The sequence below is a fragment of the Variovorax sp. TLI9-5A genome (assembly GCF_056867935.1).
Genome location: NZ_CP200310.1, coordinates 6,083,903 through 6,140,871 on the forward strand (window position 1 = coordinate 6,083,903; position 56,969 = coordinate 6,140,871).

General features: G+C 68.5%; 48 protein-coding genes (2 of these 48 running past the window's edge). 18 read left to right on the forward strand and 30 right to left on the reverse strand.

The features are described 5' to 3' along the window. From cphA to AC1VNX_RS28980, 4 genes are all read left to right on the forward strand, one after another. A protein-coding gene (gene cphA / locus AC1VNX_RS28965) for a cyanophycin synthetase (protein WP_483160993.1) crosses the window boundary here: on the forward strand, positions 1-1,456 show its 3' portion. The gene continues 1,112 nt to the left of window position 1, outside the view; only the last 1,456 of its 2,568 coding nucleotides appear in the window; its start codon lies off the left edge, out of view; it ends in the stop codon at positions 1,454-1,456. Between the two features lie 153 nt (positions 1,457-1,609). Further along, positions 1,610-2,020, forward strand: coding sequence for a hypothetical protein (locus tag AC1VNX_RS28970; protein WP_483160994.1), 411 nt, complete (start codon positions 1,610-1,612; stop codon positions 2,018-2,020). Positions 2,021-2,088: 68 nt separating this feature from the next. Next, positions 2,089-2,565 carry a hypothetical protein gene (locus AC1VNX_RS28975; RefSeq protein WP_483160995.1) on the forward strand — a complete coding sequence of 159 codons (477 nt, stop codon included), beginning with the start codon at positions 2,089-2,091 and terminating at the stop codon, positions 2,563-2,565. A gap of 135 nt (positions 2,566-2,700) precedes the next feature. Further along, the gene (locus AC1VNX_RS28980; protein WP_483160996.1) at positions 2,701-2,976 is read left to right on the forward strand and encodes a hypothetical protein; all 276 of its coding nucleotides are present in this window, start codon (positions 2,701-2,703) and stop codon (positions 2,974-2,976) included. A 36-nt stretch (positions 2,977-3,012) separates the two neighbouring features. Here AC1VNX_RS28980 and AC1VNX_RS28985 read toward each other — a convergent pair whose 3' ends face one another. From AC1VNX_RS28985 to AC1VNX_RS29030, 10 genes are all read right to left on the reverse strand, one after another. Next, a complete protein-coding gene (locus AC1VNX_RS28985; protein WP_483160997.1) occupies positions 3,013-3,930 on the reverse strand; it encodes a dihydrodipicolinate synthase family protein in 918 nt (305 codons plus the stop codon). 16 nt (positions 3,931-3,946) lie between these two features. Further along, entirely contained in the window at positions 3,947-5,695 is a 1,749-nt protein-coding gene (locus AC1VNX_RS28990; RefSeq protein WP_483160998.1) for an IlvD/Edd family dehydratase, read from the reverse strand. Between the two features lie 33 nt (positions 5,696-5,728). Next, entirely contained in the window at positions 5,729-6,757 is a 1,029-nt protein-coding gene (yjfF, locus tag AC1VNX_RS28995) for a galactofuranose ABC transporter, permease protein YjfF (protein ID WP_483160999.1), read from the reverse strand. Further along, a complete protein-coding gene (locus AC1VNX_RS29000; protein ID WP_483161000.1) occupies positions 6,754-7,803 on the reverse strand; it encodes an ABC transporter permease in 1,050 nt (349 codons plus the stop codon). Before AC1VNX_RS29000 ends, yjfF begins: the two co-directional genes overlap by 4 nt. Before the next feature lie 166 nt (positions 7,804-7,969). Beyond that, the gene (locus AC1VNX_RS29005) at positions 7,970-9,490 is read right to left on the reverse strand and encodes a sugar ABC transporter ATP-binding protein (RefSeq protein ID WP_483161001.1); all 1,521 of its coding nucleotides are present in this window, start codon (positions 9,488-9,490) and stop codon (positions 7,970-7,972) included. Positions 9,491-9,500: 10 nt separating this feature from the next. Then, positions 9,501-10,718 carry a multiple monosaccharide ABC transporter permease gene (mmsB, locus tag AC1VNX_RS29010; RefSeq protein ID WP_483161002.1) on the reverse strand — a complete coding sequence of 406 codons (1,218 nt, stop codon included), beginning with the start codon at positions 10,716-10,718 and terminating at the stop codon, positions 9,501-9,503. Further along, positions 10,705-12,288, reverse strand: coding sequence for a multiple monosaccharide ABC transporter ATP-binding protein (gene mmsA / locus AC1VNX_RS29015; protein ID WP_483161003.1), 1,584 nt, complete (start codon positions 12,286-12,288; stop codon positions 10,705-10,707). The genes mmsB and mmsA overlap by 14 nt, the downstream gene beginning before the upstream one ends. Positions 12,289-12,290: 2 nt before the next feature. Then, positions 12,291-13,361 carry a multiple monosaccharide ABC transporter substrate-binding protein gene (gene chvE / locus AC1VNX_RS29020; RefSeq protein WP_483161004.1) on the reverse strand — a complete coding sequence of 357 codons (1,071 nt, stop codon included), beginning with the start codon at positions 13,359-13,361 and terminating at the stop codon, positions 12,291-12,293. A gap of 12 nt (positions 13,362-13,373) precedes the next feature. After that, positions 13,374-14,339: an ABC transporter substrate-binding protein gene (locus AC1VNX_RS29025; protein WP_483161005.1), complete on the reverse strand. Its 966-nt coding sequence runs from the start codon at positions 14,337-14,339 to the stop codon at positions 13,374-13,376. 81 nt (positions 14,340-14,420) lie between these two features. After that, entirely contained in the window at positions 14,421-15,875 is a 1,455-nt protein-coding gene (locus AC1VNX_RS29030) for an aldehyde dehydrogenase family protein (protein ID WP_483161006.1), read from the reverse strand. A 147-nt stretch (positions 15,876-16,022) separates the two neighbouring features. Between AC1VNX_RS29030 and AC1VNX_RS29035 the strand changes: the two genes are divergently transcribed. After that, positions 16,023-16,988 carry a LysR family transcriptional regulator gene (locus tag AC1VNX_RS29035; RefSeq protein ID WP_483161007.1) on the forward strand — a complete coding sequence of 322 codons (966 nt, stop codon included), beginning with the start codon at positions 16,023-16,025 and terminating at the stop codon, positions 16,986-16,988. A 24-nt stretch (positions 16,989-17,012) separates the two neighbouring features. Here AC1VNX_RS29035 and AC1VNX_RS29040 read toward each other — a convergent pair whose 3' ends face one another. Next, complete coding sequence (locus tag AC1VNX_RS29040; RefSeq protein ID WP_483161008.1) at positions 17,013-17,807, reverse strand: SDR family NAD(P)-dependent oxidoreductase; 795 nt, start codon at positions 17,805-17,807, stop codon at positions 17,013-17,015. Between the two features lie 117 nt (positions 17,808-17,924). Between AC1VNX_RS29040 and AC1VNX_RS29045 the strand changes: the two genes are divergently transcribed. From AC1VNX_RS29045 to AC1VNX_RS29060, 4 genes are all read left to right on the forward strand, one after another. Beyond that, positions 17,925-18,857, forward strand: coding sequence for an SMP-30/gluconolactonase/LRE family protein (locus AC1VNX_RS29045; RefSeq protein ID WP_483161009.1), 933 nt, complete (start codon positions 17,925-17,927; stop codon positions 18,855-18,857). A gap of 114 nt (positions 18,858-18,971) precedes the next feature. Then, complete coding sequence (locus tag AC1VNX_RS29050; RefSeq protein WP_483161010.1) at positions 18,972-20,099, forward strand: 3-deoxy-7-phosphoheptulonate synthase; 1,128 nt, start codon at positions 18,972-18,974, stop codon at positions 20,097-20,099. A 212-nt stretch (positions 20,100-20,311) separates the two neighbouring features. Continuing rightward, positions 20,312-21,460 (forward strand): hypothetical protein, encoded by a 1,149-nt coding sequence (locus tag AC1VNX_RS29055; protein ID WP_483161011.1) that lies wholly within the window; start codon positions 20,312-20,314, stop codon positions 21,458-21,460. 37 nt (positions 21,461-21,497) lie between these two features. After that, entirely contained in the window at positions 21,498-23,357 is a 1,860-nt protein-coding gene (locus AC1VNX_RS29060) for an ATP-binding response regulator (protein ID WP_483161012.1), read from the forward strand. A gap of 9 nt (positions 23,358-23,366) precedes the next feature. Here AC1VNX_RS29060 and AC1VNX_RS29065 read toward each other — a convergent pair whose 3' ends face one another. From AC1VNX_RS29065 to AC1VNX_RS29080, 4 genes are all read right to left on the reverse strand, one after another. Beyond that, a complete protein-coding gene (locus tag AC1VNX_RS29065) occupies positions 23,367-24,461 on the reverse strand; it encodes an aldose epimerase family protein (protein WP_483161013.1) in 1,095 nt (364 codons plus the stop codon). Between the two features lie 11 nt (positions 24,462-24,472). Then, complete coding sequence (locus tag AC1VNX_RS29070) at positions 24,473-25,411, reverse strand: alpha/beta hydrolase family protein (RefSeq protein WP_483161014.1); 939 nt, start codon at positions 25,409-25,411, stop codon at positions 24,473-24,475. Beyond that, complete coding sequence (locus AC1VNX_RS29075) at positions 25,408-30,159, reverse strand: CapA family protein (protein WP_483161015.1); 4,752 nt, start codon at positions 30,157-30,159, stop codon at positions 25,408-25,410. Before AC1VNX_RS29075 ends, AC1VNX_RS29070 begins: the two co-directional genes overlap by 4 nt. 130 nt (positions 30,160-30,289) lie before the next feature. Further along, positions 30,290-31,168 (reverse strand): LysR family transcriptional regulator, encoded by an 879-nt coding sequence (locus tag AC1VNX_RS29080; RefSeq protein WP_483161016.1) that lies wholly within the window; start codon positions 31,166-31,168, stop codon positions 30,290-30,292. Between the two features lie 140 nt (positions 31,169-31,308). On the opposite strand from AC1VNX_RS29080, the gene AC1VNX_RS29085 reads away from it, so the two are divergent. The 3 genes from AC1VNX_RS29085 (at position 31,309) to AC1VNX_RS29095 (ending at position 34,157) form a co-directional block, all read left to right on the forward strand. Continuing rightward, positions 31,309-32,289 (forward strand): DMT family transporter, encoded by a 981-nt coding sequence (locus tag AC1VNX_RS29085; RefSeq protein ID WP_483161017.1) that lies wholly within the window; start codon positions 31,309-31,311, stop codon positions 32,287-32,289. Continuing rightward, on the forward strand, positions 32,286-33,425 hold the full coding sequence (locus AC1VNX_RS29090) for an NADH:flavin oxidoreductase/NADH oxidase (protein ID WP_483161018.1): 1,140 nt from the start codon (positions 32,286-32,288) through the stop codon (positions 33,423-33,425). Before AC1VNX_RS29085 ends, AC1VNX_RS29090 begins: the two co-directional genes overlap by 4 nt. Positions 33,426-33,506: 81 nt before the next feature. Next, positions 33,507-34,157, forward strand: a complete 651-nt coding sequence (locus tag AC1VNX_RS29095; protein ID WP_483161019.1) for a CPBP family intramembrane glutamic endopeptidase — start codon at positions 33,507-33,509, stop codon at positions 34,155-34,157. Between the two features lie 26 nt (positions 34,158-34,183). Here AC1VNX_RS29095 and AC1VNX_RS29100 read toward each other — a convergent pair whose 3' ends face one another. From AC1VNX_RS29100 to AC1VNX_RS29115, 4 genes are read right to left on the reverse strand one after another with little or no spacing between them, the layout of a single operon-like run. Beyond that, positions 34,184-34,993, reverse strand: coding sequence for a methyltransferase domain-containing protein (locus AC1VNX_RS29100; RefSeq protein ID WP_483161020.1), 810 nt, complete (start codon positions 34,991-34,993; stop codon positions 34,184-34,186). Then, positions 34,990-35,532 (reverse strand): GNAT family N-acetyltransferase, encoded by a 543-nt coding sequence (locus tag AC1VNX_RS29105; protein ID WP_483161021.1) that lies wholly within the window; start codon positions 35,530-35,532, stop codon positions 34,990-34,992. The genes AC1VNX_RS29100 and AC1VNX_RS29105 overlap by 4 nt, the downstream gene beginning before the upstream one ends. Continuing rightward, complete coding sequence (locus tag AC1VNX_RS29110; protein WP_483161022.1) at positions 35,529-36,140, reverse strand: helix-turn-helix domain-containing protein; 612 nt, start codon at positions 36,138-36,140, stop codon at positions 35,529-35,531. Before AC1VNX_RS29110 ends, AC1VNX_RS29105 begins: the two co-directional genes overlap by 4 nt. Before the next feature lie 60 nt (positions 36,141-36,200). Continuing rightward, complete coding sequence (locus AC1VNX_RS29115) at positions 36,201-37,274, reverse strand: alpha/beta hydrolase family protein (protein ID WP_483161023.1); 1,074 nt, start codon at positions 37,272-37,274, stop codon at positions 36,201-36,203. A gap of 177 nt (positions 37,275-37,451) precedes the next feature. On the opposite strand from AC1VNX_RS29115, the gene putA reads away from it, so the two are divergent. Next, the gene (gene putA, locus AC1VNX_RS29120; RefSeq protein WP_483161024.1) at positions 37,452-41,168 is read left to right on the forward strand and encodes a trifunctional transcriptional regulator/proline dehydrogenase/L-glutamate gamma-semialdehyde dehydrogenase; all 3,717 of its coding nucleotides are present in this window, start codon (positions 37,452-37,454) and stop codon (positions 41,166-41,168) included. Between the two features lie 18 nt (positions 41,169-41,186). Here the strand turns inward: putA and AC1VNX_RS29125 are convergent, their stop codons facing one another. From AC1VNX_RS29125 to AC1VNX_RS29145, 5 genes are all read right to left on the reverse strand, one after another. Next, a complete protein-coding gene (locus AC1VNX_RS29125; protein ID WP_483161025.1) occupies positions 41,187-41,579 on the reverse strand; it encodes a carboxymuconolactone decarboxylase family protein in 393 nt (130 codons plus the stop codon). A 62-nt stretch (positions 41,580-41,641) separates the two neighbouring features. Then, positions 41,642-42,103 carry a hypothetical protein gene (locus AC1VNX_RS29130; protein ID WP_483161026.1) on the reverse strand — a complete coding sequence of 154 codons (462 nt, stop codon included), beginning with the start codon at positions 42,101-42,103 and terminating at the stop codon, positions 41,642-41,644. A gap of 117 nt (positions 42,104-42,220) precedes the next feature. Next, positions 42,221-44,422 carry a catalase/peroxidase HPI gene (gene katG, locus AC1VNX_RS29135; RefSeq protein WP_483161027.1) on the reverse strand — a complete coding sequence of 734 codons (2,202 nt, stop codon included), beginning with the start codon at positions 44,420-44,422 and terminating at the stop codon, positions 42,221-42,223. A 147-nt stretch (positions 44,423-44,569) separates the two neighbouring features. After that, positions 44,570-44,806: a tautomerase family protein gene (locus AC1VNX_RS29140; protein ID WP_483161028.1), complete on the reverse strand. Its 237-nt coding sequence runs from the start codon at positions 44,804-44,806 to the stop codon at positions 44,570-44,572. 26 nt (positions 44,807-44,832) lie between these two features. Further along, positions 44,833-45,567 (reverse strand): SDR family NAD(P)-dependent oxidoreductase, encoded by a 735-nt coding sequence (locus tag AC1VNX_RS29145; protein WP_483161029.1) that lies wholly within the window; start codon positions 45,565-45,567, stop codon positions 44,833-44,835. Positions 45,568-45,719: 152 nt separating this feature from the next. On the opposite strand from AC1VNX_RS29145, the gene AC1VNX_RS29150 reads away from it, so the two are divergent. Continuing rightward, positions 45,720-46,628, forward strand: a complete 909-nt coding sequence (locus tag AC1VNX_RS29150; RefSeq protein WP_483161030.1) for a LysR substrate-binding domain-containing protein — start codon at positions 45,720-45,722, stop codon at positions 46,626-46,628. A 384-nt stretch (positions 46,629-47,012) separates the two neighbouring features. On the opposite strand, the gene AC1VNX_RS29155 is transcribed toward AC1VNX_RS29150, so the two are convergent. Then, on the reverse strand, positions 47,013-48,668 hold the full coding sequence (locus AC1VNX_RS29155; protein WP_483161031.1) for a lactonase family protein: 1,656 nt from the start codon (positions 48,666-48,668) through the stop codon (positions 47,013-47,015). 203 nt (positions 48,669-48,871) lie between these two features. Beyond that, entirely contained in the window at positions 48,872-50,752 is a 1,881-nt protein-coding gene (gene glmS / locus AC1VNX_RS29160) for a glutamine--fructose-6-phosphate transaminase (isomerizing) (protein WP_483161032.1), read from the reverse strand. A 137-nt stretch (positions 50,753-50,889) separates the two neighbouring features. Between glmS and AC1VNX_RS29165 the strand changes: the two genes are divergently transcribed. Then, the gene (locus tag AC1VNX_RS29165; RefSeq protein ID WP_483161033.1) at positions 50,890-51,381 is read left to right on the forward strand and encodes an Lrp/AsnC family transcriptional regulator; all 492 of its coding nucleotides are present in this window, start codon (positions 50,890-50,892) and stop codon (positions 51,379-51,381) included. A gap of 9 nt (positions 51,382-51,390) precedes the next feature. Here the strand turns inward: AC1VNX_RS29165 and glmU are convergent, their stop codons facing one another. Then, entirely contained in the window at positions 51,391-52,845 is a 1,455-nt protein-coding gene (glmU, locus tag AC1VNX_RS29170) for a bifunctional UDP-N-acetylglucosamine diphosphorylase/glucosamine-1-phosphate N-acetyltransferase GlmU (RefSeq protein ID WP_483161034.1), read from the reverse strand. Positions 52,846-52,885: 40 nt separating this feature from the next. On the opposite strand from glmU, the gene AC1VNX_RS29175 reads away from it, so the two are divergent. Further along, a complete protein-coding gene (locus AC1VNX_RS29175) occupies positions 52,886-53,740 on the forward strand; it encodes a DUF6279 family lipoprotein (RefSeq protein ID WP_483161035.1) in 855 nt (284 codons plus the stop codon). Between the two features lie 21 nt (positions 53,741-53,761). Here AC1VNX_RS29175 and AC1VNX_RS29180 read toward each other — a convergent pair whose 3' ends face one another. Then, positions 53,762-54,487, reverse strand: a complete 726-nt coding sequence (locus AC1VNX_RS29180; RefSeq protein ID WP_483161036.1) for a Crp/Fnr family transcriptional regulator — start codon at positions 54,485-54,487, stop codon at positions 53,762-53,764. Positions 54,488-54,623: 136 nt separating this feature from the next. Between AC1VNX_RS29180 and AC1VNX_RS29185 the strand changes: the two genes are divergently transcribed. Then, positions 54,624-55,031, forward strand: coding sequence for a BLUF domain-containing protein (locus AC1VNX_RS29185; RefSeq protein WP_483161037.1), 408 nt, complete (start codon positions 54,624-54,626; stop codon positions 55,029-55,031). 97 nt (positions 55,032-55,128) lie between these two features. Here the strand turns inward: AC1VNX_RS29185 and AC1VNX_RS29190 are convergent, their stop codons facing one another. Continuing rightward, positions 55,129-55,446, reverse strand: a complete 318-nt coding sequence (locus AC1VNX_RS29190; protein WP_483161038.1) for a DUF2917 domain-containing protein — start codon at positions 55,444-55,446, stop codon at positions 55,129-55,131. A 170-nt stretch (positions 55,447-55,616) separates the two neighbouring features. Here AC1VNX_RS29190 and AC1VNX_RS29195 point away from each other — a divergent pair, with 170 nt between their 5' ends. Then, positions 55,617-56,600: a LysR substrate-binding domain-containing protein gene (locus AC1VNX_RS29195; RefSeq protein WP_483161039.1), complete on the forward strand. Its 984-nt coding sequence runs from the start codon at positions 55,617-55,619 to the stop codon at positions 56,598-56,600. A gap of 232 nt (positions 56,601-56,832) precedes the next feature. Here AC1VNX_RS29195 and AC1VNX_RS29200 read toward each other — a convergent pair whose 3' ends face one another. After that, on the reverse strand, positions 56,833-56,969 hold the 3' end of the coding sequence (locus tag AC1VNX_RS29200; protein ID WP_483161040.1) for a 5-formyltetrahydrofolate cyclo-ligase. The gene runs 481 nt beyond the window's last position; 137 of the gene's 618 nt are visible here — the last part of the coding sequence; its start codon lies off the right edge, out of view; the stop codon is at positions 56,833-56,835.

The window sequence follows — 56,969 nt, forward strand, 5'->3', positions numbered from 1 at the left end:
CAACAACGCCAATCTGTCCACCGGCGGTACCGCCACCGACGTGACCGACACCGTCCACCCCGAAGTGGCGGCACGTGCCGTCGATGCGGCGCAGATGGTCGGCCTGCACATCTGCGGCGTCGACATGGTCTGCGAGAACGTGCTGCGCCCGCTCGAGGAGCAGCACGGCGGCGTAGTCGAAGTGAACGCCGCGCCCGGCCTGCGCATGCACATCTCGCCTTCGTTCGGCCGTGGCCGCGCGGTCGGCGAGGCGGTGATGGACACTCTCTTCGCCCACGGCGACGACGGCCGCATTCCCGTGGTGGCCGTCACCGGCACCAACGGCAAGACCACCACCGCGCGCCTCGTCAACCACCTGCTCGCATCGAGCGGCCTGCGCACCGGCATGACCAACACCGACGGCGTGTACGTCGACGGCCGCCAGACCGACAGCGGCGACTGCAGCGGCCCCAAGAGCGCGCGCAACGTGCTGATGCACCCCGACGTGGACGCGGCCGTGTTCGAGGTCGCCCGCGGCGGCGTGCTGCGCGAGGGCCTCGGCTTCGACCGCTGCCAGGTGGCCGTGGTCACCAACATCGGCAGCGGCGACCACCTGGGCCTGAACTACATCACCACCGTGGAAGACCTCGCGGTGCTCAAGCGCGTGATCGTGCGCAACGTGGCGCCCGACGGCTACGCGGTGCTCAACGCTGCCGACCCGAACGTCGCCGCCATGGCTGCGGGCTGCCCCGGCCACGTCATCTTCTTCACCGCCGACCGCATGCACCCGGTGATGGCCACGCACCGCGCCCAGGGCAAGCGCACCGTGTACGTCGACCAGGACACGCTCGTGGCCGCCGAAGGCTCCTGGCGCGAACGCATCGCGCTGCGCGACGTGCCCATCACGCGCGGCGGCAGCATCGGCTTCCAGGTCGACAACGTGATGGCCGCCGTGGCCGCGGCCTGGGCCGTGGGCCTCGACTGGGACACCATCCGCAGCGGCCTCGCGAGCTTCATGAACGACGCGGCCGGCGTGCCCGGGCGCTTCAACGTCATGGACTACCGCGGCGCGACCGTGATCGCCGACTACGGCCACAACACCGACGCCATGCGCGCGCTGGTGTCGGCCGTGGACACCATGCCGGCGAAGAAGCGCTCGGTGGTCATCAGCGGCGCGGGCGACCGGCGCGACTCCGACATCCGCGACCAGACGGCCATCCTCGGCGAAGCCTTCGACGACGTGATCCTCTACCAGGACGCGGCCCAGCGCGGCCGCGCCGACGGCGAAGTCATGGCGCTGCTGCGCCAGGGCCTGCAGGGCGCGGCGCGCACGCGCTACATCGACGAGATCCGCGGCGAGTTCGTGGCCATCGATGCCGCGCTGGCGCGCCTGCAGCCGGGCGATCTCTCGCTGATCCTGGTCGACCAGGTCGAGGAAGCGCTCGCTCACCTAGCTCAGCGGATCGCAGCAGGCTGAAGCCGCGCTTGCCGGACATGTCCCACACGCTGGGGCGCGTCCGGCCCGGTTGGCGGCGTGCGGCTGTCCCACAGACCGCCGGCCACCTCCCACAGCACACTGGGGCTCCAGTCACGCACCTCCTGGAGGGCGTGCCTTCACAGAGGAGCCCGCATGAGAAAAACCCTTCGTTCCGTTCTTTCCGCCACGGCCGTTCTCGCCGCCGGCGGCTTCATCGTCTTCGGCGCGCAGACGGCCGGCGCACAGGCACCGGGCAGCGATGCCCGCATGCAGAAGGAACGCGCCACCTGCGACGGCGTGCAGCAGGACCGTGCCGCCTGCCTGCGCGAAGCCGGTGCCGCGCGCCAGGAAGCAGGGCGCGGCGGCCTCACCAGCCCCAGCCCCGCGCGGGAGCAGGTCAACTCGCTCGCCCGCTGCAGCGAATTACCAGCCGCGGAACAGCCCGATTGCGAAGCCCGCATCAAGGGCGGCCCGCGCACCACCACCGAAGGCAGCGTGATGGGCGGCGGCGTGATCCGCGAAACCGTGACGCCCCTGCCGCCCCAGACCGTGCCCGCGCGTTGAATGAACCCGGTCCTGTCCGGGCAGTCCAATTTCTCCCTGGTTATCCAGCTCACCTCAAGGAGTCATCCATGAAAAGCAACACGCGTTCGATGCTCTTCACCATGCTCGCCGTCGGGGCAATGGCAGTTTCCACGGCCGCGTCGGCCGCCCCGCCCAAGCGCGGCGAATCCTCCGGCACCTACGAACGGGAACTGGCCGTCTGCGGCCACAACCAGCAAGACCGCGCGGCCTGCATCCGCGAAGCCGGCGCCGCACGCCAGGCTGCCGCGCGCGGCGGCCTGACCAGCGCCCCGGACTACCGCGCCAACGCGCTCGCGCGCTGCGGCCTGCAGCAACAGCCGTCCGACCGCGCAGCCTGCGAGGCCCGCGTGCTCGGCAGCAGCGGCAACACCACGGCCAACGTCGATGGCAGCGTGATGGGCGGCGGGCTGATCCGCGAATCCGTCACCACCACCATGGTGCCGGTGCCCCCGCCTGTGATGGAACCGCAGCCCATGCCGCAACCGATGCCCATGCCCCGGCCGATGCCGGCTCCCATGCGCTGATTAGCAGTCTTTCCCCACAGGGGCATCGCCATTTCCACTCGGATGGCGATGCCCCTATTGTCATATTTCTGTCACAAAAGCCCACGGCATGCTAGCTATAGTTCCCGGTCCCTGCCCACCGAGGAACCCTTTCTCATGAATGCCATCAAGGTCGCTCGCCGATTCATCGAAACGGACCCGGCCAACGATTCGGCCAAGATCCTGGCCCAGCTCGTGTTGGCTCTGGAGTCCGAACGCAGCTTCGAACTCATTACCCTCTACGAACTCGACTACAAGAGCTTCCAGCTCGCCATGGACATCCTGAAGGAGTGGCGCCTCGACCGCTACTACGCCAGCAAGTCCAAGCTTTTCGATCTGTCGCTGCAGGTCAGCGAACTCGAAAAGAACGACGCCCCCGAAGCCAAGGCCTGAGCGGCCTTCGCTTCCTCCTTCCCTCTCTTCCCTCCCCTACCTCCCCCAGCGCAGCACCATCGGATCGAGCCGCTTCGCGGTCTCGATCAGGCCGGCACGCGTGTCGGGGTGCATGGCCGGCAAGGGGTGGCGCGGAGCCTCGCAGGCGATCACGCCGCCCTCCTTCATCAGCGACTTGCACGCCAGCAAACCCGCCTGGCGGTTCTCGTAGTTGATGAGCGGCAGCCACTGCTGGTACAGCGCGAAGGCCTTGTCGCGGTCGCCCGAGCGGTGCGCCTCGATGATCGGGCGGATGCCGTCCGGATAGCCGCCCCCCGTCATCGACCCGGTCGCTCCGGCGTCGAGATCGGGCATCAGCGTGATGGCTTCCTCGCCGTCCCATGGCCCCTCGATGGCGTCACCGCCCAGGCGGATCAGCTCCCGCAGCTTCGATGCGGCGCCCGCCGTCTCGATCTTGAAGTACGCCACCTGCTCGATCTCCTTCGCCATGCGCGCAAGGAACGGCGCCGACAGCACCGTGCCGCTGGCCGGCGCGTCCTGGATCATGATCGGAATGCTCACCGCATCCGACAGCCGCGCATAGAACTCGTAGATCTGCGGCTCCGGTACGCGAAAGGTCGCGCCGTGGTACGGCGGCATCACCATCAGCATCGCCGCGCCCATGTCCTGCGCACGGCGGCTGCGTTCGGCGCACACCTTGGTGCTGTAGTGCGTGGTGGTCACGATCACCGGAACGCGGCCCTTCACATGTTCGAGGATGCTGCGGGTCAGCACTTCGCGCTCGTCGTCGGAGAGCACGAACTGCTCGGAGAAGTTCGCGAGGATGCAAAGCCCGTCCGAGCCCGCGTCGATCATGAAGTCGACGCAGCGCTTCTGGCTTTCGATGTCGAGCGCGCCCTGCTCGGTGAAGGTGGTGGGCACCACCGGGAAGATGCCGCGGTATCTGGGAGTCATGGTGTTTCGGAGTAAGTCAGTGTGAATGGCGGGGAACGGCCGCGCCGCGGCAGCCGACCAGGAAGTCGAAGTCGCAGCCCTCGTCGGCCTGCAGCACGTGATTGACGTAGAGCTTCTGGTAACCGCCGCCGCGCGTGCTCATCGGCTGCGCGTCCGAAGCCGAGAGCGAAGCCAGCCGCGCGGCCAGTTCCTCGTCGCTGATGTCCAGGTGCAGGCGCCCCGCGTCGCAGTCGAGCTCGATCCAGTCGCCGTCGCGCACGGCCGCCAGCGGACCGCCGTCGGCCGCCTCAGGCGCGACGTGCAGCACCACCGTGCCGTAGGCCGTGCCGCTCATGCGAGCGTCCGAGATGCGCACCATGTCCTTGATGCCCTGGCGCAGCAGCTTCGGCGGCAGCCCCATGTTGCCGACCTCGGCCATGCCCGGATAGCCCTTGGGACCACAGTTCTTGAGCACCAGCACGCAGCTCGCATCGACGTCCAGGTTTTCGTCGACGATGCGCTCCTTGTAGTGCTCCAGGTTCTCGAACACCACCGCCCTGCCCCGATGTTTCAGCAGCTCCGGCGACGCCGCCGAGGGTTTGAGCACCGCGCCGCGCGGCGACAGGTTGCCTCGCAGGATGCGGATGCCGCCATCGGCGATCAGCGGCTTGTCGAGCGGGCGGATCACCTCGTCGTCGAGGCTGGGCGCCTCGCGCACGTTGTCCCAGATCGACTGGCCGTTCACCGTCAGCGCATCGGGATGCGGCAGCAGCCCGTTCTCGCCCAGCCGGCGCAGCACGGCCGGCAGACCGCCCGCGTAGTAGAACTCCTCCATCAGGAAGCGCCCCGAGGGCATCAGGTCGACGATGGTCGGCGTGTGGCTGCCGATGCGCGTCCAGTCCTCCAGCTCCAGCTCGACGCCGATGCGCCCCGCGATCGCCTTCAGATGGATCACCGCGTTGGTCGAGCCGCCGATGGCCGCGTTCACGCGGATCGCGTTCTCGAAGGCCTCGCGCGTGAGGATCTTCGACAGCGTGAGCCCCTCCTTCGCCATCTCCACCGCGCGCATGCCCGACATCTGCGCGAGCACATAGCGCCGCGCATCCACCGCCGGTATCGCCGCGTTGTGCGGCAGCGAGGCGCCCAGCGCCTCGGCCATGCAGGCCATGGTCGAGGCCGTGCCCATGGTGTTGCAGGTGCCGGCCGAGCGCGACATGCCGCCCTCGGCCGAGAGGAACTGGTGCAGGTTGATCTCGCCCGCCTTCAGCGACTCGTGCAGCTGCCACACGGCCGTACCCGAGCCGATGTTCTTGCCTTCGAGCTTGCCGTTGAGCATCGGCCCGCCCGTCACCACGATGGCCGGTATGTCGCAGCTCGCCGCGCCCATCAGCAGCGCGGGCGTGGTCTTGTCGCAGCCAGTGAGCAGCACCACCGCATCGACAGGGTTGCCGCGGATGGCCTCTTCCACGTCCATGCTCGCGAGGTTGCGCGTGAGCATCGCGGTGGGCCGCAGGTTCGATTCGCCGTTGGAGAACACCGGGAACTCCACCGGAAAGCCGCCCGCCTCCGAGATGCCGCGCTTCACGTGCTCGGCGATCTTGCGGAAGTGCGCGTTGCAGGGCGTGAGCTCCGACCAGGTATTGCAGATGCCGATGATCGGCCGGCCGTCGAATTCATGGTCCGGAATGCCCTGGTTCTTCATCCAGCTTCGGTACATGAAGCCGTTCTTGTCAGCCGAGCCGAACCATTCGCTCGAGCGCAGTTTCTTCGGAGGGGTGTCCGGCATGCGAGTTGTCCTGAGGGGAAGAGAAAAAGAAAGTCAGCGCCGTGGCGTGCGCGAGGTGAAGAAGCGCTGCAGCAGGCAGAACACGAACAGCAGCGCGCCGACGACGATGCGCGTCCACCACGAGCTCAGCGTGCCGTCGAAGGAAATGAGCGTCTGGATGATCCCGAGCATCAGCACGCCGAAGAGCGTGCCCGCCACGTAGCCCACGCCGCCGGTGAGCAGCGTGCCGCCGATCACCACTGCGGCGATGGCATCGAGCTCCAGCCCCATCGCGTGCAGGCCGTAGCCCGAGAGCATGTAGAAGGTGAAGATCACGCCCGCCAGCGCCGAGCAGAAGCCCGACAGCGTGTACACGCCGACCAGCGTGCGGCGCACCGGCAGCCCCATGAGCACCGCCGACTGCTCGCTGCCGCCGATAGCGTACACCGCGCGCCCGAACGGGGTGCAGTGCGCGATGAAGATCGCCGCCAGCAGCACCACGATGGCGATCACCGCGCTGATCGACACCGAAGCCTCGCCCCACACCGGAATGCGGATCTGCGAGACCTCGGAGTAGAACTCGTTGGTGATGCTGATCGAGTCGATGCTGATGAGATAGCACAGCCCCCGCGCCAGGAACATGCCAGCCAGCGTGACGATGAAGGGCTGCAGCCTGAAGCGCTCGATGAGCACGCCCATGAACGCGCCGAATGCCGTGCCCATCGCGAGCACCAGCGGAATCACGATGCCCGGGCTCCAGCCGTGCTTCTCCACCAGCGAGGCCGACACCATGGTGGTGAGCGCGATCACCGAGCCCACCGACAGGTCGATGCCGCCCGAGAGGATCACGAAGGTCATGCCCACCGCCACGACGATGAGGAAGGCGTTGTCGATCAGCAGGTTGAGGAACACCTGCGCGGAGAAGAAGCCGTCGTAGAACACCGACCCCAGCGTGGCCACCAGCACGAACAGCGAAATCGTCGCCGCCAGCGGCAGGTACTTCGGATTGAGCCTCTTGCTGCCCCCTCTCCCGCGCACAGGAGAAGACTGTGGCGAGGCCGCCGTATCGATCACCGCGCTCATGGCCGCGCTCCTTCATGCACCGGCCGCTGCACCAGCGTGCGCACCTGCGACCTGAACTCCGGCGACTGCAGCAGCATCACCACGAACACCACGCCGGCCTTCACGACCAGGTTGATCTCCGGCGGCACGCCCAGCGAATAGATCGCGTAGGTCAGCGTCTGGATGATCAGCGCGCCGATCACGCTGCCCACCAGGCTGAAGCGCCCGCCCGTCAGCGCGGTGCCGCCCAGCGTCACGGCAAGGATGGCATCGAGCTCGATGAGCTGCCCCGCGTTGTTGCCATCCGCGCTCTTCACGTTGGAGCTGATCAGCAACCCCGCCACGCCCGCGCAGGCCCCGCAGAACGCATACGCCCCGACGATCAGCCGCCGCGCCTGCACGCCCGCGACGCGCGCCGCCGTCGGGTTGATGCCCACCGCCTGGATGAAGAGCCCCAGCGCCGTGCGCGTGATCGCCAGGTACAGCAGCACGAACACCGCCGCCACGATGAACAGCGAGAAAGGCAGCCCCAGGAGGTAGCCGCTGCCGAGGAAGAAGAAGGGCTTGTAGTAGATGGTGATGATCTGCCCGTCGGCGATCAGCTGCGCGATGCCTCGCCCCGCCACCATCAGGATCAGCGTCGCGATGATCGGCTGCATGCCGACCTTCGCCACCAGCAGGCCGTTCCACAGACCGCACACCAGCGCGATGCCGATGGCCGCGAGGATGGCGAGCGGCATCGGGAAGCGGCTCACGTCGTTGGCCACCGAGCCGCCGATCATCCACGCCGCCAGCGCCGCCGCGATGGCCACCACCGCGCCCACCGAGATGTCGATGCCGCGGGTGGCGATCACCAGTGTCATGCCGAGCGACACCAGCACCAGCGGTGCGGCGCGGTTCAGGATGTCGACCAGGCTGCCGTACAGATGCCCATCGCGCCATTCGAGGTGGAGGAAGCTGGCGTTGAACACGGTGTTCACCGCCAGCAGCAGCAACAGCGTGACGACGGGCCATGCGAGGCGGTGGCTCATCACCGCCGCCAGGCGATTGTTTTCGGCGTTGGTCATGACAGTTGCTCCACCGAGGCGGTCTTGCCCCCTCTCCCGCTTGCGGGAGAGGGTTGGGGTGAGGGTGTGGCCTGAACCGGAGCACCTTGCTTTTCGAAAGCCGATGCCCTCACCCTAGCCCTCTCCCGCAAGCGGGAGAGGGGACAACACGAAAACAGGGTCGCCATCACGTCGCCGCAATCATTTCGTACACCTCGTCCTCGGTCGAGCCGCCCGGCAGCTCGCCCACCTTCTTCCTGTCGCGCAGCACCACGATGCGATGCGCCACGCGCACCACCTCGCTCATCTCCGAGGAGATGAAGATCACCGCCATGCCGGCCTTCGCGAGCCGCAGGATCTCTTCCATGATCTCCTGCTTGGCCGCCACGTCGATGCCGCGCGTGGGCTCGTCGAGGATCAGCAGGCGCGGCTCGGTCGCGAGCCAGCGCGCGATCATGGCCTTCTGCTGGTTGCCGCCCGACAGCAGCCCGATGGGCGTCTCCACGCTCGCGGTCTTGATGCCCAGCGAGGCGACGAAGCGCTCGGCCATCGCCGTCTGCTCCGCGTGCGAGAGAAAGCGCTTCGTGCCCAGCCGCGCCTGCAGGGCCAGCGCGATGTTCTCGCGCACCGACAGCTCGGCGACGATGCCATCGGTCTTGCGTTCCTCCGGGCACAGCGCAAGGCCTTCGCGGATCGCGTCGGCCGGATTCGAGAAGCTGACGCTGCGGCCATCGACCTTGAGCACGCCGCGATCCGGCGTCTCCAACCCGAACAGCAGCCGCGCGAGTTCCGTGCGGCCCGCACCCAGCAGGCCCGCGATGCCGACGACCTCGCCCGCGCGCACGCGCAGGTCGGTCGCCTGCAGCTGGCCCGCCTGCCCGAGCCCCTCGATCTGCAGCAGCGCAGGCGCGGCCTCGTCGAACGCGGGCAGCGCGGCCGGCCGGGCCGACTGTGCCGCGAGCTCACGCCCAAGCATCGCGGCGATCAGCGCCTGCGGCCCCAGGTCGGCAGCGCGCCACTCGCCGATCCATGCGCCGTTGCGCAGCACGGTGATGCGGTCCGACACCGCGTACATCTGGTTGAGGAAGTGCGTCACGAAGACGATCGCCAACCCTTCGGCGCGAAGCCGCCGCAGTACCTCGAACAGCTTCTCGACCTCGTCGTCGTCGAGGCTGGAGGTGGGCTCGTCGAGGATCAGCACCTTCGACGACACGCCCAGCGCACGCGCAATGGCCACCATCTGCTGCACCGCCACCGAGTAGCCCGACAGCAGCCGCGTCACGTCGATGTCGAGCCCGATGCGCGCCAGCAGTTCCTCGGCGCGCCGGTTCACCGCGGCCCAGTCGATGCGGAAACCCTGCGCCGCGCCCTTGCGCGGATAGCGCCCGGCGAACACGTTCTCCGCCACCGAGAGGTTCGGGCACAGGTTCACTTCCTGGTAGACGGTGCTGATGCCGAGCTTCTGTGCCTCCAGCGGCGAATGCGCGCGGATCGGCTTGCCATCGAGCAGCATCTCGCCGCCGCTCGAAGGCAGCACGCCCGTCAGCACCTTGATCAGCGTCGACTTGCCCGCGCCGTTCTGCCCCATGAGAGCGTGGATCTCGCCCGGGTAGAGATCCAGGCGCACATCGCGCAGAACCGGGATGCCTCCGAACTGCTTGTGGATGCCCCTGAGCTGGAGTACGGGGCTGGCGCTTGCGTCTGCCATGTGCCGTCCGTTATTTGTTCTTGTTGTAGACGTCGATGAACACCGCCGCCAGCAGCACCAGTCCCTTGATGACCTGCTGGTAGTCGATGCCGATGCCGAGGATCGACATGCCGTTGTTCATCACGCCCATGATGAAGGCGCCGATCACCGCGCCCATCACCCGGCCAACGCCGCCCGAGGCCGAGGCGCCGCCGATGAAGCAGGCCGCGATCACGTCGAGCTCGAAACCCAGGCCGGCCTTGGGCGTGGCCGTGTTGAGCCGCGCCGCGAACACGAGGCCGGCCAGCGCCGCGAGCGCGCCCATGTTCACGAAGGTGAGGAAGGCCAGCCGCTGCGTCTTCACACCCGACAGCCGCGCCGCCTTCTCGTTGCCGCCCAGCGCGTAGATGCGCCGGCCGACGGTGGTGCGGTTGGTGACGAAGTCGTACACCACGATCAGCACCGCCATCACGATCAGCACGTTGGGCAGGCCCTTGTAGGTGGACAGCAGGTAGCTGAAGAACAGGATGATGGCCGCGAAGAACAGGTTCTTCACGAGGAAGAAAGCGTAAGGCTCCTGCTCCATGCCATGCGCCGCCAGCTTGGCGCGCCCACGCATCTTGAAGAACACCAGCGCTGCCGCGGCCAGCGCGCCGACGATCAGCGATGTGGTGCGCAAGGTGTCTCCGCCCAGCGGATCGGGAATGAAGCCGGAGCTCAGCCGCTGGAACTCCACCGGGAACGGCCCCACCGACTGCCCCGCCAGCAGCGCCAGCGTGAGCCCCTTGAACACCAGCATGCCCGCGAGCGTGACGATGAACGACGGGATCTTGCGGAAGGCCACGAACCAGCCCTGCGCCGCGCCGATGACCGCGCCCGCGAGGATGCTCACCAGCGCCGTCGGCACGAAGTGCCAGTCGTACTCCACCATCAGCACCGCCGCCAGCGCACCGATGAAGCCGCACACCGAGCCCACCGACAGGTCGATGTGCCCCGCCACAATCACCAGCAGCATGCCCAGCGCCATGATGACCACGTAGCTGTTCTGCAGCAGCAGGTTGGTGAGGTTCAGCGGCCGCAGCAGCGTGCCGTCGGTCAGCACCTGGAACAGCACCATGATCGCGACCAGCGAGATCAGCATGCCGTATTCGCGCAGGTTGTTCTTCAGGAAGCCGGCATGCAGCTTCGCGGCCGCGCCCTCCTGCACCGGCACGGCCGGCTTCACCGCGTTGACTTCAGGCTGGGACATGGACGGAACTCCCCGAACTCACGATGGCATGCATGATGCGCTCCTGCGAGGCTTCAGCAGCCGGAAATTCGGCGACGAAGCGCCCCTCGTTCATCACGTAGATGCGGTCGCACATGCCGAGCAGCTCCGGCAGTTCGGAAGAAATCATGAGAATGCCCTTGCCCTCGCTGGCAAGCCTGTCGATGATGGTGTAGATCTCGTACTTGGCGCCCACGTCGATGCCGCGCGTGGGCTCGTCGAGGATCAGCAGCTCGGGCTTCGTGAAGAGCCACTTGCTCAGCACCACCTTCTGCTGGTTGCCGCCTGAAAGGTTGACCACCAGCTGCTCGATGCCCGAGCAGCGGATGTTGAGCGCCTTGCGGTACTCGTTGGCCACCTTGAACTCGCGCCCGTGGTCGATCACCGACCTGTCGGCGATCGCATCGAGGTTCGCGAGGCTGATGTTCTTGCGGATGTCCTCTTCCAGCACCAGCCCCAGCCCCTTGCGGTCTTCCGTGACGTAGGCGATGCCGTGGTCGATGGCCTTGCGCACCGTGCTCACGTCCACCTGCTTGCCGTGCATGAAGACCGAGCCGCTGATTCGCTGGCCGTAGGAGCGGCCGAAGACGCTCATGGCCAGCTCGGTGCGGCCCGCGCCCATGAGGCCGGCGATGCCGACGATCTCGCCCTTTCGCACGTTGAGGCTCACGCCCTTGATCTGCTCGCGGTCGGCGTGCAGCGCATGGTGAACGCGCCAGTCGCGCACTTCGAACACGGTTTCTCCGATCTTCGGATCGCGCTGCGGATAGCGGTGCGCCATGTCGCGCCCCACCATGCCGCGGATGATGCGGTCCTCGCTGATGGGCTGGCCGCGGCAGTCCATGGTCTCGACGGTCGCGCCGTCGCGCAGCACCGTGATCGAGTCGGCCACCTTGGCGATCTCGTTGAGCTTGTGCGAGATGAGGATCGACGCGATGCCCTGGCGCTTGAGCTCCAGCAGCAGCATCAGCAGCGCATCGCTGTCGTTCTCGTTCAAGCTGGCGGTGGGCTCGTCGAGGATCAGCAGCTTCACCTCCTTGGCCAGCGCCTTGGCGATTTCCACCAGCTGCTGCTTTCCCACGCCCAGGTCGGTCACCAGCGTGGTCGGCGGCTCCTTCAGGCCCACCTTGGCGAGCAGCTCGCGCGTTCTCGCATAGGCGGCGAACCAGTCGATCACGCCGGCGCCGCTGGCGATCTCGTTGCCGAGGAAGATGTTCTCGGCGATGGACAGCAGCGGCACCAGCGCCAGCTCCTGGTGGATGATGATGATGCCGAGCTTCTCGCTGTCGGCGATGCCCCTGAAGCGGCGCTCCTCGCCCTCGAAGCGGATCTCGCCGGTGTACGAGTCGCACGGGTAGACGCCGCTGAGCACCTTCATGAGCGTCGACTTGCCCGCGCCGTTCTCGCCGACCACCGCGTGGATCTCCCCCGCGCGCACGCTGAGGTTGACGTTGCTCAGCGCCTTCACGCCGGGAAACGTCTTCGTGATGCCACGCATCTCCAGGATGGCGCCGCCGCCGGCGCCATCACGGCTGACACTGCTGCCGTCCATGCTCACTTGATCTGGCTTTCCTTGTAGTAGCCGCTGTCGACCAGCACCTGCTTCCAGTTCGACGCATCCACGCTCACCGGCTTCAGCAGATACGACGGCACGACCTTGATGCCGTTGTTGTAGGTCTTGGTGTCGTTCACCTCGGGCGTCTTGCCCGAGAGCATCGCGTCCACCATGGCCACCGTCACCTTGGCCAGCTCGCGCGTGTCCTTGAACACGGTGGAGGTCTGCTCCTTGCGCAGGATCGACTTGACCGAGGGCACCTCGGCATCCTGTCCCGACACGACGGGCATCGGCTGCGAGCCCGAGCCGTAGCCCACGCCCTTGAGCGACGAGAGAATGCCGATCGAGAGGCCGTCGTACGGCGAAAGCACCGCGTCGACGCGGTCCTTGGTGTAGAAGGCCGACAGCAGGTTGTCCATGCGCGCCTGCGCCACTGCGCCGTCCCAGCGCAGCGTGCCGACCTTGTCCATGCCCATCTGCTTGCTGCGCACCACCAGCTTGCCGCTCTTGATGTACGGGTCGAGCACCGACATCGCGCCGTTGTAGAAGAAGAAGGCGTTGTTGTCGTCGGGCGAGCCACCGAAGAGCTCGATGTTGAACGGCCCCTTGCCGCTCTTCAGGCCCAGCGCCGCCTCGATCGACTGCGCCTGCAGCACGCCGACCTGGAAGTTGTCGAAGGTCGCGTAGTAGTCGACGTTCTTCGAACCCTTGATGAGCCGGTCGTACGCGATGACCTTCACGCCCTTGTCGGCGGCCTTCTGCAGAACGTCGGACAGCGTGGTTCCGTCGATGGCCGCGATGACGAGCACCTTCGAGCCCTTCGTCACCATGTTCTCGATCTGCGCGAGCTGGTTCGGGATGTCGTCGTCGGCGTACTGCAGGTCGGTCTTGTAGCCCTTGTCCTTGAAGTACTTGACCATGTTGGCGCCGTCGGCAATCCAGCGGGCCGACGACTTGGTGGGCATCGAGATGGCGATCAGGCCCTTGTCCTGCGCGTTGGCCAGCGGCGTGAAGCCGACGATGGCGAACGCGATGCCCGCGAGAGAGGCTTTGAGGAATTTGCGTTTCATGGGTGTGGGCTCTCAGTACTTGCGATTGGGAAACTCTTTCGCGGCAACTTCCATCGGGAAGATGCCCTCGACCGTCACGATGCGCTTGGGCAGCGTCTTGCCGTCCTTGATGTCTTTCACGGCCTGCATCAGCTGCGGCCCGAGCAGCGGGCTGCATTCGACCGACACGTTGAGCTTGCCGGCGATCATGGCCTCGAAGGCGCCCTTCACGCCGTCGATGGAGATGATCATGATGTCCTTCGCGGGCTTCAGGCCGGCTTCCTCGATGGCCTGGATCGCGCCGATGGCCATGTCGTCGTTGTGCGCGTACAGCACATTGATCTTCTTGCCCTCGGCCTTCAGGAAGGCTTCCATCACTTCCTTGCCCTTGGCGCGGGTGAAGTCGCCGGTCTGCGAGCGGATGATCTTGAACTTCGGGTCGGCCTTGATGATTTCCTCGAAGCCCTTCTTGCGGTCGATGGCCGGGGCCGAGCCCACGGTGCCCTGCAGCTCGACGATGTTCACTTCGCCCTTCTGGTCCTTCATCTTCTCGACCAGCCAGCGGCCCGCCTTGCGGCCTTCCTCGGTGAAGTCGGAGCCCATGAAGGTCACGTAGAGCGAGTCGTCCTTGGTGTTGACGGAGCGGTCGGTCAGCACCACCGGGATCTTGGCGGCCTTGGCCTCGCGCAGCACCGTTTCCCAGCCCGACTCGACCACCGGCGAGAAGGCGATCACGTCCACCTTCTGCGCGATATACGAGCGGATGGCCTTGATCTGGTTTTCCTGCTTCTGCTGCGCGTCGGAGAACTTGAGCTCGATGCCCGCGTCCTTGGCGGAGGACTTGATCGACTCGGTGTTGGCGGTGCGCCATTCGCTCTCGGCGCCCACCTGCGCGAAGCCGAGCACGAGCTTCTTCTGCGCGAGCACGGAAGCGGGCAGCAGCCCGCCGAGCGCGGCGGCGGCCAGGGCGGTGTTGAGGGTGCGGCGATTCATGGTCATGGGATGTCTCCTTCTTGATGATTCGAGGAATGCCGGTTGGCGTGGGTGATGAAAAACGAAACTGAAAGAACCCCGTCCGGTTCAGGCCAGCATGTAGCCGGTCTTCACCGTCGTGTAGAACTCCGCGGCGTGGCGCCCTTGTTCGCGCGGCCCGTAGCCCGACCCCTTGCGGCCGCCGAAGGGCACGTGGAAGTCCACCCCCGCGGTCGGCAGATTGACCATCGTCATGCCGACCACGGCATGGCGCCTGAAATGCATCGCGTGCTTCAGCGAATTGGTGCAGATGCCCGCGCACAGGCCGAAGGGCGTGTCGTTGCACAGCGCCAGCGCCTCGTCGTAGTCGTCGGCGCGCAGCACGCAGGCCAGCGGGCCGAAGATCTCCTCGCGCGCGATGCGGTGCGAAGGCTTGGCGAGAAAAAGCGCGGGGCTCATGTAGTGGCCGGCGGTGGCGCGCTCAAGCGCTTCGCCGCCCCAGACGTGTTCGGCGCCCTCTTCCCGCGCCACGTCGACCCAGGCGAGATCTTGCGCGAGCCGGTCTTCGTCGGCCACCGGGCCGATGTCGACGCCGCGCTCCAGCGCGTGGCCGATCTTCAGCGTCTTCAGGCGCTGGCGCAGCTTCGCCACGAAGGCGTCGTGCACCGCCGACTCGACGATGAGCCGGCTCGACGCAGTGCAGCGCTGGCCGGCGGAAAAATACGCGCCCTGCACCGCGCAATCGACGGCGCGGTCGAGGTCGGCATCGGCCAGCACCACCAGCGCGTTCTTGCCGCCCGTCTCAAGCTGCACCTTGGCGCGCCGCGTGGCGGCCGCCTGCAGGATGCGCTCGCCGTTGGCCATGGAGCCGGTGAAACTCAGTGCGTCGACCAGCGGGCTGTCGACCAGCGCCTGCCCCGCTTCACGGCCGCTGCCCATCACGAGGTTGAAAGCGCCGGCCGGCAATGCGGCGCGGCTGATGATCTCGGCCAGCGCCCAGCCGCAGCCCGACACCAGCTCGGCCGGCTTGAACACCACGCTGTTGCCATGGGCCAGCGCGGGCGCGATCTTCCATGCGGGCACCACGAAGGGCGAGTTCCACGGCGTGATGAGCCCCACCACGCCCACCGGCTCGCGTGTGACATCGACCTGCACGCCCGCGCGCACCGAGGCGACGTTCTCGCCTCCACCGCCACGCAGCGCCTCCCCGGCGAAGAATTTGAATATCTGTCCGGCGCGGGCCACCTCGGCCACCGCCTCGACCAGCGTCTTGCCCTCCTCGCGCGCCAGCAGCATGCCCAGGTCGTCCTTGCGGGAGAGCAGCTCGGTGCCGATGCGGTCGAGCACGTCGGCGCGCCGCTGCGGCGTGCTGTGGCTCCAGTGGGGAAAGGCTTCCGTGGCGGCGCGGATGGCGGCCTCGGCCTGGCGGCGATCGGCACGTGCGTACTCGGCCACCACTTCGCTGGTGTCCGAGGGATTGGCGCTCACACCGGTGGTCGCGCTGGTTTCCCAGCGGCCGTTGATGTACTGCCGCACGTTCTGATGAAGCTCGCCGTGGATCACCGGGGCCTGGACCTTGTCTCTGTTGTTCTTGGAATGCCAGAGTCTAGAAACAGATTTGATATCAATCCAATCGTTTTTTAAGCAAAATGGATATCGATCGCCGGATTCTGGAAAACCCGGTCAGTCCTTTGTTTAAAGCCCGGAGCCATGACCAACTACAACCACTGGTTCATCCGCGCCCGCCTCAAGACCCGGCAGCTGCTGCTGCTCGTGGCGCTGTCCGAGGAGGGCAACATCCATCGCGCGGCGCAGGTGCTCAACATGACGCAGCCGGCCGCCTCCAAGCTGCTGAAGGACCTGGAAGACGTCCTGGAGGTGCCGCTGTTCGAGCGCCTGCCGCGCGGCATGCGCCCGACCTGGTACGGCGAGACCATGATCCGCCACGCCCGCGTCGCGCTCGCGAGCCTCAACCAGGCGCACGACGAACTCACCGCGCTGAAAGCCGGCCGCTTCGGCCAGGTGAGCGTGGGCGCCATCACCGCGCCGGGCCTCACGCTGATGCCGCCGGCGGTGGCGATGGTGAAGCGCGAGCACCCCGACCTGCGCGTGTCGCTGGAGATCGAAACCAGCCCGGTGCTGATCGAGCGGCTGGAGCAGGGCAAGCTCGACATCCTGGTGGCGCGCCTCTTCGCCGAGCACGACAAGTCGCAGCTGCGCTACGAGGCGCTGAGCGAGGAACCCGTGTGCGCGCTGGTGCGCCCCGGCCATCCGCTGTTGGGCGTGAGCGGCCTCACGCTGCGCGACGTGGTCGGCGCCGGCTGGATCGTGCCGCCCGCGGGCAGCGTGCTGCGCCACCGCTTCGAGCTGATGTTCCAGGAGGAAGGCCTTGCGCCGCCCATCAACACCATCGAGAGCCCGGCGCTGCTCTTCATCACGCGCATGCTGCAGCAAAGCGACATGGTGGCCGTGCTCGCGACCGACGTGGCGCGCTACTACGCCTCGCACGGCATCGTGTCGCTGCTGCCGCTGGACATGCCCTGCCACATGGACGCCTTCGGCATCATCACGCGCACCGACCGGCTGCTATCGCCCGCGGCGAAGGTGATGATGAAGGCGCTGAAGACGGCGAGCGTCAGCGTCTACGGGCGCAAGCTGGAGATGGAGATCGACTGAGGGGCGAGACGCCCCGTCTCGGCTTCAGGTCCAGCCGGCATCCACGGTGAATTCCTGCGCCGTGCACATCCTGGCGTCGTCCGAAGCGAGGAACAGCACCATGCGCGCGATGTCCTCGGGCATCAGCTTGTCGGGCAGGCACTGGTTGCGCTTGAGGGCCTGTTCGCCCTCGTCGTCGAGCCACAACTTGACCTGCCGCTCGGTCATCACCCAGCCCGGCGACACGGTGTTGATGCGGATGCGGTCGCGGCCCAGGTCCACCGCGAGGCCGCGCGTGAGGCCATTCACCGACGACTTGGCGATCGCGTAGCAGGGGTAGCCCGAGCCCTTGGTCTGCCAGCCGGTGGAGCCCAGGTTGACCACCGAGCCGAAGCCCAGTTTGCGCATGCCCGGCACCACCGACTGGATGGCGAAGAGCGCGGGCCGCTCGTTGATGGCCATGCGGTTGTCGTAGTAGTCGGGCGTGACCGATTCGAGCGTGTGGCGGTCGTCGCTCGCCACGTTGTTGACCAGCACCGCGAAGTCGCCGAGCTCGGCGGCCGCATCGGCAATGGCTTTCTGCAGCGCGGCGATGTCGCGCACGTCGCAGGCGCGCCACCACGGCGCGGCATGGCCGGCCTTTTCGATCTGCTGCGCGAGTGCCACGCTGGCACCTTCGGCGATGTCGACGAAGGCCACGCGCGCGCCCTGTTCGGCAAACGCGGAGACGATGGCCGCGCCGATGCCGCTGCCGCCGCCGGTGACGAACACGGTGCGGCCCTTGAGGCTGGGATGGATGGAAAGCTGGGGGAATTCAAGAAAAGTCTCCGGGGTGGGCATCTCAATACATTGCAATATGCATATCAATCGATGCCGTGATTTTCAATTTCAGTTATCAATATGCCTTGATACGATCCGCCGCGTCAAGAAGACAGACACGAACAGGAAAGAAGACCAATGAGCAATGAGACAAGCAGCCCCGTTCCCTCTCCTTCCGTCATCGGCCAGGCCGAGTGCATCTGGCCGGCAGGCGCCAACCTGGGCGAAGGCACCATGTGGTCGCAGCGCGAGCAGGCGCTGTACTGGATCGACATCCTCACGCCGCGCCTCTTCCGCTACGACCCAGCCACCGGCGCACAGCGCACCTGGAATTTCGACGAGGAGATCACCGCGATCGCCGAGCGCGCATCGGAACCAGGCCTGTTCATCACGCTGCGCCGCGGCTTCGCGCTCTTCGACACCACCGCGCCCGGCGACGAGGCGAAGCCGCACTACCTGCACCAGCCCGAGCCCGAACGCGCCGGCAACCGCTTCAACGACGGCAAGTGCGACGCGCGCGGCCGTTTCTGGGCCGGCAGCATGGACTTCGACTGCAAGGCACCCACCGGCGCGCTCTACCGCTACGACGCCGACGGCCGCTGCACGAAGCACGACGACGGCTTCGAGGTGACCAACGGCCCGACCTGGTCGGGCGACGGCCGCACCATGTACTTCAACAACACGGTGCTCAACAACCTGTACGCCTACGACTTCGACATGGAAGCGGGCACCGTGTCGAACCGCCGCGTGTGGCACCGCTTTCCCAAGCCCGACGGCCTGCCCGACGGCATGACCACAGACGCCGCCGGGCGCCTGTGGATCGCGCACTGGGGCGGCTCCTGCGTCACCTGCCACGACCCGGTGAGCGCGGCCGAGCTGTGCCGCGTCGCGATTCCCGCGAGCCATGTCACCGACTGCGCCTTCGGCGACGCCGACATGCGCACGCTCTACATCACGACCGCGCGCAACAGCCTCACGCCCGGGCAAGAAGCGGCCGAGCCGCTGGCGGGTGGACTCTTCAGGGTGCGCATCGACAGCCCCGGCCTGCCGGCCGCGCTGTTCGCGGGCTGAGAAAAAAGCAGGAAGGAACGGCGTCGGCGTGGACGTTGGCGTCGTTCCGGCGGAAATCGCCCCGGCGCGGTGAGAGGACAATCGGGCAGCCCATCGCAAACCATACCCACGACCATGTCCCGCCTCGACGACCCCCTCCACGACGCCGAAATCGGCTCCCGCGACAGCACGCTCGACACCACCCGCATCGACGACGTGCGCATCGGGGCGGTCCGTCCGCTCATCACGCCCGCGCTGCTGCAGGAGCGCGTGCCGGTGCGCGACAACACGCTGGCGCTGGTCGAGCGCAGCCGTGCGGAGATCGCCGACGTGCTGCACGGCCGCGACGACCGGCTGGTGGTGGTGGTCGGCCCATGTTCCATCCACGACCACGACCAGGCCATCGAGTACGCGCTGCGCCTGAAGAAGGTCGCCGACTCGCTGCAGGACGACCTGCTCATCGTGATGCGCGCCTATTTCGAGAAGCCTCGCACCACCGTCGGCTGGAAGGGCTACATCAACGACCCGCACCTGGACGGCAGCTTCGCGATCAACGAAGGCCTGGAGCGCGCGCGCCGCCTGCTGCTGGAGCTCACCACGCTGGGCCTGCCGACCGGCACCGAGTTTCTCGACCTGCTGAGCCCGCAGTTCATCGCCGACCTGATCGCCTGGGGCGCCATCGGCGCGCGCACCACCGAGAGCCAGAGCCACCGGCAGCTGGCCTCGGGCCTGAGCTGTCCGGTGGGCTTCAAGAACGGCACCGACGGCAGCGTGAAGGTCGCGGCCGACGCCATCCTCGCGGCCCGCGCGCCGCATGCCTTCATGGGCATGACCAAGATGGGCATGTCGGCGATCTTCGAGACGCGCGGCAACGACGACTGCCACGTGATCCTGCGCGGCGGCAAGGCGCCGAACTACTCGGCCGCGGACGTCGCCTCGAGCTGCGAGGCCCTGCTGGCCAACGGCCTGCGGCCTCAGGTGATGATCGACGTCTCGCACGGCAACAGCAGCAAGCAGCATCAGCGCCAGATCGTGGTGGCCGAAGACGTGGCGGCGCAGATCGCGGGCGGCGAGCGGCGCATCACGGGCATCATGATCGAGAGCCACCTGGAAGAAGGACGGCAGGACCTGAAGCCGGGCGTGCCGCTGAAGCACGGCGTGTCGATCACCGATGCCTGCATCGGCTTCGCGCAGACGGTGCCGGTGCTCGAAGGGCTGGCGTCTGCGGTCAAGGCGCGGCGGCGCCTGTCGTCGAAGGCCTGACGGCGGCAGCTTTGGAGCGTTGGGGGTGGCAGTGTTCAAGGCCGCAAGGCCTTGAACACGCCGGGTGAATGGCGACAGCGGCTGGCATCGAGGCGGTCCCTGAGCGGTGTTGTTCCCCCTCCTTCTTTTTGCCTCTACCAGCGCCGAACCGCTGTCGGGACGCAGTGTGCCCACGCGCGGTGAAGTCGAGGTGAAGTGCGTGCGGGAGTTTCGTGAAACGATACTCGGCGTCTTTCATCGCGACACCCGCGCATCGCCTTTTCGGCGACGACATCCACACATCGCACATGCCAGCGCTTCTTTCTTCTTACATCGGCAATCTTCTTTCCAGGCTCTTCGCGGGAGACACGCCGCCGCAGCGAGCGACGAAGGGGCAGGCAGGCATCCATCCCTGGCTCCAGGTCGGTGAACAGGTGACTGCCGATGTGCTGGCGGACGGCAAGATCATCGCGAGGCTGGAGCACACGGCAACGCTGCCGGGACTGAAGAAGCGGCCCTCGGTGGTGTTCGATCTGCCCGCCGGGCTCAGGCAACTCGAGCTGCGCGGCTCGCACGTCGATGCGCAGGGCAAAGCCGCTTCGTTCAAGCGGCGCTGGTCCGTGCTCGACATGGCCCGGATCTCTCACCCTCTCTACGATCAGGGCAAGCCCCTGGTCGAGCGCATACGCGCCTTCGCCGATCTCTCCGGGCTGGTGGAACCAAGCGAGGCTCTCCTGCCCGCCGGCACCACTGCCGAAGCCGCCCTGCTCGAAGCCGAAGCCCGCCTCGGCACCGCACTGCCATCGCCTCTGCGCACATTGCTGGCCGAGGCTGACATCCGGATCGACAACTCGTACTTCCTGCCGCCCCATCGCCTGCAGACAGCCGAGGGCCTGCTGCTCGGCCTCGGGGGCTACGACAGCAGCAATGGCGGCTTCGAGGCCCTGCTGCCTCCCTCCGTCCTCGCCCGCTACCGCCGCAGCGTGGCGGTGTTCGTGGAGATCGGCGACGGCCTCGGCGCCCTCGCCTGGGACCCGGAGGGCGTGGTCCCCAACGAGCCGCCCAACATCACCGGCGACCAGGGCAACCCCGGCGCACAACCCGCGACGCCGAACGAGGGCGTCTGGTACTGGCTGCATCAGGAACGCATCGCCGAGCCCGAACTGCTGCTGGACGACGACTACAGGCCGCAGACGGCCGAAGCCGCGCTGACCAGCGTCTTCAAGCGCTTCGCCCTCTCGCAGGCCGACTCGCCCGAGACCGAAGCGCAGGTGCTGATCGACACGGCCCACCCGCGCAACCTGCTGCAGCTGAGCTTCGACGAGCCGAAAAAGCCGAGGCTATGGCTGCGCAGCTACGACTACCACTACAGCCTCTACTGACTCCGGCAGCACACATCGCCCCCTTACACTGCCGCCCATGAGTACGCAGGGAGCAACCTCCTCCGTGCCCGAGGGCACGCTCGCGGGCACCGTTGCCCCGCCCGGCATTGCCGACTCCCATGCCCAGCTGGTCCGCGAACGCCTGCTGCGGCGCATGTTCGTGATGGGTCCGCCCACGGTGCTGACGGCGCTCGCGGCGGCCATCGCGATGGCGGGGGTGTTCTTCTGGATGACGCGCGGCCCAGGCGCGCTGACCTGGGGCATCGCGACCTGCGCGCTGCTCAGCCTCCGGCTGGTGTTCATGCGCTGGAACGCACGCCTCTATCCCGAGCCCGAATTCACGCTGCGCCAGCCCGACGGCGCATGGCGCTTCATGCTGCCGCTGGGCACCTACATGGCCATGTGGACGCTGGCGCCCTGGGCGCTGATGCCGCCCGGCACCGAATCGCCCACGCGCATCCTGATCCTGCTGCTGGGCATGTTCGCGGTGCTGATGGGTTCGGTGCCGGTGATCGCCACCTGGCGTGCGATGGTCCCGGTGGTCACGATTCCGCTCACGCTGGGCGTGGTCACGCGCTTCGCGTGGATGGGGGGCACCGACGGCTGGTTCGCCTGCGTGGTCGGCCTGCTGTTCGGCGGCTCGATGGCTCGTTATGCGCTGTCGCAGCACCAGCTCATCCGGCGCAGCCTGTCGGACCAGATCGACAAGGAGCTGCTGAGCGAGCAGCTGATGCGCCAGTCCTTCGAGCTGCAGCGCCTGAACCGCGAGCGCAGCCGCTTCTTCGCATCGGCCAGCCATGACCTGCGCCAGCCGGTGCATGCGCTGGCGCTGTTCTCGCGCTCGCTGGAGCGCGACCTCGCGGACCACCCGCTCGCCCCCGTGGCCGGCCGCGTGGTGCAGGCGACCGACGCGGTGAGCGGCCTGCTCAACGCGATGCTCGACATCTCCAAGATCGACGCGGGCACCGTGGTGCCCCGGCCCATGGAGATCGCGGTGGACCCGCTCTTCCTGCGGCTCGCGCAGCTCTTCGAGCCCCGGGCCCAGCAGGCGGGCCTGTCGCTGCGCTTCCACACCGCGCCCGAGTGGCTGCAGACCGACCCCGACCTGCTGCTGCGCGTGCTGACCAACTTCGTCGACAACGCGCTCAAGTACACGCGAAGCGGCGGCATCCTCGTGAGCGCGCGGCCGCGCGGCGACCGCCTGCGCCTGGCCGTGTGGGACACCGGCCTGGGCATCGCACCCGAGCACCTGCCCCATGTGTTCGACGAGTTCTACCAGGTCGACAATCCGCAGCGCGACGTGGCGCGCGGGCTGGGCATCGGGCTGGCCATCGTCAAGCGGCTGGTCGATCTGCTCAGCGGCGAGATCGGCGTGCGCTCGCGGCAGGACCGCGGCAGCGTGTTCTGGGTCGACCTGCCGCGCCGGCCGCCTGCAGCCCCGGCGGCGCTCCCGGCACCTGCCGCCGCCCCAGACACCTCCAGCGCGGACGCCACCGAACTTCCGCTCGTGCCTCCGCGCGTGCTGCTGCTCGACGACGAGCAGCCCGTGGGCGAAGCCGTGCGCATGTGGCTGGCCCCGTACTGCGAGCGCATCGAGATCACCAGCCGCGTGGCCGACGCCTGCGCGCAGGTGCGGGCCACGCCCGATGGCTTCGACGCCTTCATCATCGACTTCCGCCTGGCCGACCCGCAGGACGGCATCCAGGCGACGGCCGAGCTGCGCCAGCTCGCAGGCCGCCGCGTGCCCACCATCCTCGTCACCGGCGACACCGACCCCGAGCGCGTGCGCGCGGCCTATGCCAGCGGCCTGGTCGTGATGTTCAAGCCGGTGCAGCCCGAGGTGCTGCTGCGCACGCTGCACCAGATCATCCGCAGCGAGGCTAGGGAGCGGAGCTGACCGACCGCCTCAGCCCAGCAGGCTGAACCGATGCTCCGTCGCGCTGTGAAAGCGCTCCCCCGGCCGCAGCACCGTCGACGGAAATTCCGGCTGGTTCGGCGAATCGGGGAAATGCTGCGTCTCCAGGCACAGCCCGTCTCCCTGCCGCAGGCTCGCGCCCGCGCTGCCGAAGAGGCTGCCGTCGAGGAAGTTGCCCGAATAGAACTGCACGCCGGGCTCGCTGGTGTGCACTTCCATCACACGGCCGGAATCCTCATGTTCCAGCCGGGCCGCGAGCGCGAGGCCCTGTTCGGCGTGGGCACGGTCCAGCACCCAGTTGTGGTCATAGCCATGGGCCCGCATCAGCTGCTCGTGGCCTTCGCGGATGCGCTCGCCGATGCGGGTCGCGGTGCGGAAGTCGAAGGGGGTTCCGCCGACGTCGGCTGTCCCCAGCGGAATCAGCGTCGCATCGACCGGGCAGTAACGGCTCGCGGCGAGCATCAGGCGGTGATCCATCACTGAGCCGCTGCCCGCGAGGTTGAAGTAGTCGTGGTGGCTCAGGTTCAGCACGGTGGGACTGTCGGCGATGGCGCTGTAGTCGATGCGCCATGTGTTCGCCCTGGTGCTCAGCGTGTAGCGCAGCGTGAGCCGCACTTCTCCCGGGTAGCCCTCCTCGCCGTCGGCGCTGGTGTAGCTCAGTTCGATGGCGATGGCGTCGCCTCCTGTCTGCTGCGCCGAAAGGGGCACGATCTCCCAGTAGCGCTTGCCGAAGCCCGTCGCGCCGCCGTGCAGGGAGTTCGGGGCGTTGTTCAGGCCCAGCTGATGCTCCTTGCCATCGAGCGTGAAGCGCCCGTCCGCGATGCGGTTCGCATAGCGGCCGACGATGGTTCCGAGGTGCGGATGCGGTCCCAGGTAGTCGGCCAGCGACGGCAGGCCCAGCACCACGCTGCCGCTGCGCCCATGCCGGTCGGGCACGCGCAGCGCGGTGACGATGCCGCCGACGTTGATGGCGCTCAGGCTCAGCCCCAGGCCGTTGTCGAGCGTGTATTCGGTGACCGTGCGGCCGTCAGGCATGCGGCCGTATTCGCGCGAGGCGATGCTGCTTTTCTGTTCTCGATTGCTCATGTGTCCGGTGATCAGGGAAAGAGTGCCTCGCGCGCGCACTGCGAGGCGGTGTGCAGCGCGATGCGGTCCTTGAGGTCGTGAAAGTCGGGCGGCTCGGTCGCGTGGGTGCGCAACTCGATGCGGTGGCCGGCCTTGGCGACCGTGTCGGCGAAGCGCTCCTGCAGCGCGTAGGGCGTGTTCCTGTCCTCGCGGTTGCCGATCAGCACGATGCGCCGCGCCGGGTCGCGCACGATGCCGCTCACATGGTCGAGCGGGTCGTAGAACTGCGTGCTGCCGGTGGTGTCGGTGCGGCCGTCCTTCGATCGGCCCAGCATGCGGGCGCGCTCCAGCAGCCCGTAGGCGCCCGATGTGAGCACCGCGCAGGCCACGCGCGTGCGTCCCATCGTGAGCAGCGCGGCGCCAGCCGTGGCGCCGCCGCTGTGGCCGACGATGACGATGCGCTGCAGCCGGTGGCGCTGCATGAGCGCGTCGAGCGCGGCATCGAGCGCATGGAACTCGACGAGCTGGCGGCGCTTGCGGTGATCGCCCGAGGAGCCGTAGGTGCCGGGCCGCGCCACGAAGATCCACGGCACGCCCGCGCGGTCGCGGCTGCGCTGCGCGTCGAGCGTGCGCAGCTCTTCGGTGTTCTCGGGAATGCGCGTGGGCGCCTGGTCCATCACGCCGTCGCGGTCGCCCGAGAACTGCACGATGGCGATGCGCGCGCCATCGATGTCGTCGCTCGCGAAGTAGCGGATGCACGACGGCCCCTCGGCGGTCTGTACCCACAGGAAACCGTTGCGGTCGGGGCAGCGGGCACGGTCGGCGGGCTGGTTCCAGTACAGCACGTCGTCGGCGCCGGCGGCGAAGACGCGCGGCACATCGGGCCCGGTGCGCTGGGCGCAAGCGGTCTGCGCCAGCGCCACGAACAGCAGCACGAAGCGCAGTCTTCGAAGCGTGTGCAGCAGCTTCATAGTCTTTGCAGGAGCTCCGGGATGCTGCCGAAGTCGCAGCCGACGCGATCGCCCTTCACCAGCACGAGGTCGCCATTGCGCAGCACGCCGCCCAGGTAGCCCGCGAGCTGCGCGGCGTCGTCGAAATGCGGGCCGAGCAGTTCACCCGGTACCTCCTCGCGCAGCCAGCGCATCTCGTCGCCGTGCGTCACCAGGTGCTGGATGCCCGAGGCCAGCAGCGGCGCCGCCAGGCTGCGGTGCATGGCCTCGGCATCCTTGCCGAGATTGACGATGCGCCCCAGCACGCCGATCTTGCGCAGCACCGGGCCGCTGTCGGCGCGCTGCCAGGTGCGCACGAACTCCATGGCGTTGCGCATCGACATGACCTCGGCGTTCCAGCTGTCGTCGATCAGCGTGGCCTGCACGCCGGCCTGCGTGCGCAGCGCGCGCACCTGCATCACCGAGGCCGGCAGGCGAACATGCGGCATGCGCGCGCAGGCGGCTTCGCCGTCGAAGCCCATGGCCAGCAGCGCCGCGAACGCGAGCAGCGAATTGCGCACCAGCCCCGCGCTCTCGACCGGGAACAGGTACTCGAAGGTGCGCCCCGGCACGGCAACGCGCACCCGGCATCCGCCGCCGGGCTCGGGCCGGGTGTCGATCAGTCGCACGTTGGCGTCCGGCCCGCTGCCCACCACCCAGATCGCGCCGGCCGTCAGCGCCGCGGTGTCGACCACCTGGCGCAGGCATGGAATGTGGTCGGGCACGATGGCCACGCCGCCGGGCTCCAGTCCGAGGAAGATGCGCGACTTGTACGCGGCCGTGAGTTCGAGCGTCGATGCCTGGCGGGTCTGGGAAAGGCCGATCTCGGTGACGATCGCCACGTGCGGCCGGGCCACCAGCGAGATGGGCCCACGGTCCATCCACAGGCTGCTCTGCGCCATTTCGAGGATGCACACGTCCACGTCGGGGCCGAGATTCGCCAGCATGGCGGGCACGCCGACGCGCGAGTTGTAGTTGTCGATGGTGGTGTGAACGCGCGCACGCTCGGGCAGCAGGTCGCGCACCATCGCGATGGTGGACGACTTGCCCACCGTGCCGGTCACGCCCACCAGCAGGCCCTTGTAGCGTTCGCGCGCGGCGCGGCCCATGGCGATCATCGCGGCGATGGGGTCTTCCACCTGCAGCAGCGGGAAGGCCGCGTCGAGCCCTTCGACCGGGCGCGCGACCACGGCGCCGGCCAGTGCGGAATACAGCCGGGGCAGTTCGAGATGCCGGTCCCAGTTTTCGGCGCGCGGCTTGCTGTAGCTCTCGTGCACGGCCAGCGTGCGGAAGTCGGACGCGATGAAGAGCGAAGGCTTCGGCAGCAGCCCCATGTGCACCGGCCCGCGCACCACCGAGTTGGCGAACCAGCCCGGCGGCGGCTCCACAAGCCACCGGCCGCCCGTTGCCTGTTGCAGCTGTTCGGCCGTCCAGACCGGCTCGGGGCTGGCGCCGGGGCGGTCGGCCGCGAGCACGGGCGCGGGGCGCTGCGGCAACGGCGTGGGCATCTCCGGCACGCGCAGCCCGCACCATAGCGCGAGACGCCGTGCCGGCGGGAGCTCGGGCCATTCGCCGCGCACGCTCACCGCGAGTTGCAGCACGTCGCTTTCGAGCAGACCCGCGCGCGGCGGCCGCAGGCCATAGCGGTCGCGGTAGATGCGCCCGGGTTCCCAGCGGCTGGTGGGCCACATCCAGTCGCAGGGGTCGTGGTCCATGCCCTCGCCCCACGCCGGCATGCGGGTGCTGCGCATCGGCAGCGCGCGGAAGTGCAGGCGCAGGTCGGCGGCGACGGGTGCGTCGACGCTCCAGAACGATTCGACCCACAGCATGCGCCGCCCGACGATCTGCCGCGGCACGCAGCGCAGCCCGACCAGGCGCAACGGCCCGAACTGCAGCGGCGCGATGCGTGCTTCTTCGGGCACCGCATCCACCAGCCACTCCGGCCGAGGCTCGGGCAGGGCCGCAATGGCGCGGGCAGGCTGGAAGGCCGGCGCGCCGGCACTGGCCGGGTCCGCATGGAACGCGGGCCGCTCGGGCGGCGACAGGCGCACCGTGCAACGCCCGCCCGGCAGCTGGCTCATCTGCGTGCCGAGCGCGCCGCACTGCACGGCGAAGCGTTCGCTCAGCGCCCGCGCCTCGTCGCCTTCGAGCTGCCGCGAGAAGCCGAAGCCCACGCCCACGGGCGTGAACATCACCTCCTCCACGCCGCGTGGGCTCAGCTTCAGCGTGAAGACGCCGGAGTCGGCGAAGTCGTTGCGCACCGAATCGAACAGCAGGTCGCCGGCGTCGTGCAGGATCGGCCTGCCCTTGTAGGTCTCGATGCCCTGCAGCACGTGCGCCGACGTGCCGAGCACCGCGTCCGCCCCGGCATCGACGATGGCATGGCCGACGGCGATCTCGGCCTGCGTGGGTTCGGTCTCGAGGTTGGCGCCCCAGTGCACCGCCACCAGCACCACATCGGCCTCGCGGCGCGCGGCCTCGATGCGCGGCGTGAGCGTGGCGGTCCAGGCGGCGGGGTCCTCGAGCGGCAGCCACGCGGCGCCCGCGCGCTCGGCGCTGGCGGCAAAGCGCGGCTGCGTGGCGTCGAGGGAGAAAAGCGCCACGCGCACGCCGCCCGCGCGGCGGAAGGCCGGGCGCAGCGCGGCCTCCAGGGTGCGGCCGGTGCCGGCGTGGGCGATGCCCGCGACCTGCAGCAGGGCCTGCTGCTCCATCAGTGCCTCGGGGCCGTAGTCGCCGCTGTGGTTGTTGGCGGTGGCGACCATGCCGATGCCGGCCTCGGTCAGCACCGCGAGCATCTCGGGTCGGGCACGGTAGTAGTACGGGCCGGCCTCGCCCTTGTCCACCCCCTGCTCGCCGACGGTGGCGACAACGCATTCGAGGTTGACGATGCCGAGGTCGGCTTCGCGCAACGCGGCGATGTCGCCGAGCATCCGGTGCGCGCCGCCGAGGTCCTTCAGCCGGTAGTGCTGGCGGCGCGAGAGGTTCACGTCGCCGCCCCATGCGACGGTGCCGGTGGCGCTGCCGGCGGCATCAACCGCTGCTGCGCCCTCGCCCGCCTTCAGCATGCGGTGGTACGCCACGTAGCCCGAGAGGTAGTGCTCCACGTCGTCGATGCGCACGCGAAAGCTGTGGTGCTTGATGAAGAACGATCCGGCGATGCGCGCCGGATTGCGGAAGAACATCGCCAGCTCGGGCCAGAAGTGGCCGTTGGCGAGGTAGCGCGCGCGGTATTCGAGCGCGCGGTCGAACCTGTCGCGGTCGAGCCCGGCCAGCAGGGGGCGCAGCTCGGGGTCGGCCTCCAGCCGCAGCACCATGTCGCGCGCGGCCATCATCAGTTCGAGCAGCGTGGGGAAGGTGGTGATGCGCTCCAGCACGAAGTCGAGATAGCCCGCCACGTTCTGCAGGCCGAAGCGGTAGTAGCGCAGCTCGGGCCTGTAGCGCGTGAGCTCGTTGACGCAGTAGCTCAGCCAGTGGTCGTGCGCGCGCCAGTGCTCGGCGGCAATGAAGTGCTCGAAGGCCTTCTCGACCACCGCGAGCCAGCGCGCGTCGCGCGTGAGGCCGTACAGGCGCATCAGCCCGAAGGCAGCCTCGCCGTCGTAGTAGATGACCCGGAACTTGTCCTTCACGTCGAGCGCGGGCGCATTGAGCACGTGCACGAAGCTGCCGGTCTCCGGGTCCTGCATGTGGCGGATGCCGAGCGCGAGCTGCTCCAGCAGCGGCAGGTATCGCTCGTCCCCAGTGAGCTCGGTGTACTTGACCAGCGCGAGCAGGCACACGGCATTGCCGCCGAGCTTGATCTCGCTGCCGATGTCCAGCAGGTAGGCCGCGCGCGTGCCGTCGGGCAGGTTGGCCGGGCGGATCAGCGTACCGGCAAGGAAGGCCAGCGAGCGGTCGATGGCGGCCTTGAGCGTGTCGTTGCGCGTGAGCTCCCACGCTTCGAGCATCGCGTAGGTCGAGCTTGCGTGGCGCAGCGTGTTATAGGTGGGAATGGTGCGGTCGAAGCAGGGGAACCAGCCGTAGTGGAACTCGCCTGTGGGCTTGACCTGCGCGGCGAGGTAGTTGCCCGCGTCGTCGATCAGCGCATGCACCTGCCGCGCGTTCCAGTCGCCCAGTTCGCGAAAGCCCGCGGCCTGCCCTTCGGCGGTGATGGGCCACGCGCCATTGGCATCGACGTACACGGCCCGCGTGGTGAAGCACCACACCGGCGCCGCGTCGTCCGAAGGAAAGTCGAGCTCGCGGCCGAAGCGCCGCTTGGTGTGCAGCCGCAGGTTGCCGGTGTTGGGCTCTGCGTGCTCCACGTCGCCGTTGTAGAGCACCGCGCTGCCGTGCATTTCCTGCGCGAGCAAGGCGAACTCGAAGCGAGCATCGAAGGCGATGCCCTCGTTGAAATAGTTGCGCTTGGTCTGCGCCAGCCTTGTCTGCAGCTCGCCCCAGCTCATGGGCACGACCTTGTCGACGACCTCGGCGCGCAGTCGCTGCGGCGGCTGCGGGCCGCGCCTGGCCTGCGTGGTGATGGCGTCGGCTGCGGCGCGCCATGCGGCGTCGATGTCGGCGCCCCGGCCCGAGGCCACGCGGGCCCGGCTGTTGTCCTCGCCGATGGCGAAGAAGACCACGCACCCCGCCTCGGCGGTGGCCGGTGCCGCAGAGGGCAGCACGCCCGCCGGGTCCGCCAGGGCCTGCCTGGCGCGGTTCAACAGATCTGCAAGTGGATTCTTCGGGTCGTGATTCATGCAGCCGCGAATGATGACAGGCCGGGGCACGGCCCGCCATCCCGTCGATCCATGGGATTTGCGCGCAGCCTGACCGGTGGCTGACCGTCGTTCGTCTTGCCGAGCAACCCGCGCTCGGACGAACGCGACCTCAGGCCCAGGCGTCCATCACTGCTTCTCTCACCGCCTCGACCGCAACGGGCCTGCGCGCGCCAGCCGGCGCAACCCAGCACAGCCACGTATGCGAACGCCATCCCTTCCATATCGCGAGCTCGCCGTTGCGCTCGCCCTGCTCCGCCTGGTCGAGGCGCATCAGCCCCGCGCCCATGCCGCTCGCGACCATGCTGCGAATCGCGCTCTCGCCATCGGCCGTGCGGCCCTGGCGGTATTCGCGGCCCGCGCCCGCGAAGAGCTTCTCGAGATGCACGCGCAGGATGCATGAAGGCGGCGTGCCCACCCATGGCAGGCTGGTGATCTCGTCGAGCGACAGTTCCGGGTTGGCTTCGGCCACGGGCGGCGGCAGCGCCACCACAAGGTCGACCGCGCCGAGGCGGCGCAGCTCCAGCCCCTCGAGGTGCTCTGCGTCGCTGAGCACGTAGGCACAGTCGAGGTCGCCGCGCTGCACGGCCGACAGCGTCTCGTACGACAGCCCCTGCCTCAGCTGCAGCGCCACCTGCGGATGCCGCTGCGCCAGCTTCACCAGCACCTCGCCCAGCCGCAGCGCGACCGGATCGACGACCGTGCCGAAGCGCACCACACCCTGCGCCGCCCCGCGCAGCTGGTCGGCCGCCGAGCGCATGCGCATCGCGGAAGCCAACGTACGCTCGGCCTCATCGAGCAGGCTCACGCCCGCCTCGGTGAGCGACATGCCGCGAGGCGTGCGCTCGAACAGCTTCACGCCGAGTTCGTCCTCCAGCGCCTTGAGCTGGGCGCTGACTGCCGGCGCGCTGGTGAACACGCGCTCGGCGGCCCGGGTCAGGCTGCCCTCGCGGGCGATGGCGACGAAGGTCTTGAGTTGGTAGAGCTCCATGGCTGCCGATTGTGAGCGCCGGCGCCGGATGCGTCCGTTCGCTTTTTTGGAGCCCCCTGTCCAAAGATGCGAATGGAAATTCCGGCCTTCGGCGCCGATTCTCGGGACATCGATTCATCGCAAGAAAAGGCTGGTTTCCCATGTCCCGTCGCCAACGCATCGCCGGCACCGCCGCGCTGCTGCTCGCCACCTCCGGGTGGGGTTCCCTGTTCCTCGTGAGCAAGGGCGTGCTCCACCATGTCGAACCCGTGTGGTTCACGCTGATCCGCTACACGCTGTCGGCGCTGCTCTTCGTGCTGCTGGTCCTGCCGCGCGGCGCCGCCCCATGGCGCAAGCTGCGCCAGCATGCGGGACCGCTGGCGCTGCGCGGCGCCGCGGGCTTCGGCGTGTTCAGCGTCATGCTGCTGGTGGGGCTCGCGCATTCGGTGCCTTCGCATGGAGCGGTCATCATCGCCACCACACCCATGACCACGCAACTCGTGCGCTGGGTGCTCGACGGCGTGCGCCCATCGCGAACCACCCTGCTGACCAGCGCGCTGGCGCTGCTGGGCGTGGCGACGGTCTCGGGGCTGCTGCTCGGGGGCGCAGGATCGGCGAGCGGATCGAGCACGCTCCTCGGCGACGCGATCGCTTTCGGCGGCACGCTGGGCTGGGTCTGGTACACGCGCGGCACCACGCGCTTTCCGGAACTCGACGTGATCGAGTACACCGCGCTCACGGTGCTGGCCTCGTGGCCCGTGCTGCTGGCGGCGGCCGTCGGCGCTTCGCTGCTGGGCTGGTCCGCAGTGCCGAGCGCGGAGGGCCTGCGCCTGTCATGGCACGCGCTGCTTTTCGTGGGCGTGGTGCCTTCAGCCATCTCGGTGCTGGCTTTCAACTACGGCGTGCGTGCGCTCGGTGCCGTCACGGGCACGGCGTTCCTCAACTTCGTGCCGGTGTCGGCGCTGCTGATGAGCGCGGCAATGGGCAGGCTGCCCACGGTGGGCGAGGCCGCCGGCATGGCGATGGTGATCGCCGCGCTGCTGATCCATACCGCATCGAGCCGCAAGGCTTCCGCCGCAGTGGCTGCACCGATCGCGCCTCCGCAGCAGAATTACCGGACCTGTGGAGCCACACCCTCATGAGCATCAGCGACAGCAGCCCCCGAAGCCATCTTTTCGAGCCTCTTCGGCTCGGCCCCCTCCAGATCGACAACCGCATCGTCATCGCGCCGATGTGCCAGTACTCCGCCACCGAAGGCACGCCGGGCGACTGGCACCTGATCCATCTGGGCCATCTGGCGCTCTCCGGCGCGGGGCTGCTGATCATCGAGGCGACGGCGGTGGAGGCCGAAGGGCGCATCTCGCCCGGCGACCTCGGGCTGTACTCCGATGCCAACGAAGAAGGGCTGGCCAGGGTACTCCACGCGATGCGCGCGCACTCGCCGGTCAAAGTCGCAATCCAGCTCGGCCACGCGGGGCGCAAGGCTTCGAGCCGCGCGCCGTGGGAAGGCGGCAAGCAGATCCGCCCCGGCGAACCCGGCGGCTGGAAGGCCTGGGCGCCTTCGGCCGTGCCACACGCACCCGGCGAAGACCCGCCGATCGCGCTCGACGCGGCCGGGCTGGCCCGCGTGCGCGAGGCCTTCGTGGCCGCCGCCCGCCGCGCAGCACGGCTGGGCCTCGACGGCATCGAGATCCATGCGGCGCACGGCTACCTGCTGCACCAGTTCCTCTCGCCCATCGCCAACCACCGCGAGGACGAATACGGCGGCAGCCTGGAGAACCGACTGCGCTTTCCGCTCGAAGTCTTCGACGCGGTGCGCGAGGTATTCCCCGCCGACCGGCCGGTGTGGGTGCGCGTGTCGGCCAGCGACTGGGTGCCCGGCGGCTGGGACCTGGACAGCACCGTCGCCTTCTCGCAAGCGCTCCAGGCACGCGGCTGCGCGGCCATCCATGTGTCCAGCGGCGGCGTGTCGCCGCAGCAGTCGATCACGCTGGGCGCTGGCTACCAGGTGCCGTTCGCGCAACGCATCAAGGCCGAGGTCGGGCTGCCGACCATCGCGGTGGGGCTCATCACAGAACCCGCGCACGCCGAAGCCATCATCGCCAACGGCCAGGCCGATGCGGTGTCGCTGGCGCGCGCGATCCTCTATGACCCGCGCTGGCCGTGGCATGCGGCTGCCGAGCTGGGCGCGCGGGTGAAGGCGCCCCACCAGTACTGGCGCTCGCAGCCGCGCGAGTTCAAGGATCTGTTCGAGAACGCGGCTTTCGGCGCGCGGTAGGCCGCCCCGTTGCCCTTAACATGCCGGCCGGCGTTGCGTGCCAGCCGGCATGTGCGCGTTCACCGACTCCATCCGACGCGCATGAAGCAGCCCTCCTCTCCGCCGACCGCCACGCCCCTGGAAGCACTGGGCATCGTGGCACTGTGCTTCGGCTGGTTCATCATCGGCTCGCTGTGGTCGGTGAGCGCCGGCTTCCGCGACGCTTCATTCGACGACGCCTCGCTCTTCGGCATCGTGGCCTTCGAGCTGTTCGTTGGCCCGATCGCCCTGCTCATTCTGCGCAGCCGGGGCTATGCGGTGCGCGACCTGCTGCCCTCGCCTTCGCTGAAGGGCTGCGGCGTGGGGGCGCTGCTGTACCTCGCTGCCCTGCTGGCTTCCGTGATCGTGCTTTCACCGCTCGCCGACGGCGCGGCCACGCAGCCTATTGAACGCATGATGGAAGCGGCGCGGCCTTCGATGGCGATGGTCCTCGCGCTGTCGGTAGTCAACGGCCTGTACGAAGAGATCTTCCTGCTGGGCTATCTGCAGAAGGGCCTGCGCCACCACGGCGCCTCCTTCGCGCTGGGCGTGAGCGTGCTGGTGCGGGTGCTGTACCACCTCTACCAGGGGCCGCACGGCGCGCTGTCGCTGGCGGTGGTCGGCATCGTGTTCGGCGTGTTCTACCTGCGCACCGGCTGGCTCTGGCCGGTGGTGTTCGCGCACATGCTCGCGGACACGCTGCCCTTTCTCTGAACCGGCCCGCCGCACGCAGCCGCCCCTCAGGCCGGCCTGAGGGCGCTCAGCCAGAACAGCTTCTGTCGCATCGAAAGCAGTTCGCCGCCTTCGATGCGGCGGTGCAGGTGCTCCAGCGCGGGCCGGCACGCGTCGACGCCGAATTCGGGGCAGACATAGGGCACCTGCTTCAGGTACCACGCGAAGGCGTCGATGTCGGCGAAGGCGATCAGCTTGGCGCCCTCCGCGCCGTCCTCCACGGCGAAGCCTGCGCGCTCCAGCTGCGCGACGGCGGTGTCGAGCTTCCAGCGCGGCTGCGTGGGCATCGACAGGCCGAGCAACGCGTAGCAGTCGGCGTTGAAGTCGGACGCGACCTGCTGGGTGACGAAGCGCCCGCCCGCCGCGAGGATGCGATGGACCTCGGACGGCACGAAGGACTCGTGCCGATTGACGACGAGGCGGAACGAGGCATCAGCAAAGGGCAAGTGCGGCAGGCGCGCCTGCCCGGCGCCATCCTGCTGCGATGCGTTGTCGTCCGCGCCCTCGACCTCGACCACTTCAACGCCCAGCGGCGCCAGCCGTTCGCGCGCGACGGCGACGTTGGGCGCCCATCCCTCGGTTGCCACGGTGCGCGGCGGACGGAAGGCCAGGCGGCTGAGCCATTCGCCGCCGCCCGTGCCCATGTCGAGCAGGTCGGGCGACCGGCGCGCGTGCGCTTCGACGGTGCGCTCGAAATGCCATGGCGGCGGCGCCGTGGTGATGCGGCCGCCGAAGGACAGATCCCAACCGACGAGCAGGCTGGCCTGCGCCTGCCGCAGTAGCTCGTCGAAGCGGCCGTGCGTCGCGCCGGCCTTCACTTCAGCTCGCGGTAGAAGAAGGTGGTGTCGCAAGGCTCGCCCTGCGGCAGCAGCGCGAAGCCGGGGATCGTTCCCACCCGCACCCAGCCCGAGCGTTCGTAGAGCCGCTCGGCGTCGGCACTCGACGTGTCGAGCACCAGCAGCGTCTTGCCGCGCTCACGCGCCACCCGTTCGGCCGCCTTCATCAGCAGCCCGCCGACGCCGCGGCGGCGCGCGCGGCGGTGCACGAGCATCTTGGCGACCTCGCCGCGGTGCGGCTGGTTCTCGGGCTGCGCGAGCACCACCTGCACCGTGCCGAGGATGCCTTCCTCGTCCTCCGCCACCAGCAGCGCGCGTTCGCCGCTGTCCACGCCGGCGGCCACGTTGCGCCAGAAGGCCTGCGCGCGCTCCTCGCTCAGCGGGTGCATGAAGCTCACCGAGGCGCCGCCATCGACGCAATCGGCCAGCACGGCGGAAAGGTCGCGCAGCTGCGCTTCGGAAATGGTGTCCAGCAGGCGGATGGCCGGGGCGGTGCCGGCGGAAACGGTCGTCATGCTCATCTCCAGGAAGAAGGGGCGGTCGCGATCACCACGGCGTAGCGGGTGCTCTTGCGCGAGGGGTTGTGATAGCTGGTCGGGCGGTCGAGCACCATCGCCAGACAGTCGCCGGTGGCGAGCCGGTGCTGCTCGTCGCCCACCGTGAGTTCGATGACTCCATCGAGCACCCACACCTGCTGGTGGATGAGTGGCTCGCGCGCCGAGGTCTCGTAGGCCACACGCGCGCCGGGCGGAAACTCCACCTCGACGATCTGGATCGGCGACGCGAAGCCGCTGGGCGACACGTTTCTGCGCAGGTAGCCGGAGTGCGGATCGCGCCACTGCAGTTGGTCGGCCAGCCGCGAGACCGGATCGGCAGCCGGCGCCGGCGCCTCGAACAGCGAAGCCAGCGACACGCCGAGGCCGGTCGCGAGCTTTTCGAGCACCACGGCGGTGGGGCTGCTTTCGCCGCGCTCGATGAGCGAGATCATCGAGCGGCTCACGCCGCAGTGCGTGGCGAGCGCATCGAGCGAGAGGCCCCTTGCCGCGCGCAGGTCTCGCACACGCTGGGCGATTCGGTCGTTGAGGCCGGACGGGGTTTCCGCCTCGGCCGATTCCTTGATTTCCTTCATATTGGATGAAATGTCCACCATAAAGGAAATCACGTCAAGCCCGCCGGCAGGCTCCTCCGGTCAGCGCGACGGCCCGACCAGCGCAGCGCGCGCGGCCTCGGAGGGAAACACGCAGGCCACATCGTGCGCGCAGCCCGGCACCACCACGACCTCACGGCGCTTGTCCGGCGCAAGCAGCTTGCGGTCGTACTCCGCATAGGCCAGGCCGCGCTGCATGCGGAACGAGCCTTGCGCAAGAGCAGCGCATGATTTGTCGAGCACGCGGTACGCGGTGCCCTTGGCATCGTTGCTGTCGAGCGCGCCTTCCAGATAGCTGATGTCGGCCTGCGCGTACTGCTGGCGTGCTTGTGCTGCGGTGCGGCCGAGCCAGGCGGGCAGGTCGTCGGTGCCGTATTTCCAGCGGTTCATCTGCGGACATGCTGCGTCGTCGGGCACGGCGAAGCCGGTCACGGAAGCGCCGTCGGCGGAGAACTGCGGGCGCACCGGGTCGAAGTAGAGCCAGGTGCTCGGGTCAGCGACCACGTAGCGCATGGCCGGCTTGCCGTCGTGCTGCGTGAAGGCGATGTAGCGCTGCACGAATTGCCCGCCGGCCGAGAAGCCCGCGACGGTGATGGTGCGCAGGCTGGGCCAGCGCTGCGCGATGTCGGCCACCAGCGCGTCCATCACGGCGAAGGACCCGACGCGGTTGCCCGAGGCCGAGCGCGCGCCTTCGAGCCAGGAGCCGCAGGTCCACAGCAGGTCTCCGGGTTGCGCGACAGGCACTCCCACTGTGTTGCAGCGGCCGGCCACCGCCTTGTCGGCCGCGACCTGGAAGAGCGGCGCGATCACCAGCGTGTCGCCGAGAGCATCGGCGTTGCGAAGGGTGCGCAGCGCGGCTTCGAATGTCTTGTTGGCATCGCGCGAATGGCCGTGCATGGCGATGAGCGCGCGGGTCGGCCCGGCGGGAGCGTCTGGATCGAGCGACGAGTAGTAATGCAGCGCGCCGCCGGCCCCCGGCGGCGCGAAGCTGCGGAAGCAATCGGCAGCGGCCGAATTCAGGCAGGTAGACGCATCGGCCGTTGCCGCATCCGCAGGCCATGGCGTGATGCATGCGACGGCGAGGGCCAGGGAAAGGAACCGTCTGTGGCTGAGCATGTTCTTGCGACTCCCGGGATGGAACGGAATGGAAGCGGATTCTCTGCCCGCCGCATCCAGCGAAGCTGACTTGCACCGCAGCTTTACATAGCGATTTGCTCTGCCGAAGCGCTTCTCTTCGAACACAAATTCGGCAACAGGACGCGGATCATCCAACAAACCCCACCACGGACCGCCATGAACCCCGACCCCCTGCCCTCTTCCTTCGCGGCCTTCGCCGACGGACTGCCATCCGACCCTTCGCCGCTGCGCGCCCGCATCACCGCGGCCTGCCGCCGCCCCGAACCGCAGGCACTGCCGCCCCTGCTCGCGCAGGCCCGGCTGCCCGAAGGCCAGGCGGAAGAGGCGCAGGAACTCGCCTACCGCATCGCCCGGCAGCTGCGCGAGCGGAAAAGCTCGGGCGGCCGCGCCGGCCTCGTGCAAGGGCTCCTTCAGGAATACGCGCTGTCGTCGCAGGAAGGCGTGGCGCTGATGTGCCTGGCCGAGGCGCTGCTGCGCATTCCCGATGCGGGCACGCGAGACGCGCTGATCCGCGACAAGATCGCGCACGGCCAGTGGCAGTCGCACGCGGGCCGCAGCCCCTCGGTGTTCGTCAACGCGGCGACCTGGGGCCTGCTGCTCACCGGCAAGCTGGTGGCAACCCACAGCGAGGCCAGCCTGTCGACCGTGCTCACGCGGCTGATCGGCAAGGGCGGCGAGCCGCTGATCCGCAAGGGCGTGGACATGGCGATGCGGATGATGGGCGAGCAGTTCGTCACCGGCGAGACCATCGGGCAGGCGCTGGCCAACGCGCGCGAACTGGAGGCGCAGGGCTTCCGCTATTCGTACGACATGCTCGGCGAGGCGGCGCTGACCATGGAGGATGCGCAGCGCTACCGCGTCGCGTACGAGCAGGCCATCCATGCGATCGGCAAGGCGTCGGCGCGGCGCGGGGTGTACGAGGGCCCGGGCATTTCCATCAAGCTGTCGGCGCTGCACCCGCGCTACAGCCGCGCGCAGCATTCGCGCGTGATGGCCGAGCTGTACCCGGTGCTGCGCGAACTCGCGCTGCTGGCGCGGCAGTACGACATCGGCCTGAACATCGACGCGGAGGAAGCCGACCGACTGGAGCTCTCTCTCGACCTGCTGGAGCGCTTGTGCTTCGAGCCCGGGCTCGCGGACTGGAACGGCATCGGCTTCGTGGTGCAGGCCTACCAGAAGCGCTGCCCCTTCGTGATCGATTTCGTGATCGACCTCGCGCGCCGCAGCGGCCACCGGCTGATGGTGCGGCTGGTGAAGGGGGCCTACTGGGACAGCGAGATCAAGCGCGCGCAGCTCGACGGCCTCGACGGCTACCCGGTCTACACGCGCAAGGCCTACACCGACGTGTCGTACCTCGCCTGCGCGCGCAAGCTGCTCGACGCGCCCGAGGCCGTGTACCCGCAGTTCGCCACGCACAACGCGCACACGCTCGCCGCCATCTACACGATGGCCGGGCCCTCGCGCTACAGGCCGGGGCAGTACGAGTTCCAGTGCCTGCACGGCATGGGCGAGCCGCTTTACGAGCAGGTGGTGGGGCCGCTCGCGCGGCCGTGCCGCATCTACGCGCCGGTGGGCACGCACGAGACGCTGCTGGCGTACCTCGTGCGCCGGCTGCTGGAGAACGGCGCGAACACCTCCTTCGTGAACCGCATCGCGGACCCGACGATTTCGCTGGAAACGCTGGTGGAAGACCCGGTCGCGACGGTGGAGCACATGGCGGTGCAGGAAGGCACGACGGGCCTGCCGCATCCGGCCATCCCGCTGCCGGCTACGCTGTACGGAACGCAGCGCGCCAACTCGCGCGGGCTCGACCTTGCGAGCGACGACAGCCTGCGCGCGCTGGGCCATGTGCTGAACGAGAGCGCGGAGGAGCAGTGGCGCGCGGCGCCGATGCTGGCCGAAGCCGCGTCCGCTGGCGAGACGGCGAACGTGCTGAACCCCGCCGACCACCGCGACATCGTCGGGCAGGTCCAGGAAGCCACGCTCGCCGATGTCGAATCGGCCATCGCGCAGGCCCACGCCTTCGCGCCGGCATGGGCCGCCACGCCGCCCGCCGAACGCGCCACGCTGCTCGAACGCGCCGCCGACAAGCTCGAACAGGGCATGCCCCGCCTGCTCGGGCTGCTGACGCGCGAGGCCGGAAAGACGTACGCCAACGCCATCGCTGAAGTGCGCGAGGCGGTGGACTTCCTGCGCTACTACGCGGCGCAGGCGCGCGGCGATTTCTCCAACGACACGCACCGCGCGCTCGGCCCCATGGCCTGCATCAGCCCGTGGAACTTTCCGCTGGCGATCTTCACCGGCCAGGTGGCGGCTGCGCTGGCGGCGGGCAACCCGGTGCTGGCCAAGCCGGCCGAGCAGACGCCGCTGGTCGCGGCCGAGGCGGTGCGCGTGCTGTGGGAAGCCGGCGTTCCCCGCGCGGCGGCGCAGCTGCTGCCCGGCCGCGGCGAGACGGTGGGCGCCGCGCTGGTGGCCGATGCGCGCGTGCAGGGCGTGATGTTCACCGGCTCCACCGAGGTCGCGCGCATCCTGCAGAAGACGCTGTCGCAGCGCCTGGGCGTGCACGGTGCACCGGTGCCGCTCATCGCCGAGACCGGCGGGCAGAACGCGATGATCGTCGACTCCTCCGCGCTGGTTGAACAGGTGGTGGCCGACGTGATGGCCTCCGCCTTCGACAGCGCCGGCCAGCGCTGCTCCGCCCTGCGCGTGCTCTGCGTGCAGGAAGAAGCGGCCGACCGCGTGGTCGCGATGCTCAAGGGCGCGATGGCCGAGGCCGCCATCGGCAACCCCGCGCGGCTCGCGGTGGACGTGGGTCCGGTGATCGACGCCGAGGCTCGCGACGGCATCGAGCGCCACGTCGAGGCGATGCGCACGCGCGGCCACGCGGTCTTCCGCCAGGGCCGCGAACATGGGCAGGACACGCGCCACGGCACCTACGTGATGCCCACGCTGATCGAGCTCGACGGCATCGCCGAGCTGCAGCGCGAAGTGTTCGGGCCGGTGCTGCACCTCGTGCGCTACCGCCGCCGCGACCTCGGTGCGCTGGTTGGGCAGATCAACGGCACCGGCTACGGGCTGACGCTGGGCGTGCACACGCGCATCGACGAGACCATCGCGCAGGTGGTGGAGAACGCGAAGGCGGGCAACGTCTACGTGAACCGCAACATCGTGGGCGCCGTGGTGGGCGTGCAGCCTTTCGGCGGCGAGGGCCTGTCGGGCACGGGGCCGAAGGCGGGTGGACCGCTGTACATGCTGCGCATGCTGTCGGCACGGCCGGACGATGCGATGGCACGCGCGGTGGCCGATGCCGCGCCGGCTTCGCACCCGGCGCTGTCGGCGCTGGCCCGGTGGGCCGATGCCACCGGGCGGCCTGCGCTCTCGGCGCAATGCGCGCTCTTCGCGGCGCAATCGCGCTCTGGCAGCTCGCGCACGCTGGCCGGGCCGACCGGCGAGCGCAATGTCTACAGGCTGGAGCCGCGCGAGGCGGTGCTGTGCCTGGCCGATGCGGAAGCGGACCGGCTGGCGCAGCTCGCGGCCGTGCTGGCGGTGGGCAGCAGCGCGATCTGGCCCGCCGATGCAGCGGCGCAAAGCCTGCGTGCCTCGCTGCCGGCCGAGGTGCAGCAGTGCGTGGCGGTTGCGAACGACTGGTCTTCGGACACGGTGGTGTTCGATGCCGCGCTGCATCACGGCGATGCGCAGGGGCTGTCGGAAGTGATGCGGCGCATCGCCGCGAGGCCGGGCCCGATCGTCGGCGTGCGCGGCTTCGCGCCGGGCGACGCGCGCATTCCGCTCGAAAGCCTGGTGGTGGAGCGCGCGATCAGCACCAACACCGCGGCGGCGGGCGGCAACGCGAGCCTGATGACGATCGGCTGAGCGCGCCCTGCGGCCTGCTTACTTGTCGAACGCGGGATCGATGGGCACGCGGTAGCCGTTCACGAGCCGGTTGGTCTCGTTGGCCATGCCGACCACGGCCATGAGCTCGGCGAACATCGCGGGCGTCATGCCGGCCTTCTCGGCGCCGGCGTGATGGCTCGCGATGCAGTAGCCGCAGCTGTTGGTGACGCTCACGGCAAGGTAGACCATCTCCTTCACCACCGGGTCGAGCGCGCCGGGCGCCATCACTTCCTTCAGGCTGCTCCAGGTGCGCCTGAGCGTGGCGGGGTCGTTGGCGAGGTACTTCCAGAAGTTGTTGACGTCGGGCACGTTGCGCGTGGTCTTGATGTCGTCGAAGACGGCGCGCACTTCCTCGGAAGCAGCTGCGTATTCGATGGGCTGGGGTTTCATGCAAGGCTCCTGATGGTGGATGCGTTGCCGGCAACGGTACCAGCCTTCCCACGCCCTGCCCGTCAATAAGTCTCCAGAAACCTCGCGTGCTCCTGGTGCATGTGCGAGCGCGCGAGCAACCACTTTCTCAGCGCGGCCTGCGTGTCGGGTGAGAGGTCTTTCGAGCATTGGTCGAAGGCCTCGCCGAGCAGCTTGAACTCGACGTCCAGATGGCGGCGCGAGGGTGAGGTGCCGGAGGTGCCCGAGGTGCCCTGTATGGGATTGCCTTGGGCAAAGCGCAGGAGCGATTCCTGGCCGAAGGCTTCCATCTCCCTGACGAGGCGGCTGCGCTCCAGCATCAGGCGGCGCACGATGGCGTTGCGCCTGCGCGGGCCGAAGCGGCGCAGGATGGGGGTGGAGTCGTCGCCCTGCACGGTCGCCAGGATGATGTCCATCTGCTCGAGCAGATGCAGCCACTGCCCGAGCTGGAAGAACTCCATCGATGCGGCGGGCGCCTTCTCTTCCTTCTTCTTCACGACGAGCATGGTTGTCTCCTGCTGTCATTCTTTTGCTGATGAGCCCCGGCCTGCTTCGGGCCGGGGCTTCATGCACTGCCGTATGCGACGGGGGCCGGCCAGGGCCGGCCACCCGTGCGCGCTCGATCACCTGAGGTCGAAGCGATCGAGGTCCATCACCTTGGCCCACGCGGCCACGAAGTCGCGCACGAACACCTGCTGCGCATCGCTGGAGCCGTAGACCTCCGAGAGGGCGCGCAGCTGCGAGTTCGAGCCGAACACCAGATCGGCGGTGGTCGCGGTCCACTTCGCCTCGCCGCTGGTGCGGTCGCGTCCTTCGAGCACGTTGGCATCCGCGGCCGACTTCTTCCAGCCGGTGCGCATGTCGAGCAGGTTCACGAAGAAGTCGTTGCTCAGGGTCTCCGGCCGCTTGGTGAAGACGCCGTTGGGCGACTGCCCGAAGTTCCCGTTCAGCACGCGCAGGCCGCCGACCAGCACCGTCATCTCGGGCGCGCTCAGGCGCAGCAGCTGCGCCTTGTCGAGCAGCAGGTCGGCGGTGGCTGCTGGGTTGGTGCCCTTGCGCAGGTAGTTGCGGAAGCCGTCGGCCAGCGGCTCCAGCGGCGCGAAGGACTCGACGTCGGTCTGTTCCTGCGAGGCGTCCATGCGTCCCGGCGAGAAGGGCACGGTCACGTCCTGGCCGCCCTTCTTCGCGGCGGCCTCGACCGCGGCGTTGCCGGCCAGCACGATCAGGTCGGCCAGCGAGATCTTCTTCTTGCCGCCGGCCTGCGCGCCGTTGAACTCCTTCTGGATGCCTTCGAGCACCGACAGCACCTTCGACAGCTCGGCCGGCTGGTTCACTTCCCAGTCCTTCTGCGGCGCGAGGCGGATGCGCGCGCCGTTGGCGCCGCCGCGCTTGTCGCTGCCGCGGAAGGTCGAGGCCGAGGCCCAGGCGGTGCGCACGAGCTGGCCGATGCTCAGGCCCGAGGCCAGCACCTTGGCCTTGAGCGCGGCAGTGTCCTTGTCGTCGACCAGTTGGTGGTCCACGGCGGGGATCGGGTCCTGCCAGATCAGCTCTTCCTTCGGCACCAGCTTGCCGAGGTAGCGGGCGCGCGGGCCCATGTCGCGGTGCGTGAGCTTGAACCAGGCGCGGGCGAAGGCGTCGGCGAACTCCTGCGGGTTGGCCATGTAGCGGCGCGAGATCTTCTCGTAGGCCGGGTCCATGCGCATGGCCATGTCGGCCGTGGTCATCATCGGGGCGTGGCGGCGCGACGGGTCGTGCGCGTCGGGCACGGTGCCGTTGCCGGTGTCGCCCTTGGGCTTCCACTGGTGCGCGCCGGCCGGGCTCTTGGTGAGTTCCCATTCGTAGCCGAACAGCGTCTCGAAGTAGCTGTTGTCCCACTTGGTCGGCGTGGGGGTCCAGGCGCCTTCGATGCCGCTTGTGGTGGCGTGCACGCCGATGCCGCTCTCGAAGCTGTTCTTCCAGCCCAGGCCGAGTTCCTCGATGTCGGCGCCTTCCGGTTCGGCGCCGACCTTCGTCGGGTCGCCAGCGCCGTGTGCCTTGCCGAAGGTGTGGCCGCCGGCGGTGAGCGCCACGGTTTCCTCGTCGTTCATTGCCATGCGCGCGAAGGTCTCGCGGATGTCGCGGGCCGATTTCAGCGGGTCGGGGTTGCCGTTGGGGCCTTCGGGGTTCACGTAGATCAGGCCCATCTGCACGGCGGCCAGCGGGTTGGCGAGCTCGCGGTCGCCGCTGTAGCGCTCATCGCCCAGCCATTTGTTCTCGGCGCCCCAATTGACGTCGTCTTCCGGCTCCCAGATATCGGGGCGGCCGCCGGCGAAGCCGAAGGTCTTGAAGCCCATGGACTCCAGCGCGACGTTGCCGGTGAGGATCATCAGGTCGGCCCACGAGAGCTTGCGGCCGTACTTCTGCTTGATCGGCCACAGCAGGCGGCGCGCCTTGTCGAGGTTGCCGTTGTCCGGCCAGCTGTTGAGCGGCGCGAAACGCTGCGCACCCGCGCCGCCGCCGCCGCGGCCGTCGAAGGTGCGGTAGGTGCCGGCCGAGTGCCAGGCCATGCGGATGAACAGCGGGCCGTAGTGGCCGTAGTCGGCGGGCCACCAGTCCTGCGAGTCGGTCATCAGCGCGTGGAGGTCCTTGACGACGGCGTCGAGGTCGAGGGTCTTGAACTCCTTGGCGTAGTCGAAGGCCTCGCCCATGGGGTTGGCCTTGGCGGAGTGCTGGTGCAGCAGCTTCAGATCGAGCTGGTTGGGCCACCAGTCCGTGTTCGTCGCGCCGCGGCGTGCAGTGCCGGTGGTTGCATGGCCCGGGAACGGGCATTTGGCTTCATCGGACAAGGGGATCTCCTTTGGTTGTCGGGTCGCTCGGTGGGGTGGAGCCGAATCAGTCTAGGTTCGGGTAGCCCTTCCATCAATCCAATTGAGTGCATTGAATCCATAGCCAAGAGCTATGAATTTCAGTCCCTTGTCCGCCGAAAGTTCCAGCTAGCCGACGTCCTTCGGCCGGGTGCCGGGCACGGGAACCAGCCCCTGGCGGATTGCGGTGGTCGTGTGCCCGCCGAAGCCCCAGTTGTCGGTGTCGACCTCCTCGATGGCGATGTGCGTCCACTCCGGCGGCTTGTGCAGCACGCGTTCGAGGGTGTCGGTGACTTCGCGGATGAGCTGCGCCTTCTGCTCGGCGGTGGTGCCCTCGCGGGTGAGGCGGATGCTGACGAATGGCATGGCCGTATCTCCTTCGCGCTCGGTGCTCAGCGCCCGGCGCTGAAGCCGCCGTCCACCGGCAGTACGGTGCCGGTCACGAAGCCGGCGCGGGCGAGGTAGAGCACGGCTTCATTGATGTCGCTCGTGGTGCCGATACGGCCCAGCGGATGCAGGCCGGCGAGCGCCGTGTGGTTGTCGGCGCCGTGCATCGGCGTGTCGATGATGCCGGGCGCCACCGCGTTCACCGTGATGCCGTGCGGCGCGAGTTCGAGGGCCAGTGCGCGCGTGGCCTCGTTGATGCCGCCCTTCAGCGCCACCGCCAGCAGCGCCGGCACGCCGCTGTGGGGCTGCATCGCGAGCGCGGCGGTGATGTTGATGATCCTGCCGCCGCGCCGCCCGCTCATGTGCTTCGCCGCCTCCTGCGAGGCGTAGAGCACACCCTTCAGGTTGGTCGAGATGTTCTCGTCGATCTCCTGCGGCGTGAACTGCACGAAGGGCTTGGCGGTGAAGATGCCGGCGTTGTTCACCAGCACGTCGACATGGCCGTAGCGCGCGATGGCCTGCGCGAACAGTTCACGCGCCGACTCCGGCCGGCCGACGTCGCCCGCCACACCCAGGAAGCGCGCGCCCGCGTTCAGCCCTTCGGCCGCGGCCTGCAGGCGCTGTTCGGTGCGGCCAGTGCCCACGACGTTGTAGCCCTCGCGCAGGAAGGCCTCGGCCAGGCCCAGGCCGATGCCGCTGGTGGCGCCGGTGATGACGACGGTGTTTTCAGACTTGCTCATAGTGGTCCTCGATCAGGTTCGGTTTCAGAAAAAGTTCGGAAGGGCCGGTGCGGATCTCAGGTTTCGCCACCGGTTGGACATAACTTTATTAATGACTCGAAGAGCAATAAACACACGCGACTACACTTGTCTTGATACTCCATGTAATCAATATGCAACGCCAATTCGACGACGTGCTCCTGGGCAGCATCGAGCTGTTCTGCCTGGCTGCAGAGGCCGGCAGCTTCACCGCGGCCGCCAACGCGGCGGGCGTCACGCCGGCGGCGGTGAGCCGCTCCATCGCGCGGCTGGAGAAGCGTCTGGGCGTGCGCCTCTTCGTGCGCTCCACGCGCAGCATCCGGCTCACCGAAGGCGGGCGGGAGTATTTCGAGCAGTGCCGCGCTGCCCTGCACCAGCTGGCGGAAGCCGAGCACAAGCTCACCGGCGAGCAAGTGCAGCCTTCGGGCACGCTGCGCATCAGCGCGCCCACCACCTATGGGCATCACCGCCTGCTGCCGCTGCTGCCCGAGTTCCGCGAGCGCTATCCGCTGATCAAGGTCGAGGCGCACATCAGCAACCGCAACATCGACCTGCACGAGGAAAACTTCGACGTCGCGATCCGCTTTCGCGCCCAGCCCGATTCGACGATGGTGGCGCGCCACTTGGAAGACGCGAAGCTCGTGGTGGTCGCGAGCCCGGCCTACCTGCGCCGAGCAGGGCAGCCACTGACGCTGGACGACCTCGCGCGGCACGAGTGCATCCAGTTCGACCTGCCCAGCAGCGGGCGGCAGATTCCATGGCTGTTCACGGACAACGGGCGCGAGAAGGAGATCCTCTCCGCCGGCAACTACAGCTGCGCCGAAGACGTGCTCGCGGGCGTAACGCTGGCCAGGGCCGGCGCGGGGCTGTTCCAGGCCTACGGCTTCGTCGTCGAGAAGGATCTGGCGCGCGGCGAACTGGTCGAGGTGCTGCAGCCCTACGCGGGGCGCTCACGGCCGGTGAGCCTGATCTATCCGCATGCGCGGCTGCTGCCCTCGCGGGTGCGGGCGTTCGTGGAGTTCATGGCGGAGCGCTCCACATAGGCAAGAGTCTTCAGCGTGGCGGAGCCTGGATCTGCCAGCATGTTTCGGCGCCCCGTTTCCTCGGAGTCAATCCTGGCCGTTGGACCGTGCACGGCAAGACAGGTACCGGGTCGCCGGGCAGCGCGGCGTTCCGGGTGCAAGGGTGGTCGGTCTTTCATCGCCGCCAAGACGGCCTTCGACGACCCGATCTACACCGTGCCGATCGACACCCTGCCGGCGGGCGAAAGCGTCGTTTGGGCCAGCGCCAGGGCAGCGCAGATTCCAGGTCCGCGCTATCCAGCCGAGGAACCGACCAGCCTTAGGAGAGAGCACGGTGAGGGGAAGCCGCCTGCAGGGTCCTACCCGCCAAGCGCGATCCTTTCCCTGTACAGGCTGCGGGCGCCTCTATTTGGAGAGCGCGAGGAATTGCGGCCCGCCGCCCGTGGACGGGAGGCTGACCCCTGTACCGAGCGAGCCGGTCGTCCTGTCGATCGTGAAGAGGGTGATCGTGTTGCTGGCCTGGTTGGCCGTATAGGCGAAGCGGCCCGTGCGGTCCACGGTCACGGAGTTGGGCACGTTGCCCGCCGCGAAAGGCTGGCCCGGCACTGGCGTGAGCGCGCCGGTTCGTGGGTCGATGCTGTACGCCGAGACGTTGTTGGAGTTTCTGTTCGCCGCGTACAGGAAGCGGCCGCTCGGATCGATCGCCATGCCAAAGGGCGTGTCGCCAGCGGGGACCGAGCCGATCTGGGTCAGCGCGCCCGTGGTCGCGTCGATAGAGTAGGCGAGCAGCGTGCCGGGGTTGTTGCCGACGTTGGCATAGGCGAAGCGGCCCGTGGGCTCGATGGCAATGTCGGTGAGTCCGCTGTTGGAGGGCAGCACGACCGACGCGGGCGGAGAGATCGGCTCGCCTGTGGCCGGGTCCAGGCGGAACGTAGCCAACGAGGTGCCGTTGACCACTACGAACGCGAAGCGGCCTTGGGGGTCCAGGCCGATCTTGCGGCTGGTGCCTCCGGCGACGGCGGTGCCGCCGGTGAGGTCGCCGGTGTTGGCATCGACGTCCAGGCTGTGCAGCATCCCGTCCCCGATCACGTAGGCATGCTGGCCGTTGGGTGCGATACCGACGAAGTACGGCTTCGTCCCGACACCGGCAGTGATGGTGCGCCGCTGTGTCAGCGTGCCCGTGGGAACGATGGTGGTGTCGATGGTGTACTGGATGACGCCCCTGGTGGCACCCGAGATGTTGCTGGCGTAGATGTACGGCTTCGATGGGTGCGTGGTCACATGCTGCGGGGTCCCGTCCGTGGGGAAGCTTCCGACATTCGTGAGGCTGCCATCGCCGCCAACGGTGTACATCGACACAGTTCCCGTCCCCTCGTCGGCGGTGAAGGCGAATCGATCGGCACCGGGCGTCGTGCAGGCGATCGTCACGGTGGCAACGGGCGCCGTGGTCACTGTGCCGAAGGCCTGCTTCGCGATGCACACCTGGAGCGCGGTGGGTTGCGTCTTTACCGTCACGCCGTAGTCGGCGCCGACCGCCACCGGCGTCGTGAAGCTGAAGGTGCCGTCGGCGCTCACGGCGAGGTCGTCGCCCGCGTTGTTCTGCAGTACCAGCCCGCCGGCCACATCGAGGCCCGTGACGGCGACGCTCACCTTCTGGGCCGTGGTGGCGCAAACCACCGCCACGTTGGCGATGTCGGCATCCCCGATGGTGCCGGACGGGTTGTTCACCGTGCAGGTCTGCAAAGGCGTCGAGGGCTGCTGCTTGACGCTGACCGCGTAGCTCGTGCCTTTGGCGAGTTTCTCGCTGAAGACAAAAGCGCCGTCGGCGGCCACGGCCACGTCGGCCGAGCCGGCCAGTTGCAGCACGAGCCCGCTGCCGAGCAGGCCGCTGACGCTGCCGCCCACCGTGTACTTCGCGTCGGCCGCGGGCGGCGGATTGTTGCCGCCGGGAGACAAGGGAAAGAAGGAGAAGCCACCGCCACCCCCACCGCCGCCGCACGAAGCGAGCGCGAACGGCACGAGGACGAACACGGCAAGGCGTAGACAGGTAACGAGCGGCATCGCGGGCATTTTTCTTACCTTCAGCAACAAACGGGCGGGGCGATGTTAGCGGCACGCCATCCCATTTGCACTCCCGCCGGTCGGCGGGCTTACCGCGCGTTGTTTAGATGCCGAGGCATGGCGACGCCTGGGAAGCACATCGAACTAGCCGAACCCGGCCGGCGACCGGTAGTTGTCTCGGACTTTAATGCGCTGTCTCCGGATCACTCCACAGTCACGCTCTTAGCCAGATTGCGCGGCTTGTCCACATCGGTCCCCCGCGCGCAGGCGGTGTGATACGCCAGCAGCTGCAGCGGCACCACATGCAGGATCGGCGAGAGCGCGCCGTAGTGCTCGGGCATGCGGATCACGTGCAGACCGTCGCCGCTCCTGATCTTCGTGTCGCCGTCGGCCAGCACGTAGAGCACGCCGCCGCGGGCGCGCACTTCCTGCAGGTTGCTCTTGAGCTTTTCGAGCAGCGCGTCGTTGGGCGCGACGGCCACCACGGGCATCTCGCTCGTCACCAGCGCGAGCGGGCCGTGCTTGAGTTCGCCGGCGGCATAAGCCTCGGCGTGGATGTAGGTCACTTCCTTGAGCTTGAGCGCGCCTTCCAGGGCGATCGGGTAGTGCAGCCCGCGGCCGAGGAACAGCGCGTTGTCCTTGCGCGCGAAGTCTTCGGCCCAGCCGATGATCTGCGGCTCCAGCGCCAGCACCGACTGCAGCGCGACGGGCAGGTGGCGCATCTCCTTCAGGTAGCGTGCCTCGTCGGCATCGCTCAGCCGGCCCTTGGCCTGCGCGATGGCGAGCGTGAGCAGGAAGAGCCCCGCCAGCTGCGTGGTGAAGGCCTTGGTCGAGGCCACGCCGATCTCCACGCCGGCGCGCGTGATGTACGCCAGCTTGCATTCGCGCACCATCGCGCTGGTGGCGACGTTGCAGATGGTCAGCGTCTGCTCCATGCCCAGCGAGCGCGCATGCTTCAGCGCGGCCAGCGTGTCGGCCGTCTCGCCCGACTGGCTGATGGTGACGACCAGCGTCTTCGGGTCGGGCACGGATTCGCGATAGCGGTATTCGCTCGCGATCTCGACCTGCGTGGAGATCTTCGCGATGCCTTCGAGCCAGTACTTGGCGGTGCAGCCGCTGTAGTAGCTGGTGCCGCAGGCGAGGATCAGGATCTTGTCGATGTCCTGGAAGACCCGGTAGGCACTGGCACCGGTGGCGCCGTCCTGGCCGATGCCGTCGAACAGCTCGGGCACGATGCCTTCCACCCCCTCGAGCGTGTCGCCGATGGCGCGCGGCTGCTCGAAGATTTCCTTCTGCATGTAGTGGCGGTACGGGCCCAGTTCGGCCGCGCCGCTGTGGGCGAGCACAGTGCGCACCTGGCGGGTGACCGGCTTGTGGTTCTTGTCGACGATCCAGTACTTGCCCGGCTGCACGTCGACCACGTCGCCCTCTTCCAGGTAGACGATCTGGTCGGTCACGCCGGCCAGGGCCATCGCGTCGCTGGCCAGGAAGTTCTCGGCGCCGTCCTTACCCGCGCCCAGGATCAGCGGCGAGCCCGCGCGCGCGCCGACCACGCGCTGCGGCTCGTCGCGGCAGATCACGGCGATGGCGTAGGCGCCGTGCAGCTGCAGCACGGCGGCCTTCACGGCCTCGAACAGGTCGCCGTCGTAGAGGCTGTCGACCAGGTGGGCGATGACCTCGGTGTCGGTCTGGCTCTCGAAGACGTAGCCCTTGGCTTCGAGCGCGGCGCGCAGCGTCTCGTGGTTCTCGATGATGCCGTTGTGCACCAGCGCGATACGGCCGGGCCGCGCGGCCTGCGCGTCGGCGCCGGGGCCGTGGCTGAAGTGCGGATGCGCGTTGTGCACCGCCGGCGCGCCGTGCGTAGCCCAGCGCGTGTGGGCGATGCCGGTGAGGCCCTCGACCTTGTCGTCGCGCACCTGCGCCACAAGGTCGGCCACGCGCGAGGTGGTGCGCGCCCGCGTCAGGCCGCCGGCATGCACCGCCACGCCGCAGGAGTCATAGCCGCGGTATTCGAGCCGCTGGAGGCCCTGCACGAGGACCGGAACGATGTTGCGATGGGACGCTGCCCCGACGATGCCGCACATGGTGAGCTGCCTTTGAATGTAGAAGGACTCGATGGTAGGAAGGCGCGAAAGAAATATGCATTCGAAATTCAATTGATTTCGGACTTTTATTTCTTCATTTTGTGAGATTGGAGTTTTATTCCATAATTTCATCGAATATGGAATCTATCTCGCTGGATTCAACCGACCTGCGCCTGCTGGATGCTTTGCAGCGCGACGCCTCGCAGACCAACCAGCGCCTTGCCTCCGACGTGGGCATCTCCCCGCCCACCTGCCTGCGCCGCGTGCAGCGGCTGCGCGAGGTCGGCCTGATCGAGCGCCAGGTCGCGCTGCTGTCACCCGACCGGCTCGCCACGGTGCTGGGCCACGGCCTGCAGGCGGTGATCGAGATCTCGCTCGACCGGCAGGACGCCGCCTCGCTCGACGCCTTCGAGACGCGGGTGATCGCCGACGACGCGGTTCAGCAGTGCTGGCGCGTGTCGCCCGGTCCGGACTTCATTCTGGTGGTGGCGGCGCGCGACATGCAGGACTACGGCGCCCTCACGCAGCGCCTGTTCACGGCCGATGCGAACGTGCGCAACGTCAAGGCCTTCTTCAGCCTGAAGCGCGCGAAGTTCGAGCCCAGGGTGCCTCTGGCACCCAAGGCATGAAGAAGACCCTCAGGCCTTCGGCTTCTTTTGAGGCCGCTTCCAGTTCGGGAAGCTCACCGCCTTGCTGCGCGCCACGGTGAGCGCGCCCGGCTCGGTCGACTTGTTGATGGTCGAGCCGCCGCCGATGGTGCCGCCCGCGCCGATGGTGATGGGCGCCACCAGCACGCAGTTGCTGCCCACGTGCACGTCGTCGCCGATCACGGTGCGGTGCTTGTTGGCGCCGTCGTAGTTGGCGGTGATGCTGCCCGCGCCGTAGTTCACGCGCTCGCCCACGGTGGCGTCGCCCAGGTAGGCCAGGTGATTGGCCTTGGCGCCGGCGGCCAGCGTGGAGTTCTTCACTTCCACGAAGTTGCCGATGTGCACCTCGGCGCCCAACTGTGCGCCCGGCCGCAGCCGCGCGAAGGGGCCGATGAGCGAGCCCGCGCCGACGGTGACGCCGGCCTTCTCGCCCTCGATGTGGGTGAAGGGATGGATCACCGCACCGGCCTCGATGCGCGCATTGGCGATCACGCAGTTCGCGCCGATGCGCACGCCCTCGCCCAGCGACACCGCGCCCTCGAAGACGCAGTTGACGTCGATCTCCACGTCGCCCGCGCATTCGAGCGTGCCGCGCAGGTCGAAGCGCGCCGGGTCGGCCAGGCGCACGCCCTGCTCCATCAGCGCGTTCGCCTGGCGCAGCTGCCATGCGCGCTCCAGCGCCGCGAGCTGTGCCGGGCTGTTGATGCCGGCTACCTGCAGCGCGTCGTTGGTGATGTGCGCGACCACGGGCACGCCGTCGGCGGCCGCGAGCTTCACCACGTCGGTCAGGTAGTACTCGCCCTGGGCGTTGTTGTTGTCCAGCCGGGCCAGCCAACCCTTGAGCAGGCGCGCGGGCACGGCCATCACGCCGCTGTAGATCTCGCGCACCGCGCGCTGGGCCTCGGTGGCGTCCTTGTGCTCGACCACGGCCTGCACTTCGCCCCGTAAGTTGCCCCGCACCTCGCCGCTGCCGGCCGAGCGGATGACCCGGCCGTAGCCCGTGGGGTCGTCGAACTCGATGGTCAGCAGCGCCAGCTTGTTGCCGGCACTGGCGGCGACGAGGGCGCGCAGGGTTTCTTCGCCGATGAGAGGCACGTCGCCCGAGAGCACGACCACCGTGCCGTCGTCCGCCAGCAGCGGCGCGGCCTGCTGCACCGCGTGGCCGGTGCCCAGCTGCGGCTCCTGGCGCGCGAAGCGCAGGCTGGCGTTGCCGATGCCGCCGGCCATGGAGGCCTCGACCTGGTCCGCGCCGTGGCCGGTGACGACCACCACGCCGCGCGCCCCGATGCGCGCGGCGGTACCCGCCACATGCGCCAGCAGGGCGCGGCCGCCCAATCGGTGCAACACTTTGGGCAGTCTGCTCTTCATGCGCGTGCCCTTGCCGGCGGCCATGATGACGACGTCGACCGGCCCTGGGTTGCTGTCTTGCTGCGGAGTCTGATTCATGCGTTTTTCTTCCCGGATTCGTTGCGCGCCTTGCGCGGCAGTGGCGCGAATTATCGGTGCGCTGCTGGTGGCGGCCGCCCTGGGCGCCTGCAGCGCGATCCAGCTGGCCTACAACAACCTGCCCACGGTGAGCTACTGGTGGCTCGACGGCTACCTGGACTTCGACGGCGCCCAGACCCCGAAAGTGCGCGACGAACTCGCCCAGCTGCTGGCCTGGCACCGGCAGAACGAGTTGCCGCGCCTGGCCTCGCTGCTGAAGGAGGCCCAGGCGATGGCGCCGGGCGAAATAACGCCTGAACAGGTCTGCACCATGGCCGACCGCATCCGCGAACGCCTGCTGGCCGTGACCGAGCGCGCCGAGCCCGCCGGCACCGAGCTGGCGCTGAGCCTGAGCGAGGCGCAGCTGCAGCAGCTGGAGCGCAAGTACGCCAAGAACAACGCCGAATACCGCAAGGACTGGCTCGACCGCACGCCCGCGCAGGTGCAGGAGAAGCGCTACGACCAGTTCCTCGACCGCACCGAGGACTTCTATGGCCGGCTCACCGGCGAGCAGCGCGATCTGCTGAAGCAGCAGGTCGCGCAGTCGGTGTTCGACCCGAAGCTGGCCGATTCGGAGCGCCGCAAGCGCCAGCAGGAGGCACTCAAGCTGCTGCGCGGCTTCATCGCCAGCAAGACCCCGCCCGCCGAGGCGCGCGCGGCGCTGCACGACTACATCCAGCGTGTCGCCGAGCCGCCGCCCGGCCCCTGGCGCGACCGTCAGCAGGCCCTGCTGCAGGAAGGCTGCCGCAACACCGCGGCCATGCACAACGGCACGAGCGCCAGCCAGCGCACGCAGGCGGTGCGCCGGCTGCAGGCCTATCAGGACGATCTGCGCGAGCTGGTGGCGGCGCGCTGAAGGCGAACGGGGAACTCCGGGTCAGATCAGCGGCGTCGGCCGCATCGGGCGCTCGAAGTAGTCGCCCAGCGTTTCCAGCGCATGCGGCTCCATGATGCGCAGCCAGCCGGAGTCGATGCGGTGCAGTCCCAGGCGCTGCAGCCGCCGCAGCGTCTTGTTGGTGTGCACCAGCGACAGCCCCAGCGCGTCGGCGATGTGCTGCTGGCTGAACGGAAACTCCACCCAGCCGTCGCGCACCATGCCCACGCGCTGCGCACGGCGGTACAGGTGCATCAGCAGCATTGCCACCCGTTCGCCGGCATTGCGCCGGCCGGTGGTGACGAGGTTGTCGTCGACCATCTTCTCCTCGCGCGCCGCCAGCCAGGTGATGTCGTAGCCCAGCTTGGGCTGAGCGTGGAACAGCTCCCAGAGCCGCTCGCGCGAGAAGGCGCACAGCGTGACGTCGGTGACCGCCTCGACGCCATGCGTCAGGCCGTCGGCGAACTCGTCCTGCAGGCCGAGGAAGTCGCCGGGCAGCATGAAGCTCAGTATCTGCCTGCGGCCGTCGCTCAGCGTCTTGTAGCGGAAGGCCCAGCCGGCATAGATGGTGAACAGCTGCGGGCTGCGCCGGTGCTCCTCGATGATCGAGCCGCCCGCCGACACGCGCCGGGCGCCCACGCGGAAGGACTGGATGGTCTTCAACTCTTCCGGCGAACAGGGCAGGAACGCCTCGAGACGCCGCAACGCGCATTGGTCGCACGGATTCATCCCCCCCGGAGGGGCTGCAGCAACAGGGTAGTCCTCGTATTTCACGCTTCACTATAGGCGCCAGGCCTGTGTCTTTTTACATTTCGCGGGCTTGTGCGTGCCGCCTACACTCGACGGCCCCTCCTGTTCCGACCGAATGACCGAAGACGCAACGCCCCTCCACGAGATTCTCTACTGCAGCATGCTCACCCAGAGCCTGCCTCCGCAAACGGTGGGGCAAATCGTCTCGCGGGCTCGCACCCAGAATGCCCGGAACAACATCACCGGGCTGCTGGTGTTCGACGGCATGCGCTTCTGCCAGCACCTCGAAGGCCCGGCGGACGCCGTGAGCAAGCTGATGCAGCGAATCAAGGAAGACCCGCGTCACGTCGACGTCAGGGTGGTCTACGAGGCTCCGCTGTCGGTGCGCAGGTACGGCGGCTTCGGCATGGGACTGGCCGAATGCGAGGGGCCCCACCTCATGGCGGGAGTGCACGCGCTGAAAGGGGAAGCTGCGCTGCGGCACTTCCTGGCACTGATGCCCAGCTTCGACATCAACGGCTGAAAGGCCGGAAAACCACGGGGGAAGCTGCCCGTACAGCGCCCCAAAAGGAAAAGGCGGCCGAAGCCGCCTTTCTCAGCACCCGGAGGACTGGGAACGATCAGACGTTGTCCCAGCTGTAGGTGGCTCCGTAGCCATCCCACGCCTCCATCACGATGCGCTGGCCCGCGGCCACCATCAGCGACTCGCCGGGGGCGAGCACCAGGTCTTCGCTGGGGTTGGCGAGCGTGGCATCGGGCGTGATCCACACCCGGCCCTGCTTCACGCGCAGGATGCTGGCCGCCCGCGCCTTCAGGCTCATCGCCTCGCCGGGGGCGATCTGCCATGCGCCGCGGCGAACGGCCGGCGGAACGGTGGCGGCGCGAGCCGGGACGGAGAGGGACGAGAGCGATTCGGTGGTGCAGACGGCGGTGGACATGGTGTAACTCCTTGGGGCTTTGCCGAGGCGCTTGACAGAAAGTGGCAATAGCGCAGTTCGGGAATGAATGATCGTTTCTACGGCGTTGGCGGTCCAATGAAAACGAGGTAGCCTACTGATGCTGGTTTCGCATCAATTGACTGACGGCGAGCCGCACCGGATTCACACCCATGCAACATTCCCAGACCCATCTGCGCTCCCGGCCGATCTCCGCCGGGCACCTGCGCGCCTTCGAGGCGGTGGCCCGCCACCTGAACTTCCGGGCCGCCGCCGAGGAAATGGCGCTGACCCAATCGGCCGTGAGCCGCCAGATCCAGTCGCTGGAAGAGGAAGTGGGCGTGGCCCTGTTCCTGCGCCATACACGCGCCGTGGAGCTCACCAGCGCGGGCGCCCTGCTGCTGCTGGCGGTGCAGCAGTCGCTGCCGCGCATCGACACCGCCGTGCGCCAGATCCGCCAGAGCGCGGGGCGCCAGAGCGTGTCGCTGACCACTTTTGCCTCGTTCGCGTCGATGTGGCTGATCCCGCGGCTGGAAGCCTTCCAGCGCGACAACCCCGAGATCGACATCCGCATCGACGCCAGCGACGTGGCGGTCGACCTCGACGTGGCCGACGTGGACATCGCCCTGCGCTACGGTCCGCGCGAGGCCATGCCCTCGGGCGCGGTGCGCCTGTTCGGCGAAACTCTGACGCCGGTGGCCAGCCCCTGGCTGCTGAAGAGCAGCCCGCCCATCAAGACGCCGGAAGACATGACCCGGTTCACGCTCATCGAGGCCGGCGACGCGCACCGCACGCACCTGGAATGGCTGACCTGGCGCCGCTGGTTCGAGGTGAACGGACTGGAGCGCGCCCAGCCCAAGCGCTGGCTCTACTTCAACTACGCCTACCAGATGGTGCAGGCCGCGCTCACCGGCCAGGGCGTGACGCTGGCGCGCAGCTCGCTGATCGCCGAAAGCCTGGCCAACGGCGACCTGGTCGAGGTGCTGCCGCAGCACCGCATGGATTCGCCGATGTCCTACTGGCTGATCGCCGGCCCGCGCAGCGTGCAGCGCCCGGAGATCAGGGCCTTCTGCGACTGGCTGCAGCTGCAGGCCGTGACCACGCGCGAGACCATCGGCGAAGTGCCCGACCCGGACACCGTCGACGACATCGACTGAGATTCAAGAGGACAGGAAGGGCGACGAGCCGACCCTTTCCAGGAACACCGCGGAACCGGCTTTGCCGGGCCGCAGGTGTTGCCCCCGGAGGGGGTGGGCGTAGCACACGAAGTGCGCGAAACCTGGGGGGCGAGCCCAGTGCTACCGCGGAACCGGCTTTGCCGGGCCGCAGGTGTTGCCCCCGGAAGGGGGTTGGCGCAGCGACACGAAGTGCGCGCAGCCTGGGGGAGAGTCAGGTAACAGGCCAGACGACGCCGTTGTCGTTCAGGATGGCGTCCAAAGGCAGGTCGTGCGCCTCGGGCTCGAAGTCCGGGACGAAACCGTTGGTGAAGCCCAGCCCCACCGTGAAGGGCCGGGGCTCCAGCGCCG

Coding starts and splice junctions, on each gene's coding strand:
- AC1VNX_RS29070 (WP_483161014.1), bottom strand. CDS start 25,411: ATGAAGCTGCTGCACACGCTTCGAAGACTGCGCTTCGTGCTGCTGTTC.
- AC1VNX_RS29180 (WP_483161036.1), bottom strand. CDS start 54,487: ATGAATCCGTGCGACCAATGCGCGTTGCGGCGTCTCGAGGCGTTCCTG.
- AC1VNX_RS29155 (WP_483161031.1), bottom strand. CDS start 48,668: ATGCCGCTCGTTACCTGTCTACGCCTTGCCGTGTTCGTCCTCGTGCCG.
- AC1VNX_RS29115 (WP_483161023.1), bottom strand. CDS start 37,274: ATGCTCAGCCACAGACGGTTCCTTTCCCTGGCCCTCGCCGTCGCATGC.
- AC1VNX_RS29085 (WP_483161017.1), top strand. CDS start 31,309: ATGTCCCGTCGCCAACGCATCGCCGGCACCGCCGCGCTGCTGCTCGCC.
- AC1VNX_RS29050 (WP_483161010.1), top strand. CDS start 18,972: ATGTCCCGCCTCGACGACCCCCTCCACGACGCCGAAATCGGCTCCCGC.
- AC1VNX_RS29190 (WP_483161038.1), bottom strand. CDS start 55,446: ATGTCCACCGCCGTCTGCACCACCGAATCGCTCTCGTCCCTCTCCGTC.
- AC1VNX_RS29150 (WP_483161030.1), top strand. CDS start 45,720: ATGCAACGCCAATTCGACGACGTGCTCCTGGGCAGCATCGAGCTGTTC.
- AC1VNX_RS29045 (WP_483161009.1), top strand. CDS start 17,925: ATGAGCAATGAGACAAGCAGCCCCGTTCCCTCTCCTTCCGTCATCGGC.
- AC1VNX_RS29090 (WP_483161018.1), top strand. CDS start 32,286: ATGAGCATCAGCGACAGCAGCCCCCGAAGCCATCTTTTCGAGCCTCTT.
- putA (WP_483161024.1), top strand. CDS start 37,452: ATGAACCCCGACCCCCTGCCCTCTTCCTTCGCGGCCTTCGCCGACGGA.
- AC1VNX_RS28980 (WP_483160996.1), top strand. CDS start 2,701: ATGAATGCCATCAAGGTCGCTCGCCGATTCATCGAAACGGACCCGGCC.
- AC1VNX_RS29140 (WP_483161028.1), bottom strand. CDS start 44,806: ATGCCATTCGTCAGCATCCGCCTCACCCGCGAGGGCACCACCGCCGAG.
- glmU (WP_483161034.1), bottom strand. CDS start 52,845: ATGAATCAGACTCCGCAGCAAGACAGCAACCCAGGGCCGGTCGACGTC.
- AC1VNX_RS29060 (WP_483161012.1), top strand. CDS start 21,498: ATGAGTACGCAGGGAGCAACCTCCTCCGTGCCCGAGGGCACGCTCGCG.
- AC1VNX_RS29130 (WP_483161026.1), bottom strand. CDS start 42,103: ATGCTCGTCGTGAAGAAGAAGGAAGAGAAGGCGCCCGCCGCATCGATG.
- AC1VNX_RS29040 (WP_483161008.1), bottom strand. CDS start 17,807: ATGCCCACCCCGGAGACTTTTCTTGAATTCCCCCAGCTTTCCATCCAT.
- AC1VNX_RS28975 (WP_483160995.1), top strand. CDS start 2,089: ATGAAAAGCAACACGCGTTCGATGCTCTTCACCATGCTCGCCGTCGGG.
- AC1VNX_RS29080 (WP_483161016.1), bottom strand. CDS start 31,168: ATGGAGCTCTACCAACTCAAGACCTTCGTCGCCATCGCCCGCGAGGGC.
- yjfF (WP_483160999.1), bottom strand. CDS start 6,757: ATGAGCGCGGTGATCGATACGGCGGCCTCGCCACAGTCTTCTCCTGTG.
- mmsA (WP_483161003.1), bottom strand. CDS start 12,288: ATGGACGGCAGCAGTGTCAGCCGTGATGGCGCCGGCGGCGGCGCCATC.
- AC1VNX_RS29000 (WP_483161000.1), bottom strand. CDS start 7,803: ATGACCAACGCCGAAAACAATCGCCTGGCGGCGGTGATGAGCCACCGC.
- AC1VNX_RS29095 (WP_483161019.1), top strand. CDS start 33,507: ATGAAGCAGCCCTCCTCTCCGCCGACCGCCACGCCCCTGGAAGCACTG.
- AC1VNX_RS29005 (WP_483161001.1), bottom strand. CDS start 9,490: ATGGCAGACGCAAGCGCCAGCCCCGTACTCCAGCTCAGGGGCATCCAC.
- mmsB (WP_483161002.1), bottom strand. CDS start 10,718: ATGTCCCAGCCTGAAGTCAACGCGGTGAAGCCGGCCGTGCCGGTGCAG.
- AC1VNX_RS29145 (WP_483161029.1), bottom strand. CDS start 45,567: ATGAGCAAGTCTGAAAACACCGTCGTCATCACCGGCGCCACCAGCGGC.
- AC1VNX_RS29185 (WP_483161037.1), top strand. CDS start 54,624: ATGACCGAAGACGCAACGCCCCTCCACGAGATTCTCTACTGCAGCATG.
- glmS (WP_483161032.1), bottom strand. CDS start 50,752: ATGTGCGGCATCGTCGGGGCAGCGTCCCATCGCAACATCGTTCCGGTC.
- AC1VNX_RS29110 (WP_483161022.1), bottom strand. CDS start 36,140: ATGAAGGAAATCAAGGAATCGGCCGAGGCGGAAACCCCGTCCGGCCTC.
- AC1VNX_RS28985 (WP_483160997.1), bottom strand. CDS start 3,930: ATGACTCCCAGATACCGCGGCATCTTCCCGGTGGTGCCCACCACCTTC.
- chvE (WP_483161004.1), bottom strand. CDS start 13,361: ATGAAACGCAAATTCCTCAAAGCCTCTCTCGCGGGCATCGCGTTCGCC.
- AC1VNX_RS28970 (WP_483160994.1), top strand. CDS start 1,610: ATGAGAAAAACCCTTCGTTCCGTTCTTTCCGCCACGGCCGTTCTCGCC.
- AC1VNX_RS29075 (WP_483161015.1), bottom strand. CDS start 30,159: ATGAATCACGACCCGAAGAATCCACTTGCAGATCTGTTGAACCGCGCC.
- AC1VNX_RS29165 (WP_483161033.1), top strand. CDS start 50,890: ATGGAATCTATCTCGCTGGATTCAACCGACCTGCGCCTGCTGGATGCT.
- AC1VNX_RS29025 (WP_483161005.1), bottom strand. CDS start 14,339: ATGACCATGAATCGCCGCACCCTCAACACCGCCCTGGCCGCCGCCGCG.
- AC1VNX_RS29125 (WP_483161025.1), bottom strand. CDS start 41,579: ATGAAACCCCAGCCCATCGAATACGCAGCTGCTTCCGAGGAAGTGCGC.
- AC1VNX_RS28990 (WP_483160998.1), bottom strand. CDS start 5,695: ATGCCGGACACCCCTCCGAAGAAACTGCGCTCGAGCGAATGGTTCGGC.
- AC1VNX_RS29065 (WP_483161013.1), bottom strand. CDS start 24,461: ATGAGCAATCGAGAACAGAAAAGCAGCATCGCCTCGCGCGAATACGGC.
- AC1VNX_RS29195 (WP_483161039.1), top strand. CDS start 55,617: ATGCAACATTCCCAGACCCATCTGCGCTCCCGGCCGATCTCCGCCGGG.
- AC1VNX_RS29105 (WP_483161021.1), bottom strand. CDS start 35,532: ATGAGCATGACGACCGTTTCCGCCGGCACCGCCCCGGCCATCCGCCTG.
- AC1VNX_RS29035 (WP_483161007.1), top strand. CDS start 16,023: ATGACCAACTACAACCACTGGTTCATCCGCGCCCGCCTCAAGACCCGG.